Origin of the sequence: Streptomyces sp. NPDC087270, from assembly GCF_044744625.1 — a bacterium.
In the GTDB taxonomy this organism is placed as follows: domain Bacteria; phylum Actinomycetota; class Actinomycetes; order Streptomycetales; family Streptomycetaceae; genus Actinacidiphila.
The window spans coordinates 75,822-132,343 of sequence record NZ_JBIUYR010000003.1 but is presented as its reverse complement, the minus strand read 5'-3'; the positions used below and the strand labels follow the sequence as shown (position 1 = coordinate 132,343).

The 56,522-nt window shown below is 71.1% G+C and carries 48 protein-coding genes and 6 pseudogenes (1 of these 54 only partly in view); 33 read left to right on the top strand and 21 right to left on the bottom strand.

Going from position 1 to position 56,522, the window contains the following annotated elements; genetic code table 11:
• Positions 1-192 carry the 3' portion of a Gfo/Idh/MocA family protein gene (locus ACIPAE_RS07365; RefSeq protein ID WP_402443503.1) on the top strand. It extends 930 nt beyond the left edge of the window, so only the last 192 of its 1,122 coding nucleotides appear in the window; the start codon falls outside the window, past its left edge; its stop codon occupies positions 190-192.
• 272 nt (positions 193-464) lie between these two features.
• Here the strand turns inward: ACIPAE_RS07365 and ACIPAE_RS07360 are convergent, their stop codons facing one another.
• Positions 465-926: a MarR family winged helix-turn-helix transcriptional regulator gene (locus ACIPAE_RS07360; RefSeq protein ID WP_402443501.1), complete on the bottom strand. Its 462-nt coding sequence runs from the start codon at positions 924-926 to the stop codon at positions 465-467.
• 61 nt (positions 927-987) lie between these two features.
• On the opposite strand from ACIPAE_RS07360, the gene ACIPAE_RS07355 reads away from it, so the two are divergent.
• From ACIPAE_RS07355 to ACIPAE_RS07335, 5 genes and pseudogenes are all read left to right on the top strand, one after another.
• Positions 988-1,899: an LLM class flavin-dependent oxidoreductase gene (locus tag ACIPAE_RS07355; RefSeq protein WP_402443499.1), complete on the top strand. Its 912-nt coding sequence runs from the start codon at positions 988-990 to the stop codon at positions 1,897-1,899.
• 33 nt (positions 1,900-1,932) lie between these two features.
• Positions 1,933-2,268: a hypothetical protein gene (locus tag ACIPAE_RS07350; RefSeq protein ID WP_402443498.1), complete on the top strand. Its 336-nt coding sequence runs from the start codon at positions 1,933-1,935 to the stop codon at positions 2,266-2,268.
• A 147-nt stretch (positions 2,269-2,415) separates the two neighbouring features.
• A pseudogene (locus ACIPAE_RS07345) lies at positions 2,416-3,147 on the top strand (RHS repeat-associated core domain-containing protein); the annotation flags it as partial.
• A gap of 71 nt (positions 3,148-3,218) precedes the next feature.
• Complete coding sequence (locus tag ACIPAE_RS07340) at positions 3,219-3,608, top strand: hypothetical protein (protein ID WP_402443496.1); 390 nt, start codon at positions 3,219-3,221, stop codon at positions 3,606-3,608.
• Positions 3,609-3,612: 4 nt separating this feature from the next.
• On the top strand, positions 3,613-3,864 hold the full coding sequence (locus ACIPAE_RS07335; RefSeq protein WP_402443495.1) for a hypothetical protein: 252 nt from the start codon (positions 3,613-3,615) through the stop codon (positions 3,862-3,864).
• A 167-nt stretch (positions 3,865-4,031) separates the two neighbouring features.
• On the opposite strand, the pseudogene ACIPAE_RS07330 reads toward ACIPAE_RS07335, so the two are convergent.
• Both ACIPAE_RS07330 and ACIPAE_RS07325 read right to left on the bottom strand, forming a co-directional pair.
• Positions 4,032-4,870, bottom strand: a pseudogene (locus ACIPAE_RS07330) (tyrosine-type recombinase/integrase); the annotation flags it as partial.
• Positions 4,871-5,178: 308 nt separating this feature from the next.
• A complete protein-coding gene (locus ACIPAE_RS07325; RefSeq protein ID WP_355342741.1) occupies positions 5,179-5,403 on the bottom strand; it encodes a hypothetical protein in 225 nt (74 codons plus the stop codon).
• 181 nt (positions 5,404-5,584) lie between these two features.
• Between ACIPAE_RS07325 and ACIPAE_RS07320 the strand changes: the two are divergent.
• The 3 genes and pseudogenes from ACIPAE_RS07320 to ACIPAE_RS07310 all read left to right on the top strand — a co-directional run bounded on the left by ACIPAE_RS07320 (position 5,585) and on the right by ACIPAE_RS07310 (position 8,418).
• Positions 5,585-6,828, top strand: a pseudogene (locus ACIPAE_RS07320) (IS701 family transposase).
• Positions 6,829-7,130: 302 nt separating this feature from the next.
• A complete protein-coding gene (locus ACIPAE_RS07315) occupies positions 7,131-8,000 on the top strand; it encodes an IS5 family transposase (protein WP_402443493.1) in 870 nt (289 codons plus the stop codon).
• A 76-nt stretch (positions 8,001-8,076) separates the two neighbouring features.
• A complete protein-coding gene (locus ACIPAE_RS07310) occupies positions 8,077-8,418 on the top strand; it encodes a hypothetical protein (RefSeq protein ID WP_402443491.1) in 342 nt (113 codons plus the stop codon).
• A gap of 39 nt (positions 8,419-8,457) precedes the next feature.
• On the opposite strand, the gene ACIPAE_RS07305 is transcribed toward ACIPAE_RS07310, so the two are convergent.
• Entirely contained in the window at positions 8,458-8,979 is a 522-nt protein-coding gene (locus ACIPAE_RS07305) for a hypothetical protein (protein WP_402443489.1), read from the bottom strand.
• A 26-nt stretch (positions 8,980-9,005) separates the two neighbouring features.
• Positions 9,006-10,491: pseudogene (locus tag ACIPAE_RS07300) on the bottom strand (NF041680 family putative transposase).
• Between the two features lie 912 nt (positions 10,492-11,403).
• On the opposite strand from ACIPAE_RS07300, the pseudogene ACIPAE_RS07295 reads away from it, so the two are divergent.
• Positions 11,404-11,697: pseudogene (locus ACIPAE_RS07295) on the top strand (transposase); the annotation flags it as partial.
• 15 nt (positions 11,698-11,712) lie between these two features.
• On the opposite strand, the gene ACIPAE_RS07290 reads toward ACIPAE_RS07295, so the two are convergent.
• A complete protein-coding gene (locus ACIPAE_RS07290) occupies positions 11,713-12,369 on the bottom strand; it encodes a hypothetical protein (RefSeq protein ID WP_402443487.1) in 657 nt (218 codons plus the stop codon).
• 85 nt (positions 12,370-12,454) lie between these two features.
• Between ACIPAE_RS07290 and ACIPAE_RS07285 the strand changes: the two genes are divergently transcribed.
• The 4 genes from ACIPAE_RS07285 to ACIPAE_RS07270 all read left to right on the top strand — a co-directional run bounded on the left by ACIPAE_RS07285 (position 12,455) and on the right by ACIPAE_RS07270 (position 14,137).
• A complete protein-coding gene (locus tag ACIPAE_RS07285) occupies positions 12,455-12,796 on the top strand; it encodes a hypothetical protein (protein ID WP_402443485.1) in 342 nt (113 codons plus the stop codon).
• Positions 12,789-13,229, top strand: a complete 441-nt coding sequence (locus ACIPAE_RS07280) for a hypothetical protein (RefSeq protein ID WP_402443483.1) — start codon at positions 12,789-12,791, stop codon at positions 13,227-13,229. The genes ACIPAE_RS07285 and ACIPAE_RS07280 overlap by 8 nt, the downstream gene beginning before the upstream one ends.
• 123 nt (positions 13,230-13,352) lie before the next feature.
• Complete coding sequence (locus ACIPAE_RS07275) at positions 13,353-13,643, top strand: hypothetical protein (RefSeq protein ID WP_402443481.1); 291 nt, start codon at positions 13,353-13,355, stop codon at positions 13,641-13,643.
• Positions 13,644-13,660: 17 nt separating this feature from the next.
• Complete coding sequence (locus ACIPAE_RS07270) at positions 13,661-14,137, top strand: hypothetical protein (RefSeq protein WP_402443479.1); 477 nt, start codon at positions 13,661-13,663, stop codon at positions 14,135-14,137.
• Between the two features lie 1,141 nt (positions 14,138-15,278).
• On the opposite strand, the pseudogene ACIPAE_RS07265 reads toward ACIPAE_RS07270, so the two are convergent.
• Positions 15,279-16,196 (bottom strand): annotated as a pseudogene (locus tag ACIPAE_RS07265) (DMT family transporter); the annotation flags it as partial.
• On the opposite strand from ACIPAE_RS07265, the gene ACIPAE_RS07260 reads away from it, so the two are divergent.
• Entirely contained in the window at positions 16,195-17,622 is a 1,428-nt protein-coding gene (locus ACIPAE_RS07260) for a PLP-dependent aminotransferase family protein (RefSeq protein WP_366411612.1), read from the top strand. The pseudogene ACIPAE_RS07265 and the gene ACIPAE_RS07260 sit on opposite strands and share 2 nt — an antisense overlap.
• A gap of 163 nt (positions 17,623-17,785) precedes the next feature.
• Positions 17,786-20,218 carry an FxSxx-COOH system tetratricopeptide repeat protein gene (fxsT, locus tag ACIPAE_RS07255; RefSeq protein ID WP_402443476.1) on the top strand — a complete coding sequence of 811 codons (2,433 nt, stop codon included), beginning with the start codon at positions 17,786-17,788 and terminating at the stop codon, positions 20,216-20,218.
• 60 nt (positions 20,219-20,278) lie between these two features.
• Here the strand turns inward: fxsT and ACIPAE_RS07250 are convergent, their stop codons facing one another.
• Positions 20,279-21,271 carry a helix-turn-helix transcriptional regulator gene (locus tag ACIPAE_RS07250; protein ID WP_402443475.1) on the bottom strand — a complete coding sequence of 331 codons (993 nt, stop codon included), beginning with the start codon at positions 21,269-21,271 and terminating at the stop codon, positions 20,279-20,281.
• A 192-nt stretch (positions 21,272-21,463) separates the two neighbouring features.
• On the opposite strand from ACIPAE_RS07250, the gene ACIPAE_RS07245 reads away from it, so the two are divergent.
• Complete coding sequence (locus ACIPAE_RS07245) at positions 21,464-22,225, top strand: SDR family NAD(P)-dependent oxidoreductase (RefSeq protein ID WP_366411615.1); 762 nt, start codon at positions 21,464-21,466, stop codon at positions 22,223-22,225.
• 273 nt (positions 22,226-22,498) lie between these two features.
• On the opposite strand, the gene ACIPAE_RS07240 is transcribed toward ACIPAE_RS07245, so the two are convergent.
• The gene (locus tag ACIPAE_RS07240) at positions 22,499-22,690 is read right to left on the bottom strand and encodes a hypothetical protein (protein WP_402443473.1); all 192 of its coding nucleotides are present in this window, start codon (positions 22,688-22,690) and stop codon (positions 22,499-22,501) included.
• Positions 22,691-23,423: 733 nt separating this feature from the next.
• Here ACIPAE_RS07240 and ACIPAE_RS07235 point away from each other — a divergent pair.
• Positions 23,424-24,251 (top strand): hypothetical protein, encoded by an 828-nt coding sequence (locus tag ACIPAE_RS07235; protein WP_402443472.1) that lies wholly within the window; start codon positions 23,424-23,426, stop codon positions 24,249-24,251.
• Here the strand turns inward: ACIPAE_RS07235 and ACIPAE_RS07230 are convergent.
• Positions 24,248-24,796, bottom strand: a complete 549-nt coding sequence (locus ACIPAE_RS07230) for a hypothetical protein (protein ID WP_402443470.1) — start codon at positions 24,794-24,796, stop codon at positions 24,248-24,250. The genes ACIPAE_RS07235 and ACIPAE_RS07230 overlap by 4 nt on opposite strands.
• Positions 24,797-25,108: 312 nt before the next feature.
• Here ACIPAE_RS07230 and ACIPAE_RS07225 point away from each other — a divergent pair, with 312 nt between their 5' ends.
• Positions 25,109-26,080: a DUF3533 domain-containing protein gene (locus ACIPAE_RS07225; protein WP_402443942.1), complete on the top strand. Its 972-nt coding sequence runs from the start codon at positions 25,109-25,111 to the stop codon at positions 26,078-26,080.
• Positions 26,081-26,134: 54 nt separating this feature from the next.
• Positions 26,135-26,548, top strand: a complete 414-nt coding sequence (locus ACIPAE_RS07220) for a GNAT family N-acetyltransferase (protein WP_402443468.1) — start codon at positions 26,135-26,137, stop codon at positions 26,546-26,548.
• Between the two features lie 28 nt (positions 26,549-26,576).
• Here ACIPAE_RS07220 and ACIPAE_RS07215 read toward each other — a convergent pair whose 3' ends face one another.
• The 3 genes from ACIPAE_RS07215 to ACIPAE_RS07205 form a co-directional block, all read right to left on the bottom strand.
• The gene (locus ACIPAE_RS07215) at positions 26,577-27,830 is read right to left on the bottom strand and encodes a Cmx/CmrA family chloramphenicol efflux MFS transporter (protein WP_402443466.1); all 1,254 of its coding nucleotides are present in this window, start codon (positions 27,828-27,830) and stop codon (positions 26,577-26,579) included.
• 225 nt (positions 27,831-28,055) lie between these two features.
• Positions 28,056-29,012 (bottom strand): aldo/keto reductase, encoded by a 957-nt coding sequence (locus ACIPAE_RS07210; RefSeq protein ID WP_402443464.1) that lies wholly within the window; start codon positions 29,010-29,012, stop codon positions 28,056-28,058.
• Complete coding sequence (locus ACIPAE_RS07205) at positions 29,009-30,907, bottom strand: hypothetical protein (RefSeq protein ID WP_402443462.1); 1,899 nt, start codon at positions 30,905-30,907, stop codon at positions 29,009-29,011. The genes ACIPAE_RS07210 and ACIPAE_RS07205 overlap by 4 nt, the downstream gene beginning before the upstream one ends.
• A gap of 158 nt (positions 30,908-31,065) precedes the next feature.
• Between ACIPAE_RS07205 and ACIPAE_RS07200 the strand changes: the two genes are divergently transcribed.
• Together ACIPAE_RS07200 and ACIPAE_RS07195 are read left to right on the top strand one after the other, a co-directional pair.
• Positions 31,066-31,899, top strand: a complete 834-nt coding sequence (locus ACIPAE_RS07200) for an amidohydrolase family protein (protein WP_402443460.1) — start codon at positions 31,066-31,068, stop codon at positions 31,897-31,899.
• A gap of 332 nt (positions 31,900-32,231) precedes the next feature.
• A complete protein-coding gene (locus ACIPAE_RS07195) occupies positions 32,232-32,969 on the top strand; it encodes a GntR family transcriptional regulator (RefSeq protein ID WP_329373408.1) in 738 nt (245 codons plus the stop codon).
• A 63-nt stretch (positions 32,970-33,032) separates the two neighbouring features.
• Here ACIPAE_RS07195 and ACIPAE_RS07190 read toward each other — a convergent pair whose 3' ends face one another.
• The 6 genes from ACIPAE_RS07190 to ACIPAE_RS07165 form a co-directional block, all read right to left on the bottom strand.
• Positions 33,033-35,033: a right-handed parallel beta-helix repeat-containing protein gene (locus ACIPAE_RS07190; RefSeq protein ID WP_402443458.1), complete on the bottom strand. Its 2,001-nt coding sequence runs from the start codon at positions 35,031-35,033 to the stop codon at positions 33,033-33,035.
• Positions 35,034-35,082: 49 nt separating this feature from the next.
• Entirely contained in the window at positions 35,083-35,997 is a 915-nt protein-coding gene (locus ACIPAE_RS07185; RefSeq protein ID WP_329373410.1) for a carbohydrate ABC transporter permease, read from the bottom strand.
• A gap of 9 nt (positions 35,998-36,006) precedes the next feature.
• Positions 36,007-36,966 carry a sugar ABC transporter permease gene (locus tag ACIPAE_RS07180; RefSeq protein ID WP_329373411.1) on the bottom strand — a complete coding sequence of 320 codons (960 nt, stop codon included), beginning with the start codon at positions 36,964-36,966 and terminating at the stop codon, positions 36,007-36,009.
• Positions 36,945-38,192, bottom strand: coding sequence for an extracellular solute-binding protein (locus ACIPAE_RS07175; protein ID WP_366414064.1), 1,248 nt, complete (start codon positions 38,190-38,192; stop codon positions 36,945-36,947). Before ACIPAE_RS07175 ends, ACIPAE_RS07180 begins: the two co-directional genes overlap by 22 nt.
• Positions 38,193-38,827: 635 nt before the next feature.
• Complete coding sequence (locus tag ACIPAE_RS07170; RefSeq protein ID WP_402443455.1) at positions 38,828-40,831, bottom strand: heparinase II/III family protein; 2,004 nt, start codon at positions 40,829-40,831, stop codon at positions 38,828-38,830.
• A 5-nt stretch (positions 40,832-40,836) separates the two neighbouring features.
• Positions 40,837-42,096, bottom strand: coding sequence for an alpha-L-fucosidase (locus ACIPAE_RS07165; protein WP_329373415.1), 1,260 nt, complete (start codon positions 42,094-42,096; stop codon positions 40,837-40,839).
• Positions 42,097-42,251: 155 nt separating this feature from the next.
• On the opposite strand from ACIPAE_RS07165, the gene ACIPAE_RS07160 reads away from it, so the two are divergent.
• Complete coding sequence (locus tag ACIPAE_RS07160; RefSeq protein ID WP_329373417.1) at positions 42,252-43,028, top strand: ribonuclease activity regulator RraA; 777 nt, start codon at positions 42,252-42,254, stop codon at positions 43,026-43,028.
• Positions 43,029-43,298: 270 nt separating this feature from the next.
• Here the strand turns inward: ACIPAE_RS07160 and ACIPAE_RS07155 are convergent, their stop codons facing one another.
• Both ACIPAE_RS07155 and ACIPAE_RS07150 read right to left on the bottom strand, forming a co-directional pair.
• Positions 43,299-43,691 carry a VOC family protein gene (locus ACIPAE_RS07155; RefSeq protein ID WP_402443453.1) on the bottom strand — a complete coding sequence of 131 codons (393 nt, stop codon included), beginning with the start codon at positions 43,689-43,691 and terminating at the stop codon, positions 43,299-43,301.
• Complete coding sequence (locus ACIPAE_RS07150) at positions 43,688-43,990, bottom strand: ArsR/SmtB family transcription factor (protein ID WP_402443451.1); 303 nt, start codon at positions 43,988-43,990, stop codon at positions 43,688-43,690. The genes ACIPAE_RS07155 and ACIPAE_RS07150 overlap by 4 nt, the downstream gene beginning before the upstream one ends.
• A 169-nt stretch (positions 43,991-44,159) precedes the next feature.
• Between ACIPAE_RS07150 and ACIPAE_RS07145 the strand changes: the two genes are divergently transcribed.
• From ACIPAE_RS07145 to ACIPAE_RS07100, 10 genes are all read left to right on the top strand, one after another.
• Positions 44,160-45,551, top strand: coding sequence for an FG-GAP repeat domain-containing protein (locus ACIPAE_RS07145; RefSeq protein ID WP_402443450.1), 1,392 nt, complete (start codon positions 44,160-44,162; stop codon positions 45,549-45,551).
• 395 nt (positions 45,552-45,946) lie between these two features.
• A complete protein-coding gene (locus ACIPAE_RS07140) occupies positions 45,947-46,756 on the top strand; it encodes a serine protease (protein ID WP_329373423.1) in 810 nt (269 codons plus the stop codon).
• An 815-nt stretch (positions 46,757-47,571) separates the two neighbouring features.
• The gene (locus ACIPAE_RS07135) at positions 47,572-48,804 is read left to right on the top strand and encodes an ROK family protein (protein WP_329373425.1); all 1,233 of its coding nucleotides are present in this window, start codon (positions 47,572-47,574) and stop codon (positions 48,802-48,804) included.
• Between the two features lie 5 nt (positions 48,805-48,809).
• Positions 48,810-50,099, top strand: a complete 1,290-nt coding sequence (locus ACIPAE_RS07130) for an extracellular solute-binding protein (protein ID WP_402443447.1) — start codon at positions 48,810-48,812, stop codon at positions 50,097-50,099.
• 15 nt (positions 50,100-50,114) lie between these two features.
• Positions 50,115-51,095 (top strand): sugar ABC transporter permease, encoded by a 981-nt coding sequence (locus ACIPAE_RS07125; RefSeq protein ID WP_329373429.1) that lies wholly within the window; start codon positions 50,115-50,117, stop codon positions 51,093-51,095.
• Entirely contained in the window at positions 51,092-51,934 is an 843-nt protein-coding gene (locus ACIPAE_RS07120) for a carbohydrate ABC transporter permease (RefSeq protein WP_329373431.1), read from the top strand. Before ACIPAE_RS07125 ends, ACIPAE_RS07120 begins: the two co-directional genes overlap by 4 nt.
• 65 nt (positions 51,935-51,999) lie before the next feature.
• Positions 52,000-53,469, top strand: a complete 1,470-nt coding sequence (locus tag ACIPAE_RS07115) for a glycoside hydrolase family 3 protein (RefSeq protein WP_402443444.1) — start codon at positions 52,000-52,002, stop codon at positions 53,467-53,469.
• Positions 53,466-54,701, top strand: a complete 1,236-nt coding sequence (gene nagA, locus ACIPAE_RS07110; protein WP_402443442.1) for an N-acetylglucosamine-6-phosphate deacetylase — start codon at positions 53,466-53,468, stop codon at positions 54,699-54,701. Before ACIPAE_RS07115 ends, nagA begins: the two co-directional genes overlap by 4 nt.
• A gap of 151 nt (positions 54,702-54,852) precedes the next feature.
• On the top strand, positions 54,853-55,590 hold the full coding sequence (locus ACIPAE_RS07105; protein WP_402443440.1) for a hypothetical protein: 738 nt from the start codon (positions 54,853-54,855) through the stop codon (positions 55,588-55,590).
• Between the two features lie 65 nt (positions 55,591-55,655).
• Positions 55,656-56,399 carry a class I SAM-dependent methyltransferase gene (locus ACIPAE_RS07100; RefSeq protein WP_402443438.1) on the top strand — a complete coding sequence of 248 codons (744 nt, stop codon included), beginning with the start codon at positions 55,656-55,658 and terminating at the stop codon, positions 56,397-56,399.
• Positions 56,400-56,522: the final 123 nt, after the last annotated feature.

Genomic DNA, 56,522 nt, shown 5'->3' with positions numbered 1-56,522 from the left:
TACCGCTGGATCTCCGGGCTCGATCCCGCCGCCGAGAGCTTCAACGTGGCCCAGATGTACGCCCGGCTGGCCCTCGACCTCCGCACCGGCTCACGCAGCGTCCCGGACTTCGATGCCGGCCTGCGGCTGCACCGCCTGCTTGACGCGATCAGGCTCTCCGCGGATACGGGCACCCGGCAACGCTTGGGCTGACAGGCCGGACTGATCGGGGAGTGGCTGCCGTCGCGAGGCCGAGCCGTTCGTCCATGTCGAGGCGGAAGGTTCCGTACGGGTTGATGTGCGACCGGAAGAGCGCGGTCGGGCCGGGCCGGTCCGCGCCGGTCCGTGCCGGTCCGTGCCGGTCCGTGCCGGTCCGTGCCGGTCCGCGCCGGTCCTCGTTCGGGAGCTTCCTCGCCCAGACCCGGTTCGGCGAGCACCCGTTGGTCGGACCTCCGCCGAGGCATTCCGGTTGAACGAGGGCCCGCTCAGGGCCTGTTCGGCGTTCTGATCAGCACCTGCAGCGACTTCACCAGGCGCGCCGCGTCCTTCTCGCCGAGCGGGGCGAGGAACTCGCGTTCCGCCGCCTCGCGGGCGTCCTCCGCATCGGCCCGCGCCCGTCGGCCCCGCTCGGTCAACTCAACGACGTTGCGGCGGCGGTCCTCCGCACTGCGGCGCCGCTCCACCAGCCCTTTGCCCTCCAGCGCGTCGACGAGCGCGACCATCGTCGTACGGTCCACGCCCAGCCGCCGCGCGGCCTCCAGTTGGGACAGCGGGCGGCCCGCCGCCAGCACCGCGAGCACCGCCAACTCCCGTGCGTCCAGCCCGAACGGGGCCAGTGCGGGCCCGGCGTGCTCGGCCAGCCGCAGTTGCGCGTGTTTGAGCAGGTAGCCCAGCCGCGTGCCGAGCAACTCCTCGACCGTCGCCCCGTCGTCGTCATTCTCCGCCATCCCCAAACCTTAACCATCATCTGATCATCAGCAGTCCTGACGATCAACTAGGCTGATGGTCATGCCTGTTGACGCACCTCACCGCGCGCTCCGCTTCGGCGTCAAGACGACGCCCATGCACCTGGCCTACGACGACATCCTCCGCGTCTGGGAAGAAGCCGACGAACTGCCCGAACTCGACGACGCCTGGCTGTGGGACCACCTGATGCCGCTGGCCGGGCCGCCCGGCGGCGCCGTCCTGGAGGGCTGGACGCTGCTGGCCGCACTGGCCGCTCGCACCACCCGGCTCCGTCTCGGCCTGCTCGTCACCAGCAACATGCTGCGCGCCCCCGCCCACCTCGGAAAGATCGCCACCACCGTGGACGTGATCTCCGAAGGACGCCTGATCATGGGCCTGGGCGTCGGCGGAACCCGGCAGCCCGACGGCCCCAACCCGGCCGTCGCCGAGTACGCCGCCTACGGCCTCCCGCTCCCGAGCCCCGGCGAGGGTCTGGCCCGCCTCACCGAGACGATCACCATTCTGCGCAGCATGTGGAGCGAGGAGGTCTTCGATCACGACGGCGCCTTCACCACCCTGCGCGGCACCCGCAACGGACCCGGCCCAGTCCAGCCCGGCGGCCCACCGCTGCTGCTCGGCGGCTGGGGCGACCGCACCCTGCGGATCATCGCCGAGCACGCCGACATCTGGAACATCCCCGGCCCGCCCCACAACAGCACCGACCGGATCGCCGAGCGCGCCCGCGTCCTGGACGCGCACTGCGCGGCGATCGGCCGCGACCCCGCCGAGATCACCCGCTCCGCGCAGATCATCGTCGACTACGCCGACCCCGCAACCACCCGCGCCCACGTCTACGCACTCGCCGCTGCCGGTATCCGACACGTCGTCCTCGCACTGCCCCGCCCCTACCCGGACAAGCCCGCCCGCTGGCTCGTCGACGAGATCATCACCCCTGTCCGTGAGAAGGGCGCCTGACCGGCCATCGTTCAACCGACACCGGCAACCTGCGTGGCCAGCTGCCGAGAAGCCGCGGCAACTCCACCCGTCCGCATCGTCTTCGCCGTCCCGCAGGTCCGGCTTGTCGTCGGCCAGGAGATCGCCGGCCGAACGGTCACCCACCATCCACGACGCGAGTGCGAGCGCGAGGTCCTCGCGTGGATGGGACACGACTCCGAAGACGGCGTCGACTACGGTCGCGTCCCCTACGCGCGACGCCTCAACGGCGAGCCGGTCTTCGACGACCCGGAGATCTTCGACGCGCCCGTGCATCCGTACGACGAATACCCCGGTCGAGCCCTCCTCAAGGCTCTCCTTGGGTATGAGTCCGAGGCGAAGGACCTCTGATGAGAGCCGCCCTCGCCGCTTCCGTGTCCTGAAGTTCTCGCGCCTGGCGAGAAGAACGTAGGGACGGCGTCCGCGGACGCCGTCCCATCGACCCGCGGCCGGATCGCGCGGTGCCCGATCAACTCATCAGTCTGGGCAACGGAAGTGATGATGTGTCACTTCACTTGGTGGCCTTGCGCCCAATGGCCCAGTGAAGCTCTTGCAAAGAATGTAAGCGCCTGGACCGGGGGCCACGGCTTCGTGGGCGGCATCGAGAGCGACACCACCGGCCTCACCCACCTCGGCGTAGGCGGCTACGACCCCACCATCGGACGATTCGTCTCCCTCGACCCCGTTCTCGAACTGACGGACCCACAACAGGTCAACGGCTACTCCTACGCGGCCGGAAATCCCATCACCGGCGCCGACCCTGACGCGAAGGACACGGTCAGCGGATACGCCCACGCTCTCGCCAGCCTGAAACAGGCGTTCAAGGACATCCGCCACGGCCATTCGGCCCAGGTGCTCGGAAATCTCGTGGGGATGATTCTCCTCGCCGCAGCAACAGACAAGGTGACACTGGATCTCGGAGTCATCAAGCAGAAGCCCCGCGGCTGCAGCTTCAGCCCGGACGCCGAAGTCCTCATGGACGGTGGCAAAACCAAACCCATCGGAAAGATCAAGCCCGGGGACGAAGTCGAAGCAGCAGACCCCGACACCGGCAAGCACCAGAAGGCCGAGAAGGTCACCGCCACCTGGATCAACCACGACGACGACCTCGTCGACCTGACCATCGACACCGGCAGCGACCACGCCAGCGTCCTGCACACCACCTCCAAGCACCCCTTCTGGGACGACACCCTCCACAAGTGGCTCCCCGCAGCCCAACTCACCCCCGGCCACGCGCTCGAAACCGCCACCAACACCCACGTCTGCCTCGCCGGCAAGACCACCCACCCCGGCACCGCGACATGTACAACCTCACTGTCAACGAGCTGCACACGTACTATGTACTCGCTGGGCAGACGCCGGTCCTGGTTCACAACAGCAACTGTGATCCTCGATTCGCGGTCGACTCCAAGGGGAACGCCACCGATCTCGCCAATCCGGGAGGCAGGGTCGGCGTTCCGAAACTTGAAGGTGGCACCCTGCTAGAAGTGGGCGGGCGCGTCTGGGGTTCCGGAGATCCGTCTCACCTCATAGGAACACGTTCCCCGGCTGAATTGCGAGGCTTGGCAAGCAGGGGCGACGCGGAGAAATTGCAGGACTTCTACCAGAGTGCAGCACTCGCAGGAAAAGGTGGGAAGACTGCACCGGCGCGCGTGGTGCTGACTCAGGAGATCATCGATGCTTGGAGATAGTCAGGTGAGCGACGAAGAGCAGGTCGTAGACCTGAAATTTGTGGCGGCGCGAGGGGAGAGCGTCGAGGTGTGCTTCGAGCCGGTAGGAACCACCTTCTCCCTGAGCGATGGGGAGGCGGTCTTTCTCCGGACCGCAATCTCAAACGTGGCCTCGCTTGAGATTGTTTCATGGCCTAACGGGATTGGGGTTTGGGTCCCCTATCCCGGCGACTACGCGATCATTGACTCAAAGGGGAAAGAAATCGATACGCTCTGAGCCTCTCCCGTAAGAGGAGAGGGCGGCTCCGGATGCGTTACGACGCCTCGGTGAGAATGCCCAGCCAGCGGCACCTGGAGTGAATCCACGGGTGCAAGTCTGAAGCCCTGTCAGGTGTTCCCTGGCAGGGCTTCAGTGTGCTGTGACGGCAGTAGTTGACGGCAACGTCAGCGGACGGCGGCTCCGACGAGGGGTGGTTCGTCGCCGTCGTCAGGCTTGCCCGTGATCTCGGCGGGGTTGCGGAGGGCATGGCCGAGGCGGTCGATGGCGTCGCGTTGGAGGCGGAGCCGGACATGGGTGTACACGGTGGCGGTGACGCCGATGTGGGCGTGCCCCAGCAGCTCCTTGATCACGACGAGTTCGACTCCTTGTTCCAGGAGGAGGGTGGCGGTCGAGTGGCGGAGGTCGTGGAACCGGATGCGACGGAGTCCGGCCTGGCGGAGCAGGGTGTTGAAGTGCCGGGTGAGGGCGGACCCTTCGATCGGGCCGCCGTCGGGGCGGCTGAAGACGTAGCCGCTGTCCTCCCAGCCCGTCCCCACCGCCTCACGTTCCTGGAGTTGCCGGTCACGGTGCTGTTCGAGGGAGCGCTGGCACGGCGTCGGCAGGACGATGCGCCGTTCCGAGCTCTTGGTCTTCGTCGGGAGGGCGGTCAGGCCGCTGGAGGGGGTGCGTTGGGGGCGGATGCTGGCGGTTGCGCCGGCCAGGTCGAGGTCTTCCCAGCGCAGGCCGAGGAGTTCGCCCTTGCGGAGCCCGGTATGCAGGGCGAGCTCGAACAGCGGCTGCAACCGGTGACCGCTCGTCGCGGCCAAGAACGTGCGCGCCTCGTCGGCGGTGAGGGGGTCGAAGCGGCGAGGGCGGGGTGTGCCGGTGCGGACGTTGCGGGCGACGTTGCGCGGGATCTCCTCCTCGCGTACGGCGTGCTCCAGGGCGACTTGAGGACGGAGTGCACGTAGGCCAAGGTCAGCGGTGAGAGCCGCCTTGCGCAGCACTTTCCGGCAGCACAGCAGAGATGCCGAGATTGACCGCCTTTGTGAGGCTTGGGGAGTTCGAAGGGTTCCTGAACGATACAGGGAGTTTCTATCCCTGATGGGGCGCGGCGCTGGCAGGATCCTGAAGGGTACCGACGCCTTCTTCCCTGAGATCATCGATATGCCGCGGGCAGTCGATGAATTTTTCTCCGACAATCCTCATGGGATGAATCTACCCGATGGCGCTGTTGTGTTTGCCATGCATCAGGGGTATCAGGTTTATTGGATGGAGGTGACATCCCTAGTACGGCAGCTGTAGATCGTGATCTTGTCCTCGAGTGGCCCTCTATCCTGCCGACCCGCCTGCTGAGTCCTCTGCGCCGTCGACGACCGAACGAACGCACCTCATCCAGTCCTCCCAGGCAGCGGGGTCTGTCGTTCCGCCGTCCGCCTCGATGCCGATGTCGCCCAGGAGCGTGAGAAGGTCGTCCCCGGCGCGGTTCGCGAACTGCCACACGAACCGCGACATGGCGACGAAGGCCTCGCGCTCGTTCAACTCGTAGCGACTCATCAGGGCTTTCCAACCTCGGGCGGAGCCCGGTAGTCCAGGGCCGAGGGTCGTGATCTGCCTGCCTGGGCAACAGCGCGGCCACCGAAGATCATCGTGGTTTGTGAAGACAACGAAGGATCAAGCAGTGGCCGCAGGTCACAGCGTAGACGTTGAACGATGGCAGGTGATGTTCGAGGGCCTGATGGCCCGCGTCGCAGGTCGGTTCGCCCGGGTGGAACCCCGCCGCCGCGCCCGCTCGCTGGTGCTGGGGCTGCTGTGCTGTCGGATCTGCCGCGCAAGAGTTGCTGGACGATCGCGGAGCATGCCGGAGACACCACCCCCCACGGGATGCAGCACCTACTGGGCCGTGCCAAGTGGGACGCCGATGCGGTCCGCGACGACATCCGCACCTACGTGGTGGACCACCTGCGCGACGAAGAGGCGGTCCTCGTCGTCGACGAGACCGGCGACTTGAAGAAGGGCATCGCGACGGTGGGCGTCCAGCGCCAATACACCGGCACCGCGGGCAGAATAGAGAACGCGCAGGTAGCGGTCTACCTCGTTTACTCCGCGCGGGCCGGACACGCCGCCATCGACCGGGAGCTGTATGTCCCGCGTTCCTGGACCGAGGACCGCCAGCGGTGCCGGGCGGCCGGCATACCCGCCGCTGTGGGCTTCGCCACCAAGCCCGCTCTGGCCGCACAGATGATCGCCCGCGCCCTGGACTCCGGCGTCGCGGCGCGATGGGTGGCAGGTGACGAGGTCTACGGCGGCAATCCGACCCTTCGCACCGCACTGGAACACCGCGAGGTCGGCTACGTCCTCACGGTCGCCTGCGACCACCAGATCGCCACGAGGGGAGGAAGACTGCGGGCGTCCGCGCTGGTCAAGAAGATGCCCAAGCGGGCCTGGCAGAAGCTCTCCGCCGGGACCGGCGCGAAGGGCCACCGCTTCTACGACTGGGCCGTGGTCCACATCGCCGATCACCGCCCCGGACACCACCAACTCCTGGTCCGCCGAAACCGGCGCACTCGCGAACTCGCCTTCTACCGCTGCTATTCGCCCATCGCCGTGCCACTGTCCACACTCGTACGGGTAGCCGGGCGCAGGTGGACGGTCGAGGAGACCTTCCAGACGGGAAAGGAACTGACCGGATTGGACGAACACCAGGTCCGCCGGTGGACGTCCTGGCACCGCTGGGTCACCCTCGCGATGCTCGCGCACGCCTTCCTCGCCGTCGTCACCGCAGACGAACGCACTCACCGGCCCGCACCAGACGGGCTGATCCCATTGAGCAGCAACGAGATCGCGCATCTGTTCAACAGACTGATGGCACGGCCCGCCCACGCTGCAGCGCACCGCCTCCGCTGGTCCCACTGGCGACGACGCCACCAAGCTCGCGCCCGCGACAGCCACTACCTGAGACAAGCAGCAGCTCAACCATGATCACGATCTACAGCTGCCGTACTAGACGACCCTCCCGTGTCTTTCTACATGGAAAGGGAGGCTGCTCCGATGGGCCATTGGCCATCGTTTACGGAATTTATGAACTCTGAATACGCGAAGACCTATTGAGAGTGACCCACGTTTAGGTATTCAGCCAGGGTCTCTTCTCTAAAACCGAGCGCGAATCATCCCCGCCCATCCCTGGATGAAGTGCGCTGCTAAAAAACTTCTCATGAATGCTGTACTAGGCCGTGTTTTGGAAGTGGCTCCGGAGCTGTGTTCCTTGCTGTGATGATCGCGGTGTGGGGCGTGGGGATCTTTCGGATGGCAAGTGGGCTGTGTTGAAGCCGTTGTTGCCGGTCACGGAGGTGGGGCGGCCAGCGATGGGTCAGAGGCGGTTGATCGACGGGATCCGCTGGCGGGTGCGGACCGGGACGCCCTGGCGGGATATTCCGCCGGAATACGGGCCGTGGCAGACGGTCTACGGCCTGTTCCGCCGCTGGCAGCGCCAGGGTGTTTGGGCGATGCTGCTGACCGGACTGCAGGCCAGGGCGGATGCTGCCGGGCTGATCACCTGGGAGGTCAACGTGGACTCCACGGTCTGCCGGGCCCACCAGCACGCCGCCGGTGCCCGCCGCGACGGGCACTGTCAGAAGGAACCTCCCGGCGGGTGCCGGACCGAGCCTGAAAACCACGCGCTCGGCCGCTCCCGGGGCGGCTTCACCACGAAGATCCACTTAGCGTGCGAGCAGGGACAACGCCCGCTGGCCTTGCTGGTCACGGCCGGACAGGACGGGGACAGCCCCCAGTTCGTCCCGGTCCTCGAAGCGATCCGGGTGCCGAGGACCGGGCCCGGACGCCCGCGGATGCGACCTGTGCGCGTGCGGGGTGACAAGGCGTACTCATCCCGCGCGAACAGGGCCTACCTGCGCAGACGAGGGATCCGCTGCACGATCGCGGAGCCCGCTGACCAGGTCGCGCACAGCAAGCGGCGCGGAAGGGCGGGAGGCCGACCTCCGGCTTTCGATCGGGAGGACTACAAGGCCCGGCACGCGGTCGAGTGCGGCATCAACCGTCTGAAGAGGAACCGGGCGGTCGCCACCAGGTTCGACAAGCTTGCGGTCCGCTTCGAGGCCACCGTCCACATCGCTGCGATTCAGGAATGGCTGTGACCCTGTCCGGGCCGGCGACTCCGCGTGCCATGCTGACCCGGCACCGCTGGGATTGTCGCGCGAGGAGAGATGTTCGGTGGCCGCTACGTACTACTGCGCCGACAGCGAGAACGGCGACCACATCGACGACCCCTCCGAAGACGCTCTGTTCGAGCTGATCAGCGACCTCAACGACACCGACAACACCTTCGTCGTCATCCAGCCCGACCAGGACGAACCGGTTTGGTTCACCTCCGTCGCGGTCCTGGAGGACGGTGGTTACGAGGTCGTTCGTCGAGACGCTTCACGCCGCGAACACGAAGTCCAGGTCGAGGCCAGCATCAGCCGGATCGCAAACGACCTCACCCTCTGGATGGCCGCCCGGCACTCCACCAAGCAGCCAAACTCCCAGGTCAGCACCTTCCAAAACAGGTCCTAAGCTTGTCGTTTAACCTCGGCGAGCGAGGGACCTGCTGGTCTATGAATTGTCGGTGCAGTCAGCCGCGGTCCAGGTCGCGACGAGATCACGGCAGACGACGGTGAGTGAGCCGTTCCAGAACGCGATCTCGTGACTGCAACCGTTCTGGTGGGGCAGGACCTCGTCGAGGATGACCGTCCCGACGGTTGCCCAGTCGTTGTCCTCGATGCTTCCGCCATCGAAGCTGGAGACACCTATATAGCGGATGACCAGGTCTTCTTCGTGCTTCCAGCAGTTGTGCCGGAACTGGATCTCCATCTGCTGGTCATCTGCTCCGACGCCGCGGATGTGCTGGACCTCCAGATCCTTCACACACCGCTTGCTGGAGAAGTCGTAGTGCTCTGGCGCAGTGGCGAATCGCCGGGCCCCGGCAGGCAGATCGACAGCCAACGACGGCAGGTGCTCCAGGTATCGAGCAGGGGAAAGGACGCCTGACAGGTTGCCGACCTGCGCATCCAGATTGATGTATTCCATCGCCCTTCGTTCCCGCTCGTGGCTCTGCTGGCCGACGAATCGTCGCACGACTTCCATGCTGTCGGCCCGGAGATTCACGCTGCCGTACTTGGCTCTGAGCTGCGGCGGGGTTTGGTGCCGACCTTGTGGTGTGCGGGTCGGGTGTAGGACTCGCCGGTGGCGAGGACGAGGCCGACGTCGTACCGGGGAGCGGGTCGCCGGTTCTTCGAGCCTAGCGGGCGGCCGGGGCCGGGCCTGGTGGGTTTTGGTGCACCGGCTGGCGTGCCCGTCTTCGCACGCAGGTTCCTGAACCCTCGACGGACCCGGGCGGGGGTGAGCCTGTTCGGTTCCGCGGGTCGTTCCCAGGGACGTCGGAGGTCGCGTGCAAGTGGGCGGGCGAGGCGGAGTTGGGCGTGTGCGGCCAGGACGAGCCAGGTCCAGCGGTCTGCCGCCGCCGAGTCCCGCAGCTTGGGCCTGGTCCAGCCGAGAGTCTGCTTGAGCAGTCGGAAGGTGTGTTCCACGTCGAAGCGGCGGAGGAACGCCTGCCAGCACCGGTCGACGTCGGCTGGGCCAGCGCTGGTGCCCGACCACCACAGCCAGACGGGCTTGTTCACCCCGCCGCTGGGCAGCCTTTCGACTGCCAGCCGGATCACGGTGCCCTCGATGATGGGCAACGGTCCCTCGTGGTCGAGCCAGGCTGCCCAGCGGGTCAGCCGGGGGTGCAGCCGGTCCCATGCCTGCGCGGTCGCGGTCCCGTACCGGTCGGTGTTGGTGGCGGTTGCCGCGGTGGTTTCGCCCCCAGGTCTCGGGTCGGCCGAAGACGAACTCGCCGCCATGCTTGGGCGGGCGGCCGCCCTGAGGCGGGCAGATCCACGGCACCGGAACGGGCTTGCGCATGACCCGGTCCGAACGGAGCCGGCCCAGAACTTCCACCGGCAGGTCGGCCAGGAGGTGGGCTATGCGGGGCGCGTCGTAGCCCGCGTCCAACACAACCAAGACCTCCGGGTCCCCGTCCCGCCACTGGCCGGCGTCCACGAGACGTTGGACGACATCACGGACTTGGTTGGTGGTGACCGCGGCCAAGTCGGCACCGGGATCGAGCCGGATCGCGTCCAGCAGTGCTGTCCACGAGGTCCGGCCCGTCTCCAGCGCCGCCACGATCGAGTACGGCCACCCGGGCACCATCTGGTGCTTGCCCAGACCGCGGCCGAAGGTATGGCAGAAGGAGCGGTCCGAGGAGGTGTCGGCGTCCGGCCGCAGCCACGAGGAGACGTCGACCGCCAGCACTAGCCGACCGTCGCCGGCTCGGGGAAGTGAGACACCGCTCAGCGCTCGCCGCAGTCGGGCGACGTCGATCCGACCGTGGTTGATCCCAGAGTACAAGGCGCCGTGCCCGCGCCGGTGCTCGGGCGCGAGCGCCAGGTCCACGAGGGTGCGGACCGGCCCGTCGGTGCACAGCAAGGCGTCGCACAACTCGAACAGGGCGTCGCTCCGGGCGGTCAGGCACGCGTACAACTCCGAGCGGAACTCCGCCAGCACCGTCAATGCGTCTCGTTGAACTTCGTGCTCGACCAGTCCCACGATCCCGGCCTCCGTACTGCGCTGTCGCTCAGCACAGGATCGGCCCGCGGCGCCTCACACCGCTGGTGAACTGGGAAAACACCGAACAAGTTCGACCTTTGTTCGACGCCGGACCATAAACGACAAGCTAAGGGTTGTCCCGCTATGTGCATGAGGTGGCAGGGGCAGGCGTGGGAGCAACAGCCATACTCAACGTGTGACGATCACGGATGTTGACGATCTGCTGCCAGACTCGTGGGATCTGTTGGCGGGGACCGACTGGGCTTCACTCGAGCATGCCTGTGGGTCGGCCGCAGGAACCCCTGCTCTGCTGGCCGGACTGTTGGCGGACGACGCCGGCACACAGGCCAGGGCTCTGCGGCACCTCAACGACCCGGTGCATCACCAGAACACGACCTACTCCGCGACCGTGCCTGCGGCACTGTATGTGGCGGCGATCCTCAGCGACCCGCGCACGGGCACCTTTGTGGTCGACCGTGACGGCCGAGCCCTTCCGCTGCGCGCTGCCTTGCTGGACTGGGTGACGTCGGTGGCCATCGAGGTCGACAGCGAGGCAGAGGCGCACATGGCAGGGGTAGGGCTTTGCCTGGAGGAGCATTCAGAGTCCGTCCAGGTCCGGGCACTGCGTCCCGGGTCTTCCAGGCTGTCTCTGCTTTCCTCCACGCTCCGGACCTTGCTGTTCAGGAAGCGGCCGCTGCTGCGGCTGTCTCACTCCTGGACGCCCCGGAGCTCGTTCAGCAGCGTGGCCTTCTTGCGCCGCTGGTCCGTGATGTGTTGGTCTCCAGCGACAACCGTTCGTATCGCTTTATTGCTGGCCGTGGTCTCAAGTCCTGGGGAGAGGGCACAGGTGCGCTGCCTGACGAGCAAGACGCAGATCTGTGGGCGGGTGGCTGCAGCAGCGAACCGCCCGAGTGGGCGCTGTCGGGCACGAAGGACGCCGTCGGCAGGACCATGGTCGTCGCGGACGGCGGCTACCGGGGCACCGGGCTGGTCATCCCGCACCGCCGCGAACGCGGCCAGACTGAAGTCCCGGCCTGGAAGGAGGAACACAACGCCTCCCACCGTAAAGTCCACGCCCGCGTCGAGCACGCCTTCGCCCGTATGAAGAGCTGGAAGATCCTCCGTGACTGCCGCCTGAAAGGCACCGGCGTCCACCACGCCATGCTCGGCATCGCGCGCCTGCACAACCTTGCCCTCGCCGGATAGAGACGACGACCACGCTCAGGCAAGTCCGCCAGCCATGCCGACCAGTGGAGGTGGCGTGTGGCGCGGCCATCGCACGCCCGCGTGTTCCGACGCGGCGGCTCGGAACGCCTCCATCAGTGTGCATCCCGGATACGTCCCGAAGACCGTGTATTTCCAGCGGTGATAACACGACCAGTAGCTCACCACGCGTCGCTCCGTGCGCGCGAAGAAGGCTGGATTCCGGGCGATGAAGTCCCCATAGAGCCTGCGCTGGGCCGAGTTCGGGACAGCGAGGCCGACAAGCCCCCGCCCGATCACGTCAAGGATCTCCAGCACGTATTCGCCGGCCAACTGCAGCACGAACGGGGCCACCCATGGTTCCCCCGACGCCACGATCTGTTCGAGACGGCGCTGGCGGACCCGGCCATCACTGTGCCGGGAGTACAGGCAATGCAAGATCACCTGCTGGGTTCCGGTCAGGGAGCACTCGAAGTCGGCGCCCGGCTCCTCGTTGTAGATGCGCGAGGGAATGGCGACGGTCTCGCCCTGCACGTCAACCTCGAAGGACTCCATCGGCGCGAGCCTGGCGTCCGGCATGACCGCCAGGACGCTCTGCACGTCACCTGCAAGCCGGGGCGGAAACGCTGCCGCCAGGACATGGTCGACGTTCGATGGGTCCCGCGGCAGGTGCACAACAGGAGGATAGGCCGCGAGTCCCTCGATCCCTCGACCGCCCACCTCAGCATTGCGGGAGTCACGCCGAGGAGAGTCAATCACGATGGCCCAGCGAGCAACCCAGAAGCCCGCATGTCCCATGGCACGCGGGCCGTGCCTGCTGCCGTGGACCACCTCCGACGGGCGCCCCTGCTACCTGAGCACCGACGGCCAGGGCTACCTCACCGGCCTCGCCGACAGCATCGAATCCGTACAACTGAGCATGGGCGACGACCTGTTGACCTACGCCCGCGACACCATCGCCCCGGACGCGAAGAACCTGTCGGCGACCGAATACCGCTGGCTGGCCCGCCGATTGACCGAAGCCCTCTCCGATGCGCTCAGGATCGCCGACTCTCGCGGGCCACGCCTCCCCGAGCCCGAAGAGGTGGCCGAGGATGCCTGACTCCGCGAAGGCAGACGTGCCATCCCGCAAGGCCGCCCGAGGGCGCTACCGGTTCCGCGAGTACCACGTCACCACCGCCCCCGACCCGCTGGCTCTGCCGGCCTTCGCGGCGATGTGTGTCACCGGCGAGGAACACAACTGCGGTGCCACATCCGGCACCGTGCACACCCCGGACGAGCTGACCCACTGGATCGCCGGACACTGCGCCACCACCAGCCACGAGCTGTACGAGCAGACCACCCGCACCTTTCTCCGCGCTGAACCCGGCGCATGGCAGTACGGTCCTCGTGCGTCGCAGCCGCGCCAGCAACAGCACGACGTAACTCCGGTGCCCCTGACGGCAGTAGCGACGGCAACACCCACGGATTCCCCCGCACAACCACGGACACCAGCGGAACCCGAAACCGCCGCTGATCTGCGAATACGCAGATAGAGAGGGGTCGCGTAGCACACGTACTATGTGCTGGCGGGACAGATCCCGGTACTCGTCCACAACACCGGCTGCCTTCTGCACACGGTGGGTGGGCCGAGGGTTCGACCGGGGAAAGATATCGACGTGAATGCAGACAACGGTCCTACTGCTGAGCAACTGAAATCTCTGGATGTGCAGGGGCTCTCGACGTTTGATTCGGTGGAGAACGCCAGCCGTATCGGCCTGAAGGGGCAGGTTCGTACCCCTACAGGTCCACTTCCTGACGGGTTGGGTGTTATCGCCGACGGCAGAGGAGCCGGAGGTCCACGCGCACTTGGTCACCACACCGTCTACCCGACGCGTCGCATGCCGTTCGATGAGTATGTAGCGCTCATTCAAGGGATGGACTGGCAGAATATGGGAAAGAAGCTGTGAGTTCTGTAAGAGAGGCCATGGAGATGGAGGAATGGCGTGTCTTGGTGACGGCTGAGCAAGAGGTCGCTCGACGTCGCGCCGGGGTGAACCAATTGCCCTCACGTGTGGACTTGCTGTCGAAGGCACTTTCGAGCAGTTCGGCGTGGGACCGGTCTGTCGCTCTGGATTTCCTTCGCCTCTTCCCCGAAGACGTTCCGAAGCTGCTTGATCTGCTAGTTGACCTTTCCCTGTCGACCGGGTGGACGCGGTCCGCCCTTGAGGCGATTATGGCAGCTCGGAAAGAAGTAGAGCCATCGCAATTTGCCCGGGTGGCGCTGGAGCGCCTATCTGATGGTGAAGTCGAAGACTATCTCAGGTTGGCTGACGTGCTTGTCGAGATTGAAGCGTGGGAGGCTCTGAGTGCCGTGATCGACAAAGCTGCCGAAAGCGACAACTATGAAATCCGGGAATTTTCTCGCAGTTTCACTGAAAGCCACGGAGATATGTTGCCTTGATTGGTGCACAGCCTTCGTTGGAAAATGAGCCGAGCCTTGCGCTTTCTGACTTTCCACGGGTGTAAGGCTGAAAACTCGAATTCCCGTCAGGCGCGTTCCGACGGGGATTCGACATGGAGTGACTGCGGTAGTTGACGGCAGCGTCAGTGGACGAGGGAAGCGCAGAGTGGCGGTTCGCCCTCGTCCTTGGCCTTCGCCGCACCGTTGAGCGCGGTGCTGAGGGTGTCGATGGCCTCGCGCTGGACGCGGAGCGGGACGTGGGCGGGGCCGTCGATATGGGCGGGGGCGAGGAGTTCCTTGATGACGACGGAGTCGACGCCCGCCCTGTTCCAGGAGGCCGGGTTGGCCTTGGGCGCGGTTGATGGCGCCGAGGGCTGCGGGGGTGGGGGCGGTGTCGGCGAAGGTGGTGGAGCTGGTGTAAGTGGCGGCCTGGGCGACGACCTCGGCGACGTACCACTGGGCGTGGTTGTAGGCGTAGAGGGCGGCGTCGAGGTCGTGGTTGTCGTGGGCGCCGTCGGTGCAGAGGGAGGGGGCGGCGGCGTAGATCGCGTCGCGGGGGTCGTAGGGCGAGGGCGATGCTGTTGTGGCCCGGGCGGGGAGTTGGTGCGCGACGGCGGTGAAGGTGGCGGGCTCGAACTGCATCGGGCCCTCTGCGCCAGCTGAGTTCGTGCCGGTGTGGACGCCGGGCGGGTCGCTGAACGGGGCGAGCAAGGACTGGGTGGCTGCTGCGGCGAGTGCGATGAGCAAGGTGAGGGCGGCCAATGCAGCCGTGGCGGTCTTCCCCGTGGCGCTCACCTTCGGGGCCAGGGAGCCGCTCGGCGCGATGGGCGCCCGGCGCCGCCTCGCCGGGCGCATCACGTGCGCGTTCGGCCTGGTCAAAGCGCTCGCGTCCGCATCAGTGGTCGGGGTCGAGCCGGGGATCGAGGTCGAGGCGGTCAGCGGCAGCGCCCATCCCGGGCACCCCCCATTCCGGCGCCCCCACTCCGGCAGCGCCCATCCCGGCAGCGCCCATACCGGCGCCTCCCACACCGGCGCCCTCCGCACCGGCACCGCCGACACCCGCATCATCGGACCCGACCCGCGCGGGCTCCTCGTCGAACCGGGCGGGAAGGTGGGGGCTGTCCGCGGGTGCCGTCCTCGTCCGCGCCCGCTGGGTCGCCGCCACGCAGACCAGCACCGCCACCGCCGTCGGCAGGGTCGCGGCCCCCAGGTGCTCGCCGAGCAGCAGCGCCGACCAGACGAGGGTCAACACGGGCTGCGCGAGCTGGAGTTGGCTGGCCCGGGCCACCCCGATCGCAGCCAGCCCCCGGTACCAGACCAGCAGACCGAGAAACTGCGCCACCACCGCGAGCCACACCAGCCCGCCCACCGACTCGCCGGTCAGCCGCACCGGTTCACAGGCAAGAGCGACCACCGCGCCCGGAACCGTCAGGGGCAGTACGCCGACCAGCGACCAGCCGGCCACCTGCCAGCCGGGCATCACCGCGGCCAGCCGACCGCCCTCCACGTAGCCCGCCGCGCACACCAGCAGCGCGGCGAAGAGGTAGCCGTCCCCCGCGGTGAGCGCCCCGCCGCCCGTCCCCAGGGCGAAGCCCACCACGACGGCTCCGCCGGCGACGGCCGCGACCCAGAACGTGAGGGACGGCCGTACGCCGGTGCGCAGGGCGCCGATGACCGCGGTGCACAGCGGGAGCGCGCCCACCACGACGGCCGCGTGCGAGGTGTCGGTGGTGCCGAGGGCGAGCGTGGTCAGCAACGGGTAGCCGAGGACCACCCCGAGGGCGACCACGGCCAGTCCCGGCCAGTGCTCCCGGTCCGGCAGCGGGACACGGCCCAGGAAGAGGAACGCTCCGGCCACCGCGGCCGCCAGCACCGCACGCAGGCTCACCGTGCTCCAGGGCCCGAGGCCGCTCAACGCCCAGTGCGTGGCGGGAAAGGTGAGCGAGAAGACGGCGACCCCGAGGCAGGCGAGCAGGGTGCCGCGCGGGGTCGAATCGCCTGGCACGGCACCGGCAACCGGTACCGCGGCCGCTATGGTAGCGCTATTGTCATCTCTCATGAACGACGATAGCAGTGCGACCGCCGTCGCCGAATCACTTCGGGCGGAGCTGAACCGCTTCTCCCCGGGCGAGAAACTGCCGTCGAGCCGGACACTGGTGCAGCGGTTCCGGGTCAGCCCGGTCACCGTCTCCCGCGCGCTGTCGACCCTCGCGGCCGAGGGCCTGGTCATCCTCCGCCCCGGCGCCGGTACCTACCGCGCGCCGAACCACGCGGCGCGCATCGACAGCATCGACACATCCTGGCAGCAGGTGGCGTTGACCACGCAGGACCCGGACGGCCCGCCGCGCGTGGTCGACGCCTCCGGGGTGCTGGCCAACTTCGCCACGCACGCACAGGACGTGATCCCCTTCAACGAGGGCTACCTGCACCCGACTCTCGCGCCCGAGCGGGAGCTCGGCACCGCGTTGGCCAGGGCCGCCCGCCGGGCCGGCGCCTGGGAACGGCCGCCCGTGGACGGGCTGACCGCGCTGCGCACCTGGTTCGGCCGAGGCGCCGGCGTCGGACCCGCCCAGGTGCTGGTCACCGCGGGCGGGCAGGCGGCCCTCACCGCCTCGCTGCGAGCCCTGGCACCCCCGGGAGCACCGGTCCTCGTCGAATCGCCCACCTACCCGGGGGTGCTGGCCGTCGCCCGCGCCGCCGGCCTGCGGCTCGTACCGGTACCGATCGACGCGGACGGGGTACGCCCCGACCTGCTCGCCGACGCCTTCTCCGCCAGCGGCGCACGGGTGTTCCTGTGCCAGCCGCTCTTCCAGAACCCGACCGGCGCCGTCCTCGCCGACGCGCGCCGCCGCGTGGTCCTCGACATCGCGCACGCCGCGGGCGCGTTCGTCATCGAGGACGACTTCGCCCGCCACCTCGGGCACGGCGACCCGCTGCCACCCCCGCTGATCTCCGAGGACCGGCACGGCACCGTCGTGCACATCACGTCCCTCACCAAGCCGACATCGCCCAACCTGCGGGTCGGAGCCATGATCGCCCGCGGCCCCGCGCTGGAGCGGCTGCGCGCCGTCCACTTCGTCGACAACTTCTTCGTGCCGCGCCCCCTCCAGGAGGCCGCTCTCGAACTCGTCGGCGCCCCGGCCTGGCCGCGCCATCTGCGCGCGGTCGCCTCCGGTCTGCGCGAGCGGCGCGTCGCCATGGTCGCCGCCCTGGAGCGCGAACTCCCCGGCCTGGTCCCGAAACCCGTACCCTTCGGCGGCTACCACCTGTGGCTGCGGCTGCCCGACGGCACCGACGAGACCGCGCTGACGCACGCCGCCCTCCGCGCGGGCGTGGCCATTTCCCCCGGCCGCCCCTACTTCCCGGCGGAGGCCCCGGCGCCCCACCTGCGGATCGCCTTCGCGGCCACCGCGGGCCCCGAGGAGATCGTGGAAGGAGTCGAGCGGCTGTCCCGCGCGCTCGCCGAGACGGCTCCGGGACTGTGAAGGCGGGCTGCCGCCCGAGGGACCCGGGGCGAGCGGCTGCCGTGTCGGCTCTTCCCGGGTAACGTCGTTATGCCGCACGGCCGTTGGACGAGTGGGGCGAGTGGGGCGAGGGGGACGAGGGGATGGTCGGGATGGGCCCGGAGATCGCGCGCAGGGGGCCGCGGTGCGCGTGACCGGTACCGGCGACGCACACGCCGAGGACGGCGGGAACGCGGTGAGCGGCTACCGCGGCCCCGCCCCCGGCAGTTCCTCCGGTACGGCGCCGGCCTCCCCGGTGCAGGAGGTATCCGGTACCGGGGACGCGACCGCGACCGGTCCCGGCGCGACCGCGATCAGCGGGAACATGACCGTGGTCCACCAGCACCGCGGCCCGCGGGAACCGGCTCCCTGGCCGCATCAGATCGGCACGATCCCGCCCAGGGCGCGGCCCTTCCAGCGCCGCACCGAAGCGGACCTGCTGCGGATGACGGCCGGCGGCGGCGCCACGGCTGTGCCCGGCCAGGTCCTGACCGGCATGGGCGGGGTGGGCAAGACCCAGATCGCCGCCGACCACGCCCGCCGCGCCTGGCAGGACGGCAGCGTGGACGTCCTGGTCTGGGTCACCGCGAGCGACCGCTCCCCGGTGGTGAGCAGCTATGCGCAGGCCGGCGTCGAACTGTGCCGAGCCGACCCCGAGGCCCCCGACGAGGCAGCGGCGGCCTTCCTGGCCTGGCTGACGCCCAAGGCCGCGGCCAGGCCGTGCCGGTGGCTGGTCGTCCTGGACGATGTCGCCGATCCCGACGACCTGCGCGGGCTGTGGCCGCCCGACAGCCCGTACGGCCACACCCTGGTCACCACCCGCCGCCGCGACGCCGCCCTGACCGGAGCGGGCCGACACCTGGTGCCGGTCGGCCTGTTCACCCCGGACGAGGCCGTCACCTACCTCGCCGCGTCCCTCCACGCCCACCACCGCACCGAGGCCGCGGACCGCCTCGCCGCCCTGGCCCGCGATCTCGGGCACCTGCCCCTGGCCCTGTCCCAGGCAGCCGCCTACCTCGTCGACTCCGGAGACGATGTCGCCGCCTACCGCGAGCAGTTGGCCGATCGCGCCACCACACTCGCGGACGCCGCCCCTGATCGGCTCCCCGACGACCAGCCGGTGGCCCTGGCCGCCGCCTGGTCCCTGTCCGTCGATCGCGCGGACACCCTCCGCCCGGTCGGCCTGGCCCGCCCCATGCTCCGACTCACCGCCCTGCTCGATCCCAACGGCATCCCCGAAACCGTCCTGACCAGCGACCCCGCGCGCACCCACCTCGCCGCGCACCGCACTCCCACCGGGCAGGACCCAGCCGGGGAACCGGACCCGGTGACACCGAGGGAGGCGACGCTCGCGCTCCGCGCCCTGCATCGCCTCAGCCTCATCGACCACACCCCCGGCACCCCCCACCAGGCCGTCCGCGTGCACCAGCTCGTCCAGCGCGCCGTCCGCGACACGCTCACCCTCGGCCAGCACGACCACCTCGCCCGTGCCGCCGCCGACGCCCTCCTCGCCGCCTGGCCGGACAACGAGTACGGCACCGCCTTGGCCCAGGCGCTCCGCGCCAACACCGCCGTCCTCGCCGGACACTCGGAGCAGGCCCTGTACCAGCCGGAAGCGCACAAGGTGCTGTACGAGGCCGGTGGCAGCCTCGGCGGGGTCGGTCAGGCGACAGCCGCCAGGGACTACTTCGGCCGGCTGGCGCAGACCGTCGCCCGCTACCTGGGGCCCGACAGCTACTTCACCCTCGGCGCCCGGAACAACTCCGCCGAGTGGCAGGGCTGGGCGGGGGACGTGGAGGGTGCTGCCGCGGCCTTCGCCGAGCTGCTGGACGACATGGTGCGGATACTGGGCCACGACCACCCGGACACCCTCATCGTCCGGAGCAACCTCGCCCACTTCCGCGGGGAGGCGGGGGACGTGGAGGGCGCCGCGGCCGCATTCGCCGAGCTGCTGGACGATTCGCTGCGGGTGCTGGGCCCCGACCACCCGAGCACCCTCATCTTTCGGCACAATCTCGCCTCGCGTCGAAAAGAGGCGGGGGACGTGGAGGGCGCCACCGCCGCCTTCGCCGAGCTGCTGGACGACATGGTGCGGGTACTGGGCCACGACCACCACGCCGACACCCTCGCCGTTCGGCACAATCTCGCCTACTTGCAACTGGAGGCGGGGGACATGGCGGCCGCTGCGGCCGCTTTCGCCGAGCTGCTGGACGATTCGCTGCGGGTGCTGGGCCCGGACCACCCCAACACCCTCACGATCCGGCACAATCTCGCCAAGTCGCGGGGGGAGGCGGGGGACACGGAGGGCGCCGTGGCTGCTTTCGCCGAGCTGCTGGAGGATTCGGTGCGCGTGCTGGGCCCCGACCACCCGGACACCTTCATCGCGCGGAACGACCTCGCCTACTTCCGGGGGGAGGCGGGGGATGCGGAGGGTGCCGCGGCTGCTTTCGCCGAGCTGCTGGACGACATAGTGCGGGTGCTCGGCCCCGACCACCCCAGCACCCGTACGGCCCAGAACAACCTCGCCAGATGGCAGGGCATGCTCCGGACAGACGAGGACACTCCCGATGCCGGGTGACGAGCGTCCGGCGACGCGCAGGGGGCGCGTCCGGGGAAGCCGGGAACAGCGGGCCGGCCGTCACGCCCGGCCGGGGCCCTCCGCCCGGTGCCCCCGGGATGTCGGGCGCGGGGCGGTGTCCGGCGGGGGGCCGGGCGGTGCGGCGGTGGCGTGGTCGGGGTGGGCGGAGGTCTCGGGGTGGGCGGTGTCCGGGTGCGCGGTGGTCTCGGGGTGCGCGGTGTCCGGGTGCGCGGTGGTGTCGGGGTGGGCGAGGGCGGCCAGGAGGCGGAGCTTCTCGTCGCTGTCGCTGTCCTTGTCGGGGTAGTAGACGACGAGGATGACGTCCTCGATGGGGAGCTTGTCGCGGTGGAGCCGTAGTTCACCGACGACGGGGTGGTGGACGGTGGCGGTGCCGCCGTCGAGGTTGCGGACGTCGTGCCGGGCCCACAGGGTGCGGAACCGCTGGCTGGCCAGGGCGAGTTCGCCGACGATCTCGACGAACCGGGGGTTGTCGGTGTCGTCCCCGATGGTGGTGCGCAGGGCGGCGATGAAACCGGCGGCGGCCTTCGTCCAGTCCTGCTGGAAGGCCTGCTCCTCGGGGTCGAGGAAGAGGGAGCGCAGCCGGTTGTGGCCCGGCCGCAGCCGCGGGGAGAACGCGACGGCCATCGGGTTGGAGGCCAGCACGTCGAAGGCGCGACCTTCGACGAACGCGGGAAACGGCAACTGCGCGAGGAGCTGGTGCACCCGTGCCGGCACCTGCTCGGGCCGCTTGCGGCGCGGCGCCCTGGGCCGGGCCGCCGCGAGACCGAGCAGATAGGTCCGCTCGACGTCGTCGAGGCCCAGCACGCGGGCGAGCGATTCGAGCACCTGGACGGACGGGTTCTTGTCGCGGCCCCGCTCCAGGCGCAGGTAGTAGTCGGCGCTGATCCCGGCGAGCAGGGCGACCTCCTCGCGGCGCAGGCCGGGCACGCGGCGGTTGCCGCCGGGCGGGAGCCCCGCCTGCGCGGGGGAGACCAGCTCGCGCCGGGCGCGCAGGTAGCCGCCGAGCCGGTTGCCGGATTCCTCGTCGTTCATACCGACCACCGTAATGCGGTCCGCGCGTCTCAGCGGGGGCCCTGTCAGGACCCTGGAAGATCGGGGCTCTGCCACGCCCGGCGGATGCCGTCAAGACTTGCGGCATCGCTGTTCGAGAGGGACAGGGACCATCGCAGAACAGGCGCCGCGGGTCCGACCGCCGGCGGCGCTCCGAACCGAAGGAAGCACCTCATGGATCTGTCCGACCGCACCGTCCTCATCGTCGGCGGAACGTCCGGCATCGGCCGGGAGCTGGCCCGGCGGTTCGCCGCGGCAGGCAGCACCGTGGCCGTCGGCGGCCGCAGCGAGCAGGCGCTCGCCGAACTGTCCGCCGAAGGCTTCGGCACCTTCGCCGTCGATGTCACCGACGGCGCCTCCGTCGCACGGGCCCGCGACGCGGTGCTCGCGAAGTACCCCGACCTCGACACCGTGGTGACGATGTCGGGCGTCATGCTCCTGGAGGACCTGCGCGACCCCGCCCACTTCGAGGCGGCGCTGACCACCATCGACACCAACCTGGTCGGCACCATCCGGGTCATCGACGCCTTCACCCCGCACCTGATCCGGCGCGGCGCCGGCACCTTCGTCACCGTCACCTCGGGCATCGCCTTCCTGCCGTTCCCGCCCATGCCCACCTACGCCGCCTCGAAGGCCGCGGTGCACGCCTACTCCGAGGCGCTGCGCGCCCAGCTCGACGGCACCGGCGTCGGCGTCGTGGAGCTGGTCCCCCCGGCCGTCGCCACGGCCGGACAGGAGCAGGTCAACCCGAGCGCGCTGCCGCTCGACGCCTTCGCCACCGAGGTCATGCGGCTGCTCGCGCAGGACCCCACCCCGGACGAGGTCCTCGTCGAGCGGGTCCTCATGCACCGCTGGGCCGAGCGCGAGGGCACCTACGACGACCTCGTCGCGCAGCGCTCCCAGGCGCTGGCCATGCTTCCCGGCCGCAAGAGCTGACACTCCCCGGTACGAGCTGACACCCCCACAGCCCGGGGACCGTACGTACGGACGGCCGGGTCGCGCCAGGACAGCGCGACCCGGCCGCCCCCGTTTCCGCAGGCGGTACGGCGCTGCGGCCCGGCCGGGAGCAGGCGGACGATTCTGCGGGTTCCACGCGGGCGACGAGACGCGCTTCGGCACGGACACGGTCCGCCGGCCCCCGGCGGTTCGCCCCTGTTGCCGCGTGCCGGGGCCGATGGGGCGAACCCGGCGGGGGCCGGTGCGCTGCGGTCAGGCGGTGGGGGGTGCGAACTGGTCGGCGACGCTGCGCGGTTCACGGCCGAGGAGTTCGGCGGGCAGCGGGTCGGTGCCGGCGAAGCGGCCTTCGGGGGCGGCCTGGAAGGTGGTGAGCGTCATCCGGGCCATCGCCTCCGGCGCGCCGGCCGCGACTTTGGCCGCGACCCACTGCTCGTCGTCGAGCACGACGCGCCTGACCTCGCGGCCGGCCGGCCTTCGAAGCCAGGGCGCCGACGGCGTCGAACGTCACGGCCCGGCGGGCGGTGAGGGTGACCGGCTCCTCGAACGTCCGCTCCCCGCTGAGTAGGGCCGCGGCCCCCTCGGCTGCGTCGGCGCGGTCGGTCCAGGGGGCCGGCCCCTCGGCCGGGGCGGTGATGGTGCCGCTCTGCTGCCAGCGGCCGAGCAGCCAGGCGAGGCCGCGGGCGTGGAGCCGTTGCGGAGCGAGGTCCAGGCGATGCCGGAGCCGTCGAGGAGTTGGCGGGCCTCCCGGCGGGGACCAGTGCCCGCCGGGGAGCCGGTTGAGGTTGCCCTCGGTGCGAGGAGCACGGGGTGGACGCGTGGAGCGGTGGCTGGTGCCATGACCGGAAGGGTTCACCGGTTCGCGGCGCCCGGCACGGCACCTCGCCGCGCTGTCGGAGTCGTCCGAGTACGCCCGGTACGAGGACGATCCTCCGCCGTGCGACGCACCGCACCGGACACCGCGAACCAGGCAACCCTCTCCGGCCACGGCACTAGACTCGTCTGACGACGTGTCACGGATGCGTGGCGCGGGCGCGGATGGTTCGCGCGGGGGTGGCTGCGTGTCCAGGGGGGAACATGGTCAGCGTCGACGGAAGAGTGACCGCACTGCCGGGGCGGGGGGACGAGCGCGTCGGGGTGCTCCTCGACGGTTTCCGGGTCCATGTAGGCGGTCGAGCCGTTGATCGGTGAACCGGAGGTCGAGGGCGACGGGGGAGACCCGGAGGGCGCGTGGACGGAAGGCGCGTCCGCGGACGTGGTGCGCGGCGGAGTCCGGGGTGCTCGAACGCGGCCGTGGCCGTGGGTGCTGGGGGCGGTCGTCGCGACCTCGGCCGTATGGGCGCTGGTGCTGCAACTGTCCGGGTACGGGAAGGAATCCGTCCCCGACCTCCACCACTACCGGATCTCCGGGAGCCCTTGCGGCGGCTCAAGCCTCAAGCCGCTGACCGACGCGCTAGGCGCGGGCCACGTCGAGGTGTTCCCGGCCGATACGCAGACCGGTCCGGCGCTCGACCAGGCCGAGTGCACGCTCACCGCGCAGCGTTCCGTCGGGACCCACTGGCAGGCTTCGTACAGCACCGTCGTCACGGTGCAACTGCACAAGAAGACCGACCCCGCTGCCGAGTTCGACGATGTCGGCAGCGGCCGGCACACCCTGGAGCCGGTCGCGCCCTCGGACGACGGCTCGGGTACGACCACGGCGATCCTGGCAACCGGTGGGTCGACGCACGTCGTTCGGGTGCCCGATCTCGGGGACCGGGCCTACCTGCTGACCAGCGGCCGTGACGAGACCCTGACCGTCCTGCACGGCGGCGCGGTGCTCACGGTCGCCGTCGACGTCCAGGAGAAGTGGACCGGCCCGGGCGCGGTACCGCCCCCGGACGCCGACGGAATCCCGCAGCGGCCACCCCGCCAGGCCGGCTACCGGTCGGCCCTCGTCGCGACGATGCGCGGTCTGATGTCCGCGCTGTCCGGGCCCGCCAGCCAGGCCAGGAATGAGACTCCCTAGGTCAGGAACGAAGCGGACGTGGACTCCTTGACCTGCTGGACCCGGCGCTGGAAGGCGTGCAGGACCTCCTTCTCGTGGAGCCAGGCGGCGTGGCGGCGGTGGTGGGTGGGGGAGGCCGGGTCGGTGGTCGCGTCGGGGGTGGCGCGCAGGGCGCGGATCGCCTGCCCGATCTTCTGTATCGCGTCGCACCATTGACGGGCCGGCTCCTCCAACTCGGCGCTGCACCAGCGGACTTCGTGGGTGGCCATGAGGGCCGCGCTGATGGAGACGCTGAACTCCCGCTCCTGGCTGGTGCCGTCGTGACCGCCGATGACGGCCGCCTCGAACTCCACGACGGCCTGTATCGCGACGTACCCCTTTTGATGGAAGGCGTTGCATGCCGTGTCGATCGCCTCGATGGCGGCGCTGCGCGCGCGTAACGCCTGTTCGTGGGCGGCCTGTCCGCGCGCGGCCCGGCCCGCCGCCCGTGCCCCCGCGACCGCCCCCAGCGCGCCCGCCGCGCCCGCCATGCCGGCCGCGAGGATCGCGGCCACCCCCTGATCCATGCCGAGCATCCTGCCGTCCCCGGCAGGTGGACGCCAGAGGGGCCTGGCCCGCTGCCCGTTCGGAGGGTTTCACCGGTGCCCGCCTCCACCGAATGGGGCGTGTGGGCCGGTGCGGCGGGCGCGTCCGAGGCGTCGGGCGGCGCGGGCGGCGGAGGATGTGCCGGGCCCGGTCGTGCTGGTGCGGTCGGGCGTGCCGCTGGAGGGAGAACGCTGTTGCCGGGCGAAGGAGATCGGGCAGGACAGGACGAGGTGGGCGCGCGCGGCGCGGTGGCGGAGGTGCGGGACGCGATCACCCTCCGGGCCGCACTGATCATGCTGGGCGTCCTGCTCCTGCAGTTGGGGTTCGCGCTGTCGTACATGGGGGCCTTCCACGCGCCCAAGGCACACCGCGTGCCGGTGGCGGTGGTGGCGCCGGCGGCGCTCGAAGGCAGCACGGTCACGCGGCTCAACGCGCTTCCGGGTACGCCGCTGGCCGCTACCGCCGTCGCCGACCGGGCACAGGGCCGGAAGCGGTTGCTGGACCGGCGTGCCGACGCGGTGTTCCTCGTCGACGCGACCGGCCGTACGGACACCGTCCTGGTCGCCTCGGCGGGCGGCCCGTCGGCGTCCGACGCCGCCACCAAGGTCGTGCGGGTCGTCGACGGCAAGCAGGGCCGCCGGATCACCGTGCGGGACATCCGCCCGCCGGCGTCGGGCGACTCGCGCGGCCTGTCGTCGTTCTACCTGGTGCTGAGCTGGACGATCGGCGGATACCTCGCCTCGTCGGCGCTGAGCATGGCGACCGGCTCGGCCCGTCCGACGCTCCGCCGCATCCTGGTGCGGCTCGCGGCGATGGTGCCCTACGCGTTCATCTCCGGCATCGGAGGCGCGGTCATCGTCGGCCCGGTGTTGGACTGCCTGCCCGGCGCGTTCTGGGAACTGGTCGGTATCGGCACCCTGGTGGTCTTCGCCTCCGGCGCCGTGGGCGTCGCGCTCCAGTCGCTGCTCGGCACGATCGGGCTCGGTGTCACCATCCTCATCTTCACCGTCCTGGGCAACCCCAGTTCGGGCGGCGTCTACCCGGCCGCCCTGCTGCCGCCGTTCTGGCGCGCGATCGGCCAGGCGCTGCCCCCGGGCGCGGGCGCCACCGTCGTACGCAACACCGTCTACTTCGACGGCCACGCCACCACCGGTTCCCTGTGGGTGCTGGGCGCGTGGGCGTTCGGCGGCCTGGTCGTCGCGATCGGCTCCGCGGCGGTCCGCCACCGGCGCACCCGACGCACGTCCGTCGCACCGGCGACCTGACGCCGGCGGAAAACCAGGGAGCGTCGGGCGAGCCGGGCGGCATACGCTCGCGCCATGACGATCACGTACACGTGGCGGGACGACTTCGACAACGCGGCTGTCGACGCGCTGCATGCGGCGGGCTTCGGCCACCCGGCCGCGGGCGCTTCGGGCCCCTCGGGCACCGACTGGCAGGCGCAGCTACGGCGCCACAGCCTGGGCTGGGTCTGCGCCCGCGACGACGGTGACCTCGTCGGGTTCGTGAACGTGGCGTGGGACGGCGGTGTCCACGCGTTCATCCTGGACACCGTGGTCGCGGGCAGCCACCGCCGTACGGGAATCGGCGCCGGGCTCGTGGCCGAGGCCGCCCGCCAGGCGCGTGCCGCCCAATGCGCTTGGCTGCACGTCGACTTCGAGGAGGACCTGCGGGCGTTCTACCTCGACGCCTGCGGGTTCAGGCCGACGGCCGCGGGGCTCATCGCGCTCTGAGCCCGCACCGCGGCGGCCGGCTCGTACCTCAACTCCGCTCGCCCGCACGGGGATGCGCGCCGTCCGGCTCGACGGTCCTGGCGACGTCGCGGCGCACCTCGTCGCTTCGGCTCGTCACGATCGCGCGGCGGTGGGGGAGCGCGACCAGCAGGGCCGGCAGGACGAGCAGCCCGCTCGCCCACAGCGGCCCGAGGTCCCCGGCCGGGGTGGTGAGGGCGGCCGCTGCGACCAGCGGCCCGAGCGCGGCGCCGACGTTCAGCGCCGCGGTCGCGTACGCACCGGCCATGGTGGGCGCGGACGCGGCCGCGTAGAGGACCCGCGTGATCAGGGTGCTGCCCAGCGCGAAGGACAGCGCGCCCTGGACGCACACGAGGGTGCACAGGGCGACGGGGGAACCGGCGAGCAGTGCCAGGGCGGGCCAGCCGATGAGCAGCATCGGCCCGCCGACCGCCACGACCAGCCCGGGCCGCCGGTCGGCCAGGCGCCCGGCGACGGTGACCCCGGCGAAGGAGCCCGCGCCGAAGAGCATCAGGACGACCGGGACCCACAGCCGGCCCAGGCCGGCGGTGCCGGTCGTGACGGGGGCGAGAAAGGTGAAGCTCGCGAAGGTCGCCGCGTTCACCAGCGCGCCGAGCAGCATCGCCAGGATCAGCTGACGGCTCTTCAGTTGGGCCAGCTCCGACCGCAGCGGCGGCGTACCCGGCGTACCCGGCGTACCCGGCCCGGCGCGCCCCGCTGCTCGCTCCGGGACCGCCTTGAGGATGCCGAGCGCCGCGGGCAGGCAGAGCGCGGCGACGGACCAGAACGTCGCCCGCCAGTCCAGCAGCGTGCCCAGCACCGCGCCCGCGGGGACGCCGGCGACGGTCGCCAGCGTCGTGCCCGACAGGAGCACGCCGAGGGCGCGGCCCTTGCGGTCCGGCGGGACCAGGGCGGTGGCCGCCGTCAGGGCCACCGCGAGGAACCCGGCGTTCGCGAGCGCGGCGATGACCCGGGTGGCGAACAGGACCGGGAAACTCGTGGTGGTGGCGGCCGCGGCGTGGGCCGCCGCGAACACCAGGAGGAACCCGAGCAGGCTCGTTCGGCTCGGCAGGTTGCGGGCGAGCGCGGCCGTCAGCGGGGCGCCGACGGTCATGCCGACCGCGAACGCCGAGGTGAGCGCGCCCGCCGTGGCCACGGTCACGCCGAGGTCGGCGGCGAGGTCCGGCAGCAGGCCGGCGAGCATGAACTCGGACGTGCCCATGGCGAAGACGGCCAGGGCGAGCAGATACAGCGCGAGGGGCATGGAGTGGCTCCGAGGTGAGGCGAAACGTGAACAGGACGTCTCGTCACCGCGGTCAGCCCACGGGCAGGCACTTCGTCCGGCCGCGCGACGCGGCGGGACGATCAGGGCTGCGAACTCAGCGGTTCAGGGGGCTGACGGCGTGACCGAAAGCCCCCACCGGGTCCGACTCGGGGCTCACCATGCCCCGCACGCTACCGGACCGAACCGCCCGCTCGCACCGTTGGACTATCCGGCCACCAACTCCCTTGGCACGAAGCCCTCGTCGGCCAGGCGCCGCCACAGCTCGTCCGGCACGGGCGTCCGCGCCGCCTCGGCGTTCGCCGCCACCTCGGCGGCCGAACGGCAGCCGACGACGACGGAGGTGACCGCCGGATGCAGGTACGGGAACTGGACGGCCGCAGCCGGCAGCGGCACCCCGAACTCGTCGCACAGGGCCTGGCAGCGCCGGGCCCGGGCGAGCGCCTCCGCGGGCACCGGACGGTAGTTGAACATGGCGTCGTCCGAAGGGTCCGCCAGCAGACCGGTGTTGAAGACCCCGCCCACCACCACCGCGGTGCCGGTCTTCGCGCACAGCGGCAGCAGCGTGTCCCTCGCGTCGTGGTCGAGCAGGGAGAACCGGCCCGCGATCAGGACGACGTCCACCTCGTAGCCGGCCACGTACGCGGCGAGCGGCGCGCTGTGGTTCATGCCGAACCCGATCGCCTTGACCAGGCCCTCGTCCCGCAGCCGCCGCACGGCCGCGTACGCGGTGTCACGGACCTCGTCGGCGTAGTCGTCCGCGTCGTGCAGGTAGAGGATGTCCACCGCGTCCCGCCCGAGGCGTTCCAGGCTGGACTCCAGGGACTCGCGGATGCCCCGCAAGGTCCAGTCGGTGACCACGTCGGTGCCGGAGCCGTCGGCCCGCGGCCGCAGCAGCCAGCCGGTCTTGGTCGAGATCACCGGCCCGGTCACCCCGGCCGGCTCCAGCAGCCGGCCCAGCCGCTCCTCCGCCTGGCCGTGGCCGTAGCGCGGCGCGGTGTCGAAGTAGCGGATGCCGGCCTCGGCCGCGGCCCGCAGCGTCGCCGCCGCGTCCTGCTCGGTCACCTCCTCGAACAGCCCGCCCAGCGGGGCGGTGCCGATCCCCAGCGGGGGCAGGTCGAACGGCAGCCGGGACGGGGTCCTTCGGGCCAGGGGCGCGGTCATCGGGCCACCTCCCAGGGGGAGTTGCGGGCGGGATCGGCGCCGCGCAGGGTCATCGTCAAGGTCAGCCGCACCCGGGTGCCGCCGGGCAGCGCCACCTTGCAGTAGCGGCCCTCGACCGGGAGAGCGGCGCCGTCGTCGGCGCGGACGGTGTGCAGCACGTGCTCGGCGAACGAGCCCGCCTGCAGCAGGACCGTGCGTGCGGCGGCGCCGAGGTTGACCAGTTCCACCACGGTGTGCTCGGGCCGGATGTCGGACACCAGCGCGGCGACGTCCGCGGGCAGCCCGGGGCGCCGCTCGACGGGGTCGTGGTAGCGCACGTGCAACTGGGCCAGGCCGCCGTTGTAGAGCACCTGCGGTGCGCCGGTGGTCAGTTGGAGCAGCGCCTCGGTGACCACCGGGTTGAGGTTCTGCCAGTGGTGGATGCCCAGGGCGTCGGGGCCGACGGCCGGGTCCACGTCGTCGCGCTCGATCGCCTCCACCCGCTGGGCGCAGACCGCGAGGGCACTGGCCAGCATCCGCTCGGGGAAGTCGGCGTTGCGTCCGTTCAGGAACTCGTGCCAGGGCTCCTCGTGGCCGCACTCGTCCTTGGTGCGCTGGGTGTGCACCGCCGCCCAGTCCCAGCGGGACCCCTCGCGCAGCCGCTCGACCCGTTCCGCGTCGCCGGCGTCGCGGCTGAAATGCCACAGAGACAGGGGGAGTTGGGTCGGCATGACGGTGAAGTCGAACCAGCCGGAGTCGTTGTGGCGCTGCGGCACCATCAAGGTGCGCTCACCCGGGATCGTGCCCAGGTGCGGACGCCAGCGGCTGCCGAGGGTGCCCATCTCGCCGGCGGTGCGCTGCTCGGCGTGGCGCAGCACCGCGTCCAGCGGGTTGCGGGCCAGCTCCAGGAAGCCGTCGTCGCCGGTCACCAGGCTCGCGTTGACCGAGCCGACGATCGCGGCCGACGCGACCGACGACAGCCCGTGCGGCCACGACCAGCCGTAGTGCCCGCCGTACCAGCGGCCCTCCAGGTACTCGCCGACCTCGCCGCCGAGCCCGGCGTTGTCGGGCACGACCTCGCGGCCGGCCAGCCGCTCCCGCCAGGCGCCGACGTACTCGGCCACCCAGTCCGCGTAGCGCCGGTCGCCGCCGAGCAGCCAGGCGTTGGTGGCGAGCGTGGTGGAGGCCACGTTGACGAGCGTGTCGCCGCGCCCCATCCGGTCCCACATCACGCGTCCGTAGGCCCGGGCCTTCTCCGGCGAGTCGGCCAGCTCGTCGAAGGAGGCGACCCCGGTGCCCCAGTCCAGCGGCAGGCCGTAGGGCCGCAGCGCCAGGCTCCAGGGGAAGTAGACGTCGTGGTCGCTGAATCCGGGGCGCGGGCCGCCGGTGCCGGTGTGCGGCGCCCGGACGACCCGGTGCTCGGGGTCGTAGTTGGGGCCGCCGGGCAGGTAGACGTCGGCGAACCGGCAGGCCAGCTCCCGCAGTTCGGCGTCGCCCGGGTCGGCGAGGCACAGGCCGTAGAAGAGCAGCATGCCCTCGCCCTGGTGGAACCAGTCGTAGCCCCGCTCCAGGCCGTCCACGACCAGGCCCATCTCGGTGAGCTGCCGCGTCACCCCGCGCCAGTGCCGGCGCGCGGCGGGCAGCAGGTCCGCGCTGCCGCCGAGCAGGTACAGCGTCGGCCAGTTGAAGAACGGCTCGTAGAAGTCGTCCACCCCGTCGCGGTCGTCCAGGCCCTGGCCCAGCGAGTCGCGGAAGACGAGGCGGCCGTCGCCCTCGGTGTAGCGCTCGGCGAACACCCGCCACGCCTTGTCCTGGACGGCGAACAACTCCCGCTCCAGCGCGGCCCACCGAGGTACGGCGGTGACCTGGCGGGTGGCGGTCAGCTCCGGTACGCGCGCGGCTTCGGGGGCGGTCATCGGCCCGCCGTCCCGCGGTCCGTGCCGTCGATCCGTTCAACCCCGAGTATCGGGTACACCCGGCCTCCCATAATCGCCCATCGATAGCCGATTACTAGACTTCAGTGCGGGGACGGCTGTGTCAAGAGCCGTCGACGACCCTGGAGAAGGAGCCGACCATGATCGACTGCCATGCCCATCTGTGGGACCCGCGCCGGGGTTTCCCCTGGATACGGCCGGGTTCCGCGCACTACCGGCCCTTCACGGCGGACGACCTGGCGGACGCGGACGCGGGCGCGGGCAAGGGCGCGGGCCTGAGCGGGACCGTGCTCGTCGAAGCCTCCCGCGGCGACGCGGCCGAGACCCTGGACCTGCGCGAACTGCGGCTGCGCCGGCCGGATCTGGTCGCCGGATACGTCGGCAACCTCCATGTGCACGGCGACGCCGGGCCGCACCGCTTCGGCACCCTGCTCGACGCGTGGGGCGACACCCGGCCGAACGGCATGCGGATCGGCGGGCCGGCCTGGAAGGACACCCCGGAACCGGCCCGGCGGCTGGTCCCCGTGCTGGCCGAGGCCGGCGTGGCACTCGAACTCAACCTGGGCGAAGGGGCCTTGCGGACCGCGGCCGAGGTGGCCGCCGCGCACCCCGCGCTCGCCGTGGTCGTCGACCACCTCGGCAACCCGCCCAACCTCCTCAAGGAGCCAGGGAGTTGGTACCAGGACCTGGAACTGGCCGCCGCGGTGCCGAACGTGCACGTGAAGATCTCCGGCCTGCTCACCCAGCAGCACGGCGTGCCGGCCGACCGGACGACGCGCCTGGTCCGGCAGGTGGTGGACGCCTTCGGCCCCGACCGCTGCCTGGTCGGCTCGGACTGGCCGATCTGCCTGCCGCGCGGCTCCCGGGCGCAGTCGCTGGACGCGGCCCGGGCCGGCCTGGCCCATCTGCCCGCCGCGCGGCAGCAGGACGTCCTGCACGCGACGGCCGTCCGCGTCTACGGGTTGCGCGGTTGACAGTGCTCGGGCCATCCTGCTTCGATTCAGTCGATCGATAGGCGATAGGTGAGGACACCTGTCCGCCCGGGCCGGTGCACGCCGCCGCCCCGCTCGCCGCGTCCGCGCGGCCCGGGCGGGCCGGCGGGCCGACCGGAATCCGATCGACATCCGATCGGACGGCCCGGGCGAGGCCGCCGTACGCGGGGTTGCCACCCGGGTCGGACCCGAGCCGGGCGCCGCGCGGTGCGCGAGCCCGGCGGCAGGTGTGCGAGCTTGGGCGGTTATCCATCGATAGACGATAAAAGTGCGTACCATGGAAGACTCGCCCTCAGAGCGCAGGATTGGGAATCATGGCATCGAACCCGTCGGCTGACTTCGTCTCCACGCTGGCCACCAACAAGGACCGGTTCAGAAAGACCCTGATCTCGGACCAGGTATACGGGCTCCTTCGCCAGTCCATCGTCGACGGCGAACTCGGCCCCAACGACCGGGTGGTCGAATCGGAGATCGCACGGCGGCTGGGGGTCAGCCAGGCACCGGTGCGCGAAGCGGTCAAGCAACTGGCCCGCGAGGGCCTGCTGATGCACGTCCCGCGCCGCGGCCACTTCGTCGTGGAGATCTCCTCCCAGGACGCCGAGTACGCCCGCCAGGTGCGCGAACCGCTGGAACGCCTGGCCGCGCAGCTCGCCACCGAGCACATCACCGAGGAGCAACTGCACGCGCTCGACGAGCTGGTCGAGCAGATGCACGGCGCCGTCAAGACCAACGACGTCGGCCGGTTCCGCGACGCCGACATCGAGTTCCACACCCTGATCAGCCAGAGCGCCGGCAACCCGTTCCTGGCCCGGATGTGGGAGGTCATCGAGCCCAGCCTGCGGACGCTGCGGGCCATCGCCGACCCGCTGTTCGAAGGCGACTGGCACGCCATGGCCGACGAGCACGGCCGCCTGGTGGGCCTGCTGCGCGCCGGTGACGGCGAGCAGGCGGCCGACGCGTTCGCCGACCACGCCGCGGGCCGCGGCCCGGTCCCCGACGCGCGGCCGAAGCAGGCCCGCAAGAAGACCGCTGCGGCCAAGCGCCGCGGCTGAACCGGACGCCCAGGTGCCCGGGCCGGCGAACTCCGCCGGCCCGGGCACACCTGTCTCCAGCCGTCAACGGCGGGCGCCCGCCGTCCACTTCGGCGCACCGTACTGGTAGGCGCCGAGGCTCGGAACCGCGTCCGTCGAGCCGTCGTTGATCCCCGCCAGCGGGATCGCCTGGTTGCGGGCCGGCGACGCGGCGGTCAACTCGTAGTCGTGACCGGGCGCGTCCACGAAGAGCGGATCGACCGTGGGATCGAGGTTGTTGGACATCAGCAGCCCACCGTCGGTGGCACCGTCCGAGCCCGTGATCGTCCCGATGTTGTTGTAGATCTTGGTCCCGGTCGACTGGTTCGTGCCCTTGACGTACATCATCGTCATGCCGCCGGTGTTGTTGTACACGCCGTTGTTGTACGACCCGGAGCCCAGGCCGTTCAGCATCACCGTGCCCTGGAGGTTGTTCCAGCCGACGTTGTTCGCGATCACCAGGTCGCTCTGCCCGTTGTCCGCGTAGACACCGGCGACCGCGAACGGCGTCACCCCCGGGGTCGGCGTGCCGTCGTGCAGCAGGTTGTGGTCGACGGAGGTGCCCATCATGTCGGCGCCGCAGCAGGTGTAGATGCCGGCGGTGTCCAGGCTGAGCCGGGCGTACTGCGAGATGTCGTTGTACGCGATCCGGTCCTTGTCGGCGGTGAGCCCCGCGTTCGTCCCCCACTGCAGGTTGATGCCGCTGCGGCCGACCCGGTAGATCGTGTTGTTCATGACCGTCTGGGAGTTGCCCATCACGGCGATGCCGGCCGCGTAGGTGCCCATGTAGTCCACGTCGTGGATGATGTTGTCGGTGGCGGTGTTGTTCTGCCCGCCCAGCGCGATGCCGTTGCCGGCGCTCAGCGACAGGTCGCTGTTCACGATCGTGTTGTTCGTGCCGTTCAGCACGATGCCGGTGTCACCGATCCCGCGGTCCACGCTGGAACCGCAGTCCGTGGTGCCCTGCGTGATGTCGGTGTAGTGCGACAGGTAGCTGCCGGTGATCGTGTCCAGCGTGTCGTGGCTGGTCGTCGAGCCGGTCCTGATCGTCGAGGCGAACAGGTCGACCCCGACGACCGAGGTGTACGACGCGTTCGTCAGGTCGAAGGCGAGCTGCCGCGCCTTCGCCTCGACGGTGTGCTGCGCCGGGCTGTCCGTGCTGTAGAGGTACAGGCGGTGCGCGGTCGGGTCGTAGAACCACTCACCGGGGTTCGCCAGCTCGCCGATCTTGCCGGACAGCGAGTAGCGGGTGTCGGTCGGCACCACCTTGTGGACGCACGGCGGCGCGGCGGCCAGCGTCACCGAGCCGGCGTCGGAAGCGGCCACGGTGGTGGTGGCCGACACGTACCAGTAGCCGGTCAGCGCCCGCGCGCCGTTCCAGTACCCCGCGGGGCGGGTCAGCGAGGCGTCGTCGATGGTGGCGTCCGCGCTGCCGGCACCGGCGTGCTCGATGGTCGGGTTGAGCAGGTCGAGGCCCGGGTAGGGCCACTGGGCCTCGATGTCCATCTGCTTGTCGGTGAAGACCTGCACCGTGGACGGGTCGCTGCCGAGGTCGACGCCGGTGCTCCAGACATGGCCGGCGGCCACCGCGTCGCTGAACGCCGAGTTCAGCGCGTAGGGGTCGCTCTGGCCGATGGTGGTGACGTCGGCGCCGGTCACCTGCGTCCAGCCGGCGACGCTGGAGGCGCCGCTGATCGTCACCTTGGCGCCCGCGGCCGCGCGGTAGGTGATGGGCAGGCCCGAGCTGCCCGAGTGCGCGGGCACGACCGTCTCCTGGTAGGTGCCCGACTCGATCATGCAGGTGTCGCCGGCGACCATGACGTCGGCACACTTCTGGATGTGCTGGAACGGCGTGCCGGAGCTGAGGCCGCCCGAGGTGTCGCTGCCCGACGGCGAGACGTAGTACGTCTGGCCCGTCTCGGCGGCGTGCCGGTGGGCACCGCGGGCGTCGGCCGGGGCGGCCGCCACCATCGACAGGACGGCCGCCGCGGCGGTCACCGCGGTGAGCAGGCCCCGGCGGGTGCGGGTGTGCGATCTGTTGAGCACTCCACTGTCCTTTCTCCTGACTGGACTGATGGGAACCGGCCGGGCGGTGTCATCCCTTGACCGCGCCGACCGTGAGACCGCTGATGATGTGGCGCTGCATGTAGATGAAGAAGATGACCACGGGGGCCACCGCGAGCAGCAGGTTGGGGAAGACCTTCGTCAGGTCGGTCGAGTACTGGCTGATCCCGGCGTAGATCGCCGTCGTCACCGTGTAGTGCCCGGACGACGGGCTCAGCAGGATCTGCGGACTGATGAAGTCGTTCCAGATACCGATGGAGTTGAGGATCAGCACGGTCACGACCGCGGGACGCATCAGCGGGAAGATGATGGTCCAGAAGGTCCGGTACCGGCCCGCGCCGTCGATGGTCGCCGCGTGGTCGATGTCCACCGGGATGGTGCGGATGAAGCCGACGAACAGGAAGATGCTCACCGGCAGCGTGGACGCCACGTCGTGGGCGACCAGCCCGGTGACGGTGTTGGCGAGCCCGAGGTCCCGCAGCACGTAGATCACCGGGATGATCACCGCCGCGCCCGGGATGAAGGTCCCGGCGAGGAAGTACAGCATCACCACCTGCGTGCGCCGCTTCATGCTCCGGGCGATCGCGTACGCGGCCGGACCGGCGAACACGATGCACAGCACGTCCACGGCCACGACCAGGAACAGGGTGAACCCGTAGCCGCCGATGACGTTGTACTGCGGGCTGTGGATCGCCGCCGACAGGTGCGCGAACGTCAGACGGCTCGGCACCAGCGAGAAGGGGTTGTTGAGAATGTCGGTCTGGGACTTGAAACTGTTGACCACCAGCAGGTACACCGGCACGACCATGACCAGGAACAACAAGGTCAGCAGCAGCCAGCGCAGCGGGGAGCGCGCCTCCCGCCGCTCCTCGCGCGTGGGACCGTCACCTCCGGCGACCGATGTCGTCCTGCTCTTGTCCCGGGGCTCCGCCTCCAGCACGGCCATCACCGCCTCCTAACCTGTCGCAGCTTGATCTTGGCGGTTGCGCAGTGCCGTCACCACGAGGGCCAGCACGGCGGACACGACCATCAGGAACACCGCCTGGGCGGTCGCGTATCCGACCTTGGTGCTCTCGAAGGAGCGGGCCAGAATGAGGTACGAGAACGTCTGGGTCGAACCGGCCGGCCCGCCGCCGGTGAGGCTCACCACGATGTCGTAGGCGCGGATCAGCCCGACCAGGTTGAGCACCGTCGCGATGGTCACCACCGGCGCGATCATCGGGATGACGACCCGCAGGTTGGTCTGGCGCCGGTTCGCGCCGTCGATCGCGGCGGCCTCCAGCAGTTCGGCGGGCACCGTCTGCAACGCCGCCACGAACAGCACCACGTTGAACCCGAACCCGGCCCACACGATGACGGCGATCAGCGAGATCAGCGCCATGTGCTCGTCGAAGAGGAAACCGACCGGGTCGACGCCGAACTTGGCCAGCGTGTTGTTGATGGCGCCGTTGGTGCCGAGGATCGCCGCCCACAGATAGCCGAGGATCAGCGCGCTGATCACATGCGGGAAGTACGCCACGGCACGGAAGAACGAGTTGCCGCGGGAACGCCCCTTCAGGATCAGCGCGTACACCAGGCCCAGACCCACCTCGAACACGGTGCCGAAGACGGCGATGAGCGCCGTCACGTACCAGGACTGGGTGGAGTTGGGGTCGTCGAACAGGTGCCGGTAGTTGGCCAGGCCGATGAAGTCGGCGGAGGAGAAGCCGTTCCAGTCGGTCAGGCTCAGATAGATCGCGACCCCGACCGGTACGACGGTCAGCACCGTGTACAGCACCACCGCCGGGCCCATCATGGCCACGGAGACGGCGGCCCCCCGGATGCGGGTGGCCCGGCGGCTCGGCGCGGGTCTGGCCGGGCCGGGGACAGCGCCGGAGCGCTGCCCCCGCCGTGTCAGCTCTGCGAGTTCCACCACTTGTCCAATCCGGACGCCGCGCTCTTCGCGGACTTACCCGAGAACAGCGACTGGATCGTCGTGTTGAGCTGGTCGCTGTAGCCGGCGATCGGCTGGTTCTTCCCCGACTTGACGATCACCGAGGGCGCCTTGTCCAGGATCTGCTGAACGGACTTGCCGAGGCTGGACATCGGGTAGTCGAAGCCCTGCCGCAGGTTGCCGTCGGCGGCGAGCTGGCTCTTGACCGCCGCGGGGTCGGTGACCAGCCACTTGACGAAGTCGATCGCCGCGGCCTTGTGCTTGGAGTGGTTGACCACGACGTACGGGTCGGAGATGTTGCCGAACTGGCCCGAGGGGTAGGCGCCGTCGGTCGGCATGGAGAACACGCCGATCCCGTCGCTCTTCTTGGCCTGGTCCGCGGCGGGCACGAAGTACGAACCCATGATGTACATCGCCGACTTGCCGTTGAGGAACGCCGTCTGGCCGTCCGCGTAGGTCAGACCGAGCGCGCTCTTGTTCAGGTAACCGGAGTCGATCCAGTTCTTGTAGTCCTGGAAATAGGACGTGTAACCGCTGTCGGCGAATTTGACCTTGCCGTCATTGCGCTTGGCGACCCATTCCGGGTCCGCGGTCATCACGCCGGCGTCGGCCATCATCGAGAACTGGGCACCCGTCACCCACTGCCCGGCGGTCTGCAACGGGGTGTATCCCGCGGTCTTCAACTTGCCCATCGCGGCGGTGAACTGAGCCATCGTTTTGATACCCGACGCGTCCACGCCGGCCTTGGTGAAAGCGGCCTTGTCGTAGAAGACGAGCGACTGGATCTGCTCGCCCACACCGACCACGTACCGCTTTCCGTCGATCGCGTACTGGTCGGCCAGCGGGGTCTTCGCCGTCCAGGGCTGGTCGGTCAGGTCGGTGTACAGGTCCACGTCGTCCGCGGTCGGCGTGATCTGCTGCGCGATGTCCGGCGGGTCGCCCGCGGCGAGGTCCTGGGTGAGCTTGGCGTTCGCCGATATCGTGCCGGTCAGTTCCAGCTTGACCTTCGTGCCGGGGTGCGCCTTCTCGTACGTGTCGAAGAGCGTGTTCCAGTACTGCTCGGTGAGGTTGGGAGTGATGTTGACGATGACGCGGAGGGTCGTGCCCCCGGCGGAACTCCCGGAATCGTTACCACCACAGGCCGCGGCCGATGCCATTACCAAAGGGGCCGCGGCGAGAGCGCAGGTGCGGCGCCAGATCTTTCTCATCAGAGACACGCTCCGTTGCGTAGTCATGAACACAGACGGCCGAGATCGAAGCACACGATTTCGGCGGGGTCAACTGCCCGCAGGAGACCGGGAAATCGGTTCCGGCGGTCCCGACCGCAGGGTTCTTTATTGCGTCGACGAAAGAGTCGCTTGCTGCCGGAACCGCCGTGCGGCGATTCCCGTGGGGCCACCGACCGGCTGTGGTGCGGGCGGTGGGAATTGCTGCGGTCTGGCGGGCGTGGCCCGCCGGCCGGTCCTGGGCGAGCCGGCTCCGCGGGGGAGCGGTACGGCTCGCGTGTGGTGCGGGCCTTCCGGCCGTCCCCTCACCGGTGGGGAGGGGACCCGTCCGCCCGGCGCGGTGCCGTCCCGCGGGACGCGGGACGCCGGCCGCCGCACGGGCGGGTGCGGCCCGGACGCCGGCACGCGTCCCGTGCCGGCCTCTCGTCCGGGCCGGCCGCGCGCGGGAACCGGCCCGGTGCGCGGTGCGGATGTCCGGGCCGCACCGCGCGGCCACGAAGTGACGGCCCACGGCCTCTGGTGGAGTCGCATGGACCTTCACCTCCAAGGATTATCGTCTATCGATTACTGATGCTATGTGGGCCGCCCCGCATGTTCAAGAGCCGTGCAGCAAGCCCTTACCTTCCGTCGGACCGGCGCCAACGCACGCAGATCCGGCCGGAGTCGGCGGGCTCCGGGACCGTCAGGGTCAGCCGGGTGAGCCGGTCGCCCCAGCTCAGCCGCACCTGCGCGTCGTCCAGTTCCCGCGGCTCGATCGCGGCGACGGCGATGCGCGGGTCCCACTCCATTCGCAGGGCGGGACCCGAGCGCGCCGACACGAGCGCCCACCCCTCGCCCAACTCGACGTCTCCCGACAGGACATGACGTAGTGTCAGTTCTCTGCTCGGCCCTTCCCAGCGGTCCTCCACGACCACCTCGGCCGGCTCGCCGCCGGCGGCGCGGACCAGCCGCACCTCCCGCTCCCAGCGGGCCACCAGGCCCGGCGGATAGGCGCCGCTCAGCTCGGCGCGCAGCGCGGTGACCGCGTCGTCGAGCCGTACGGTCACCTCGCGAGCGCCGTGTTCGGCGCCCGGTGCCTGCCCGCCGCCCGGCTCGGGGACGTTGTGCCACGCGCTCTGGAACGGCCAGTCCTCGTAGCGCCGCGGCCCGAAGGTCTGCGCGGTGTAGACCGGCCGCCCGACATCCACCACCAGCGGCCGGCCGTCCACCGCCACCCAGTACGAGCCGACGTCCAGGTGGTTGTGGTGCTCGCCGTTGTGCCCCGCCTTCACCGCCATCGCCAGCCCGGACGACGTGCCCGCCGTCTCGCGGGCCACCAGGAGTTGCAGGCGCGGCAGCCAGGAGGCGCGCGCCAGCCACGGCGCACCGTCCTCGGCGCGCTCGGCCCGCTCGGCGGCCTCGGGGGAGAGGGCAGCCCCGGCGGTGACCGCGTCCTCGGCGGTGACGGCACGGCACCACCGCGCGTCCGCCAGCGCGGCCAGCGAGCGCCCGAGGCCCCCGACGTCCGCCACGCCACCCGCCTGCCGGGCCGCGGCCACCGCGTGGGCGGCCGTCTCCGCCTGGCCCAGCCGTTCGCCCCACCGGAACACCACCTGCCAGGGCCGCCCGCCCCCCAACCGGGCAGGCGCGTCACCGACGTTGACATAGAAGTCCGTGCCGAAGTGCATCCGCTGCGGGTACCGCAGCACGTGCGGCAGCAGCGGCAGGTCTCGCGCGTCGAGCCGCGCGCCGCCGGCGTCGGCGAGCAGGTCCAGCGTCTCCAGCACGCGGCACGCCCCCGCGAACCAGTACGCGATGCCCTCGTCGATCCCGCCGTCGTCGGGCAGCGCGACCAGGTAGTGGTCCAGGTCCCGCACGGCCAGGCGGACCAGCCGGGCGCGCCGGGTGTCGTCGTCGCAGAGCAGCAGCGCCGAGGCCACGACGGCACTGTGGACCCAGGGGTTCCAGTTGTTGGCGCTGCCGTCGGCGCCGATCCAGTGCCAGTCCCGGACCTGTTCGAACGGTGTCAGCACCCGGTGGTCCACCTCGCGGCGCAGCCGGCGCCGCACGCCGGGCGCCCTCCGGTCGAGGTGCGGCCCGAGCACGCGGTCCGCCCACGCGAACAGCGCCGCGACCTCCGCCGCGCCCAGATCGAGGAACGGCTGCTCCGGATCGGGGACCACCTCCCCGCGGGAGGACGTATGGCGGTCGTGCGGCGCCCAGCACCAGGTGCTCGCCTCGGCGAAGGCGACCAGCCCGTCCACGGCGGCATCCAGGCGCGGGCACCCCCCGGGTGCGTTCGCGTCCGCCACCTCGCCGGTGAGCACGGCGGTCAGCACCAGCAGCGTCACCCGCTCCCGCAGCGCCCTGGCCCGCCCCTCGTAGGCGTCCCGATCGCCGTCGCGCAGCGCCCTGGCCCAGGCCGAAGCGGTCAACGACGGCGCCGGGCGGGCCAGTTCGGCGCCGGCCAGGGACAGGACCTCGGCGCGTATCGGCTCGGGGACGGCGTCCCACACGGACCGGTCGGTCACGTCGGGGACACCGCAGCGCGCGGCGGGGCCGGCCGACAGCGGATGTGCGGGTGCGTCGTCGAGGGGCTGGTCCAGGGCCGGGGCCAGGCGCTCGTACAGGGGGCCGGTCACGGCGATCAGCCCTCCCCGTCCAGCGCCAGCTCGATCACCGGGAGCAGCACGTCGGGCCGGGCGATCGGCACCGTCAGCGTGAGCGTGTCCGCGCTGCGGCCGGGAGGAGCCAGGTTGTTGTGCTCGTGCTGGGCGCCGTCGAGCCGGCTGAACCGGACCTCCGACCCGTCGTGCAGGAACTGCGCGTAGCGCACCCGGCCCGCGAGTCCGGGCAGGTGGACGTGCTTGAGCGGCCAGGTCGGCAGATGCAGGTAGAGCCGGTTTCCCGCCTGCGTGTACAGGCCCTGGCTGGGCGGCTGGTACGCGCTCGGGCCGGCGCCGTGCACGGACCGGGCGTGCACGGCGCTCCACTCGCCGAGCTGCCGCAGCGTCTCCCGGGCCCGCGGGTCCAGCGCGCCGCGGCCGGTCGGGCCGACGTTGAGCAGCATGTTGCCGCCGCAGGCCACCGACTGCACCAGCATCCGGACCAGCAGGCCGGGGTCCTTGTAGTCGTGGTTGTCCCGGTCGTAGCCCCACGACCCGTTGAGCGTGTGGCACGCCTCCCACATGACCGGCACGCCGTCCCGCTCCAGCGGTTCGTCCGGCTGGTACTGCTCGGGCGTCACGTAGTCGCCCGGGATGCCGAGCCGGTCGTTGACGACGATGCCGGGCTGCAACTCCCGTACCGTGCTCAGCAGTTCCTCGGCGCCCCACTCGGCGGGCCCCATCCCGGGGTAGCTGAAGTCGAAGAACAGCAGGTCGATCTGCCCGTAGCCGGTGAGCAACTCCCTTACCTGGTCGTGCAGATACCTGCGGTATTCGGCCAGGTCCCGGGGTTCCTGCTCCGCCGGCGTGCCGCGCAGCGGATGGTGGCGGTCCACCGGGAAGTCGGGGTGGTGCCAGTCGAGCAGCGAGTAGTACAGCCCGACCCGCAGCCCCTCCGCCCGCATCGCGTCGGCGAACTCGGCCACCAGGTCCCGGCCGGTCGCGCGTGCCGAGGTGTAGTCGGTGAGCGAGGAGTCGAACAGGCAGAACCCGTCGTGGTGCTTGGCGGTCAGCACCGCGTACCGCATGCCGGCCTCCCGGGCGGCCCGCGCCAGCTTCCTCGCGTCGAACAGGTCCGGGTCGAAGTGCTCCAGATAACGGTCGTACGCCTCCTGGGACATGGCCTCCCGGCTGCGCACCCACTCGTGGCGCGCCGCGAGGCTGTAGAGCCCGAAGTGGACGAAAAGTCCGAAGCGCGCGGCCCTGAACCATGCGAGGGACGCCGGGGTTGGGGTGGGCACTGAAGTCTCCTGCTGTGGTTGACAGTTCTTGTCGGTCGGCTGTTATCTACCATCGATAGGCGATAATGTCACTGATGGTTGCGTGCAGAGCTGTGCGCAGAAAGGCGTGGCGGATGAACCCGACAGGGGATCAGGGAGCGCCGAAGGTGGGGGACATGCAGACGTACGATTCGATGCTGGCGCCGGTCCACACCGCGTCCTACGTCCGGCCGACCGAGCGCATGCTCACGGCACTCAAGGGGGTGAGCGCCGCGACGGCCTGCGCGAAGCTGCACCAGAGCGGCATCACGCGGACCTTCATCGACGGGCCGGTGCCGCTGCACAGGGAACCGGACGTCACGGTCATCGGCGGCGCCGTGACCTTGGAGTTCCTCCCGCAGCGCGAGGACGTCTTCTCCGGCGCCGAACAGGAGGACGCCGAGCGCAAGACCGCGCTGTGGGGCGTGCTGGAGTCCATCCAGCCCGGCGACGTGCTGGTGGTGTCGGCACACGGCAGCCACTTCACCGGCTGCCTCGGCGACATGCTGGTGCGCTACTTCAAGCTGCGCGGCGGCGCGGGCATCGTGGTGGACGGACGGGTCCGCGACGCGGCCCGGATACGGGCGCTGGGCGTACCCGTCTGGTGCACCGGGGTGACCCCGCACTACGCGTCCCAGACGGAGCTGTTCCCGTCCGCCTTCAACGTGCCGGTGGGTGTCGGCGGTGTCCTGGTGACCCCGGGAGACCTGATCGTCGCTGACGAGGACGGCGCGGTCGCGGTGCCGCAGGCCAACGCGGTTCCGCTCGGCGAGGACTCGCTGGCCCACCAGGACCGGGAGATCTTCGCCCGGCAGCGCCTCGACGAGGGCGGACGGCTGTCCGACTACTACCCGCTCACCGGCGCGGGGCTGTCGGAGTACCTCGTGGGACGCGCGGCGGAGGGCGCGAGCTAGTGCCGTGACCGGAAGGGTTCACCGGTTCGCGGTGCCCGGCACGGCACCTCGCCGCGTTGTCGGAGTCGTCCGAGTACGCCCCGTACGAGGACGATCCTCCGCCGTGCGAGGCACCGCACCGGACACCGCGAACCAGGCAAACCCTTCCGGCCACGGCACCGGACAGAGAGTTCCGTCCGGCCAGGGCGATGGTCGCGGTCTTGCCGTATGGGGCGGCGAGGCCGCGCCTTCGGTGGGGCGGCGTCGACTGCGGCCCCTTCGGCCGGCCGCCTACTGGGGCGCTGTCGCGATCTGGATGAGGTTGCCGCAGGTGTCGTCGAAGACGGCGGTGGCGACGGCGCCCATCGTCAGGGGCTCCTGGGTGAACCGGACGCCCAGGCCGAGCAGCCGCTCGTACTCCGCCCGCACGTCGTCGACGGCGAACTGGGCGAGCGGGATACCGTCCTTGACCAGCGCGTCGCGGTAGGGCTGCACGGCCGGGTGGCCGGCGGGCTCCAGGAGGAGTTCGGTGCCGTCGGGCTCGTCCGGCGAGACGACGGTCAGCCAGCGGTCCTGCTCGCCGAGCGGCACGTCGTGCTTCTTCACGAAGCCGAGGATCTCGGTGTAGAAGCGCTCCGCCTCGGTCTGGTCGTCGACGAAGACACTGGTCAGATGGATCTTCACGGGGCGCTCTCTTCCGGTGCGGAGGTGTCGGGCACGGGCCATCGCTCGGCGATCCGCCGCAGCGGGGCCGTGTCGAGGTCGTGGAACTTGTAGCGGCCCTCCCGCCTGGTCACGACGAGCCCGGCGGCCTCCAGTACGGCAAGGTGCTGGGAGACCCCCTGACGCGAGATGCCGAGCTGGTGCTTCATGGTCAGGCGCGCGCAGATCTCGAACAGCGTCTGCCCGGACTTCTCCGCCAACTCGTCCATGATGGTGCGACGGGTGGCGTCGGCCAGGGCTTTGAAGAGGTCGTCTGCCACCACCTCAGGATAGGCAAGCGTTCACTTGCCTATCAAGTCGAGGACCGCCACGCTCGGGCTCGTCCCGCGATCGCGGGTGCGGGTCCGTGGGTGCTCGGGTGGCCCGGTCGGCCCGGGTGGATCGGTGGCGCAGGGCAACCTTTCCCGGCCGTCCCGAGTCTGCGTTCCCATGCGCAAGCGGATTGCCGCGGGTGTCGCGGCCACGGTGTGCTGGGCGATCCTGGGCCTGGCGGGCTGCTCGGGCGACTCGTCCGGAGGCAGCAAGGGCGCGGCTCCGTACGACTTCGACGGGACCGGCAAGGACGGCCTCGTCGTCACCAACAGCGAGGCCACGGTCGACGGTCTGCGGTACGGCGGGTACGCCGCGGTACTACCGGGCAGCGCTCGCGGCCCGGACCCGAAGCACGCGCGGATGCTGACGCAGAACGGCGTCGGCGCGGGCCCCGCGGGCCAGGGCGCCTACTTCGGGGCGAACGCGACCTCGGCAGACCTGGACGGCGACGGCAAGGCCGACCTCGTCGTCCAAGCCGGCTACAGCACGCTGTTCGTGGTGTGGAGCGGCTCCGCGGCAGGCGGCAAGCCCGCGCGGCTGCACGGCACCCGGCCCTTCACCGGCGACTTCGACGGCGACGGCCACGCCGACCTGATCGCCACCGTGGGCGGCGGCCACGACGACGGGTCCTCGACCGAGACCATCTTCTACGGGCCGTTCAGCCGTTCCGGCAAGCCGGCCCGCACCGCGACCGTGAAGATGCCGATGGACGAGAAGGGTTTCCAGAGCGAGAACGTGGTGGCGGTCGGCGACGTCAACGGGGACGGGCGCGACGACCTGATCACCTCCTGGGCCGCCGAGTACACCGACGTGGCCCACACCCCGCGCGCGACGGTCGTCTGGTACGGCACGCGCAAGGGGATCAGCCGGGGCCCGCGGCTGAAGGACGCCCAGGGCAGGGACGTCTACGGCAGCTCCTACGGCGAGCCCGTCACCGTCGGCGACTTCGACCACGACGGCTGCGACGACATCGCGGTCGGCCTGCCCGACGAGTTGCGCTCGAACGACGAGGAGCCGGTAGCGCCGACGGGCGGCAGCCGGCTGACCGTGTGGTACGGCAGCAAGCACGGCACCGCGCGCAAGCCGGTCAACTTGACGTCCAGGACTCCCGGGTTGCCCGGGGCGCCTGTCGCGGACGGCTTCGGCAGCCTGCCGGTGGCGGGGGACGTGAACGGGGACGGCTACGCGGATCTCGCGTTCGTCGCCCAGGCCGGCAAGGACTCGGCCGAGCTGCTGGTGCTGCTCGGTGGCCCGCGGGGGCTGACCACGTCCGGTGCCCAGCACGTGCCCCGCAAGGGTGTGACGGCCATGGCGATGCTCGACACCGACGGCGACGGGCGGGCCGACCTCGTCACCGGGGCGCCCTACCTGCGACCCCAGCGGCTGACGGTGCTGCGCGGCAGCGCGACCGGCCTCGACCTGCGGCACCCGGTCACGATCGGCTCCGGCGACCTCGGTACGGCCGTCCCGCCCGACGGCCCGGGCTTCGGGTCGGCCTTCGGCCACTGAACGGCTCATGCCGGCGGGGCGGTGACGGCTCCCGCCGGGGCGACCCGGAGGACGCCCGCCCCGGAGGCCGAGCGGGTGCCACCCCGGTTCACCCCGGAGCGCCGGGCGCGCCGTGCACCGATTCCGTTTCACCCGGATGGGGTGGTTTCATCCGGGCGGAAGTCGCGGGACTGCTGTTCCGGGTGGGGATCGGGGGGTAGCGTTCCGGGTCGTGCCGCGGAACCGGCGACACGCCGGGTGGTCGGTCCGGCGGCACGTGCGGATGGGCGTGCGGGCGGGAGGATCGTCCGTGAGTTCGCGGGTCCAGGGGGTACCCGTTCCCCGGTGCGCCGACCAGCCCACCCGCCGGCTCCGCTGCACCCGTCCGACCGGCCGTTCGAGCGAAGGGTCCTCCCATGGTCAGGTTCTCCCGCGCGAGGGTGATGACGGTGATCGCGACCGCGCTGGCGGCGGTGGGGATCATGTCCGCCGTCCCCGCGCTGGCCGACCCGCCCCCGCCGCCGCAGACCCCCACGGCGACCACGTTCGACGGGACACCCACCGTGGGCCCGCTGTTCCGCAACGGGCTCGACCAGCACCACGGCTGCACCGCCAGCGTGGTGGCGAGTCCCCGCCACGACCTTCTCGTCACCGCCGCGCACTGCGTCACGGGCACCGCCGCCGGCTGGCAGTTCGCCCCCGGCTACCGCGGCGGCCAGACCCCGTACGGCGTGTGGACCGTGACGCACGCCTACATCGACCCGCGGTGGGCCAGCGGCCAGGACCCGCACTACGACTACGCGATCCTGCAGGTCGCCGACCAGTCGATCGGCGGCGTCAAGACCGCGATCCAGGACGTGACGGGCGGCAACGTCCTCGCCCCCGCGCCCCGCGCGGGCCGGAGCATCACGGACGTCGCGTACAACTCCGGCATCGACGACCTGCCGATCCACTGCGCCACCACCGCCACGTACACGGACGGGTTCCCCGGCTTCAACTGCCATGGCTTCGTGGGCGGCAGCAGCGGCAGCCCGTGGCTGGCGAAGGTGCCGGGCACCCATGTCACCGAGGTGGTCGGTGTCATCGGCGGCCTCTACCAGGGCGGTTGCTACGAGTACACCTCCTACTCCTCGCCCCTCACCTGGCAGGCGGACAAGCTGATCCTCCGCGCGACCCTGGGCCGGCACCCCGACGTCGTGCCGGCCGCCGGCAGCGACGGCTGCTGAGCCGCCGCACGCCGCACGCCTCGCGCCGCCGCCAGCACGGCGCCCCCCCGCCCCGGCTCGCCCCGGCCGGGCGCGGCGCGTCGGGGGCGCGACCGCGCCGACGCGACCCCTGCTGACCTGCCCGCCGAGCCTCGACCCACCCGCCGAGCGCCCACCCGGGCGCGGAGCGAGCCGGCCCAATCGCGGCCCCGGCCGTGACACCAGGCCGAGCGACCACCGCTCGGCTCCGGTTCGGCGGGCCCTGCGCGACCGGGCCCCACGCGTAGCACCCCCGCGCCCTTCCGCCGGCCCGCGCCGAGACCGGCCCGCCCGTCACCGGTGCCCCGCACCCACTGAAGTCCCGTAGGCCGTGTTTTGGAAGTCCCTCCCCCCCTGCCTTCGGCGGGGGAGGTGCCCCCATCCCGTGGCGCCTGGCACGCACGCTCGCTTCGTTGTCGGGCTTGTCCGAGTAGGCCCACTACGAGGACAACCCTCCGCCTTGCGATCTGGGGGCGCCTCCCACGCCGCAGGCTGTGGGGGAGCACCAGACGCCACGGGCCCCGCCCTTTGGGCGGACGGCGCTACTTCCAAAACACGGCCTAGCCCGGCGGCCGGTTGACGGCTGCCGTCGCGCGGGCCGCCGACGGCCCGACGGCACCCGCGGCGGGGGAGCAGCGCCCTGCGAGCGTCCGGCCCCGTCGCTCCCGCATGCCCCAGCGACATCACGTTGCGTGACCGCTCGTGCTTTACCGGAATGTAACCCGCATGTCTGGATCTGCTCGCCGATCCGTCGCTAGAGTAAGCGCCATCGAATTAGTCTCAGCCTGAGAGGAATTGTGGCAACTACCTCGCTCCCCCGGGAGTCCAATCGCAGCGCGGTCCTCGCGGCGCTGCTCTCGGGTGCCCAGATGGACCGCCAGCAGCTCATCGCGGCCACCGGCCTGAGCCGGGCGACCGTGTTCCGGATCGTCGACGACCTGATGGCCGACCGCCTCGTCCACGAAGGCGAGCGGCTGGTGCGCGAAGGCCCGGGCAGACAGTCCACCGCGGTCGGGTTCAACGCCGGATCGGCTCTGGTCTGCGGAATCGACCTCGGCGGCACCAACTGCCGTGTCGTGGTCGCCGACGCGCTGGGCCGCGCCGTGATCAGGAGCCGGGACGCCACGCCGCGCGGCGCGAGTGCCGGGGAACTGGCCCGCTGGGTGGCCGACCGGGTCACCGGCCTGGTCGCCCGGTACGGCAACGGCACCCCGCTCCAGGCGGTCACGATCGGCCTGCCCGGTGTGGTCAGCGGCGACGGCGGCACCGTGCTCGCATCGCACAATCTCGGCCAGATCCAGGGCACCGCGTTCATCGACGCGGTCTCCGGTTTCGTCGGTGTCCCGATCACCGTCGGTAACGACTCCAACGTCGCCATGCTCGGCGAACTCCAGTACGGATCGCTGCCGGACCGGGAGACCGCGGTGCTGCTGGCGTTGGGCACCGGCCTCGGCTCCGCGGTCTCCATCGACGGCCGGGTGCTGCTCGGCGAGCAGGGGCTGCTGGGCGAGTTCGGCCGGCTCCCGCTGCCCGGCCGCCCGGAGCGGCTGCGCGACCTGCTGTCCGGCGCGGACCTGGTCGCGTACGCCCGCAGCCGCGGCGTGCGGGTCTCCGGCGCGCAGGACCTATTCGCCGCACCGGAGACGTACGCCGACCTGCTCGCCGAGGTGCACGCGGCCCTCGCCCATCTCGTCTCGATCGTCGCGCTCGCCTACGAGCCGAAGACCGTGGTGCTCACCGGCGGGTTCTCGGAGTCCTTCGACGCCGGCACGCTCACGGCCATCAGCGGCCAGGTCGCCCGAACGGTGGGCGTGCGCAGCACGGTCCGCCACTCCGACCTGGGCAACTCCGCCGGGCTGCTCGGCGCGATGGCGTCCTCGCTCGGCCGGCTCTACGGCTCCCTCGGCATCAGCACCGGGCACGTCGCGGGCATCGACGTGGACCGGCACCAGGTGATCGACCGGCTCAACACATGCCCCACAACCAGCACCACGCAGGACGACCAGTCCACCCAGGCAGCAGAAAGGTGAGAAGGATGAACCGTGCACGGTGGCGGTACGCGGTCACGTCGATCCCGGTCATGGCGCTTGCGCTCACGGCCTGCGGCGGCAGCGGGGGCGGCTCGCACGCCTCCTCCGACGGCACACTGACGGTCTGGATGATGACCGGCGGCCCCGGCGACAGCCCGCTCATCAAGGACGTCAACGCCGAGTTCGCCAAGACGCACCCGGACATGAAGGTGGACGTCCAGATCCAGCAGTGGGACGGCATCGCCACGAAGATCACCACGGCGCTGGCCAGCGGGAACCCGCCCGACATCGTGGAGATGGGCAACACCCAGACCCCGCTGCAGACCTACTCCGGCGGCCTCGCCGACCTCACCGCCGACAAGGCGTCCTTCGAGGACTCCGCGCACTGGCTGGCCGGCCTGTCGGGCCCGTCCGCGTACGACGGCAAGCTCTACGCGACACCGCTCTACGGCGGCACCAAGGTCGTCATGTACAACAAGAAGCTCTTCGCCGGCGCGGGCATCCAGCAGCCGCCGACGACCATCGCCGAACTCCAGCAGGACTGCGGCAAGCTGGCCGCGGCCAACAAGAAGACCGCGAACTTCTCCGGCTTCTACCTGCCGGGCCAGTACTGGTTCAACGGCATGCCGTTCCTGTTCGGCAAGGGCGGCACCGTGGCCACGCAGAAGGGCGACACCTGGAAGGCCGCGATGTCCTCGCCGGCGAACCAGGCCGGCCTCGCGGCCTGGCGCACCTTCCAGAACACCTGCTCCACCAAGTCCTCGGTCGGCGTCAACACCGACAGCCCCGACCAGGACCAGCTCTTCGCCGACGGCAAGGCGGCGATGGAGTACGTCAAGGCGTGGGAGCCCGCGGCGGTGCTGGAGAAGAACCCCGCGCTCAAGGACGACATCGGCTTCTTCGCGATGCCCGGCTACAGCGCGGACAAGTCCATGCCGGTGATCGTCTCCGGCTCCACCGTCGGCATAGCGGCCAACAGCCCCGACAAGAAGGCGGCCGAGGACTGGCTGCGCATCGTCACCGGCAAGCAGTTCCAGCAGAAGATGGCGCTGAAGCTCAACCTGCTGCCGATCTCCGCCGCGTTCACCCCGGCCGGAGTCCCCGAGCAGCTCACCGTCGCCTCCAAGGCCGCGCAGAACAGCCAGCCGCTGCCGAGCAGCCCGGGAGAGGCGACGCTGGAGACCGAGCGGTACAACGAGCAGTTCTTCTCGAAGATCGCCGGCGGCGCCGACATCGCCAAGGCGGCCGCCGACTACGACAAGCACGCCACCGACGCATTCAACTCGCTCCACTAGTACGGCGGGAACCCGATGGCAATTACCGAAAAGCGCAGCGCGCAGCGCGCTCCGGCGGGTGCCCGCTCCCGGCCGCAGGTCCGGGCCGGCGCCACCCGGCGGCGGATGCTGCCCTGGGCGATGATCGCCCCGGCGGTCGTGGCGCTGGTGCTGATCCAGGGCTACCCCCTGGTGCGGCTGCTGGTGCTCTCCACCCAGGACTTCGGCCCCCGGTCGCTGTTCACCGGGCACGCCGACTTCGTCGGCCTCGACAACTTCACCCACCTGTTCGGCGACCCGGACTTCCGCTCGGTCCTGCTGCGCACCGTGGTCTTCACCGTGGTGTGCGTGGCGCTGCTGATGGTGCTCGGCTTCCTCATCGCGCACCTGCTCACGGGCGTCTCGGCCTGGGCCCGGGTGGTCACCACCGTCTCGCTGGTGCTGGTCTGGGCGATGCCGATGGTCGCCGCCACGCTGGTGTGGCAGTGGATGTACCAGCCCCAGTACGGCGTCGCCAACTGGCTGCTCACCAAGACGCGGATCTTCGGCGACCTGACCGCGTACGACTGGTTCTCCCATCCCCACCAGGCACTCGGGCTGGTCATCCTGCTCACCGTGTGGAAGGGCCTGCCGTTCGTCGCGCTGACCCTCTACGCGGCGCGCGGGCAGATCTCCGAGTCGCTGTACGAGGCGGCCCGGCTCGACGGCGCGGGCACGCTCCAGACCTTCCGGCACATCACGGTGCCGGTGCTCAGGCCGGTGCTGGCGATCCTCACGCTGCTGGAGGTCATCTGGTCGGTGAACTCCTTCACCCCCATCTGGGTGCTGACCCAGGGCGGGCCGGACGGGCAGACCACCACCCTCGGCGTGTACGCGTACATCACCGCCTTCAGCCGCAACGACTACGGCAGCGGCGCCTCGATCGCGGTGGTGACCGTACTGATCCTCGCGGTGTTCTCCATCGCCTACGTCCGCAGGATGTCGAACCAGGGAGACGAGCAGGGAGAGAAGGCATGAGCGTGCGCATGACCCCCGCGCGGCGTCGCCGCAGCGTCAACAACACCATCGCGGTGGCGCTGTCCGCGGTGATGCTCTTCCCCGTCTACTGGATGGTGGCCACCGCGCTGAAGCCGCGCGGCAAGATCCTCAGCGCGGTGCCGCAGTTCCTGCCCTGGCCGATCAGCCTGGGCAACTTCCAACGAGCGCTGGCCAAGCCGCACTTCTGGGTGTTCGTGCGCAACTCCCTGACGGTCACCCTGTCCTCGGTGGTGCTCTCGCTGGTCATCGCGCTCTTCGCGGCGATCGCCATCGCCCGCTTCCGGTTCGCCGGGCGCAGGGTGCTGCTGGCGATCCTGGTGCTGGTGCAGATGATCCCCGCGGCCGCGATGGTCATCCCCGTCTACCTGATGCTGCGGTCCATCAACGCGCTGGACTACGTGCCCGGCCTGATCCTCACGTACATGACGTTCGTGCTCCCGTTCACGATCTGGACGCTGCGCGGCTTCGTGGACGGGGTCCCGGTGGAACTGGAGGAGGCGGCGCTGGTCGACGGCTGCGGCCGGTTCCAGATGTACGTACGGGTGCTGCTGCCGCTGCTGATGCCCGGCATCGTCGCCACCTCCATCTTCGCCTTCGTCAACGCGTGGGACGACTACCTCTTCGCCTACGTGATCATGAAATCGCAGGGCAACTACACGCTCCCGGTGTGGCTGGTGTCCTTCAAGACCTCGGAGAGCGTCGACTACGGCGCGATGATCGCCGCCTCCACCATCTTCTCCCTGCCGGTCCTGATCTTCTTCCTGCTGGTGCAGCGCCGCCTCGTCGGCGGCATGACCAGCGGCGCGGTCAAGGGATGACCCGCGCACCGCGGACCGGGCCGGCCCCCGCCAGACGACTTCCCGAACGAAAGAGTGAGGACTCCATGACCGAGCTGTCACGCCTTGCCCATGGCGTGCTGTTCCCCGCACTGGGACGGCGCACCGTCCCCCGGTGGGCCCGCGCCCGCGTCGAGGAGGGACTCGGCGGCTTCGTCCTGTTCGGCAAGGACATCGCCTCCGCCGAGCAGATCCGGCAGCTCACCGCCGACCTGCACGGCCTGCGCGACCACGTGCTGCTCTCCCTCGACGAGGAGGGCGGGGACGTCAACCGCCTGGAGCCGCACGGCGGTACGTCCGTGCCCGGCAACCACGCGCTGGGCCGGCTCGACGACCCGGAACTCACCCGCGAAGCGGCCTACCAGATCGGGCTGTCACTGGTGGCGGCCGGCATCGACTGGGACCTGGCGCCCGCGGTCGACACCGCCGTCAACCCGCTCAGCCCCAACGGCATCCGCTGCTTCGGCGCCGACCGCGCCCTGGTCGCCAGGCACGCGGCCGCCTGGGTGGAGGGACTGCAGGCCGCGGGGGTCAGCGCCTGCGCCAAGCACTTCCCCGGCCACGGACTGAGCTCCACCGACGCCCACCTGGGCACGCCGACCGTTGACCTGTCCCGGCAGGAACTGGTCGACCACTACCTCGACCCGTTCCGCGCCGCCATCGCCGCCGGCGTCGACAGCATCATGGTCTCCCACGTCCGGCTCACCCAGCTCGACACCGTGCCCGCCACCATCAGCCCCGCGGTCCTCACCGGCCTGCTGCGCGGCGAACTCGGCTACGACGGGGTCGTCATCACCGACGCCCTGGAGATGCGCGGCATCAGCGACGTCGCCGCACTGCCCCAGGCGGCGGTACGGGCCATCGCCGCGGGCGCCGACGCGCTGTGCCTGGGCGCCTGGGCGTTCGGCGACGACGTGGACACGGCGGCCGCGGCCCTGGTCGCGGCGGTGGAGGACGGCACCCTCCCCGAGGAGCGGCTGCGCGAGGCCAACGCCCGTATCGCCAGGCTCGGGACGCGCCCGCGGGCCACCGGCGCCGCCCACGACGACACGGTGGGCGCCCGGCTGGCCCGCGACGTGGTCGAGGTACACGGCGACCCGGTGCTGCGCGGCAAGCGGGCCTTGGTGGTGCGGCTCGACCCGACCCATTCCCCCGCCCAGGGCGGTTCGTCCTGGGGCATCGCGGAGCCGCTGCGCGCGGCCGGCGTCGAGGTGGAGACACTGGCGGTGGCCGGCGACACGTACAACGCGGAAGGCGTCATCAAGGCCGAAGTCGGCCTCTACCTCGACGAGTTCGGGCCCGATGCCGACGTCGTGCTGCTCGTCCGCAGCTCGCACCGCTTCCCCTGGCAGCGACCGGTCCTGGACGAGCTGCTGGCGAAGTACCCGGGCTGCGTGGTGGTCGACATGGGCGTGCCCGGCGACGACTTCGGCCAATTCCGGGGCTGGGTGCGGACGTTCGGCGCGTCCCGGGTGTGCGCGCAGGCGGCGGTGGACACGCTGCTGGCGGGCGCGTGACCGGGAGCAGGGGAGGACGGGGGACCGGGGATCGGGGGCCCGGTGCCCGTGGGCAGGGGACCGGGGACGGCGGGCGGCTGCTGGCCGGCGGGCGGTTCGTACGGGCCGACGGCCGCGTGGTGGCGGGCTGGCTGCTGATCCGCGGCGGCCTGATCCACGCCATGGGCGCGGGCGACCCGCCCGCGGCGCCCGAACCCCGGTCCGACCTCGGCGGCCGGCTGGTCGTGCCCGGGTTCGTCGACCCGCACTGCCACGGTGGGGCCGGCCACTCCGTCTACACCGGCGACCCCGACGGCGTACGCGCCGCCGCGGCCGGGCACCTGGCCCGCGGCACCACGTCGATGCTGGCCTCCGTGGCCAGCGTCGACCCACCCGCGATGCGGGCCGCCGTCAGGGCGATCGCCGCCGTCATCGACGACGGGACCGCACCCAACCTGGTGGGCATCCACTTCGAGGGGCCGTTCCTGTCCCCGGAGCGCCGGGGCGCCCAGACCCCCGGCGCGCTGCGCACACCGGACCCGGAGGTGCTGCACGGGCTGCTCGACGCGGCCGGCGGCCACGCCGTGTCGATGACCGTGGCGCCCGAACTGCCGGGCGCGCTCGGCCTGATCGAGGAGTACGCCGGGGAACTCCTGATCAGCCTCGGCCACACCGACGCCTCCGCCACGGCCTTCGTCCGGGCCGTCGACGCGGGCGCCCGCTCGGTGACCCACCTCTTCAACGCGATGCCGCCCCTGGAACACCGGCGGCCCGGCCCGGCGGCCGCGGCACTGCTCGACCCGCGGCTGTGCTGCGAGCTGATCCTCGACGGCCACCACCTCGCCGATGACACGGTACGGCTGGCCCACCGCACCGCGGGCGCCGACCGGTTGATGCTGGTCAGCGACGCCATGCCGGCCGCCGGCATGGGCGACGGCACCTACCGGTTCGCCGACCGCGAGGTCACCGTGACCGGCGGGGTGGCCCGGCTGCGCGGCACGGACACCCTCGCGGGCTCGACGCTCTTCGTGGCGGAGGCGTTCCGCCGGGCGGTCGACGTCGTCGGCCTGCCGGCCGCGGACGCCGCGCGGATGTCCGCGGGCACGGCGGCGCGGCTGCTCGGCCTCACCGACCGCGGGGCCTTGCGGCCGGGCCTGCGCGCCGACCTGGTCGAGCTCGACCGCGACCTCAAGCCGGCGCGGGTCTGGCTCGCCGGCCGGCGGGTCTCCGCAGAGGGGCAGGTGGAGCGGTAGTTCCCCCGCGGGCTCGCCTATGGGACCGGGTGCCCGCCGGCGCGGGGGCCGACCGGGTTCCCGCGGGGGCGGGCCCGGGCCGGCGGGGGCCGTCGGGGGCCGTCGTAAATCCGGGGCGCCCGGCGGGCGGCGCGGCGTAGGCTCCGCCTCCGTGAAGCTGCGGACCTTTGCCTTCGACGACCGGCCCGACCTGCACGCACAGGCCGACGAGGTCTTCAGCGCGGGCTGGCCGGAGTTCATCTTCCACGACCCCCTCGCCGACCGGCAGATGGACCGGGTCCGGCGGTGGTTCGGGGAGCTGAACCTCCTGCTGGTCGACGACGCGGACCGGATCGCGGCCGGCGGGTGGGGCGTTCCGGTGCGCTGGGACGGCTCGCCCGCCGACCTGCCCGGCGGCTACGACGACGCGCTGGTGCGGGCGGTGACGCTGCGGGAGGCGGGCGGCCGGGCCGACACGCTGGTGATCGCCGCGGCCCAGGTCCGCGACGACCTGCGAGGGCGCGGCCTGGCCGCGGAAGTGCTCGGGCGGCTCGCCTCCGCCGGTGAACGAGCCGGTCTGGCACGGGTGATCGCCCCGGTGCGGCCGACCTCCAAGGCCCGCTACCCGCTGACCGCGATGGAGGAGTTCATCCGCTGGACCCGGGCCGACGGCGCCCCGTCGGACCCGTGGCTGCGGACCCACCAGCGGATGGGCGCCCGCGTGCTGGGCGTCGCCGAGCGGTCCATGACGATGGCGGGCTCGGTCGCCGACTGGGAGCGGTGGGTCGGCTTCCCCCTGCCGGCCTCCGGCCGCTACGTGGTCCCCGGCGCCCTCGCCCCGCTCGCGGTCGACCGCACCGCGGACCGGGGCGAGTTGGTCGAGCCGAACGTGTGGGTGCGGCACCGGTGAGGGGCGGCGGCGCCCGGGTCGGAAAACCGTTGGACACCGCTCCGGGCGGGGACGAGCGTGGGGGGATGCAGCAGGAGGACATCTGGGACGCCGAGACCGCGCTTCGCTACGACACGCCGGGCATCGGCATGTTCGCCCCCGAGGTCGTGGGGCCGACCGTGGACCGCCTCGCCGAACTCGCGGGGGAGGGGGCGGCACTTGAATTCGCCATCGGCACCGGCCGGGTGGCGGTCCCGCTCGCCGCACGCGGAGTTCCCGTCACCGGCGTCGAACTGTCGGCACCGATGGTGCGGCAGCTGCGGACGAAGGCGGACGAGGCGACGATCCCCGTCGTCATGGGCGACATGTCGACCACCGTCGCGCCGGGGGAGTACACCCTCGTCTACCTCGTCTTCAACACGATCTCCAACCTGCTGAGCCAGCCGGAGCAGGTCCGCTGCTTCCGCAACGCCGCCCGCCACCTCGCCCCCGGCGGCCGCTTCGTGATCGAACTCTGGGTGCCCGAGCTGCGCAAGCTGCCGCCGGGCCAGGGTGCCGTCATCTGCCGTTCCGAACCCGGCTACTTCCTCCTGGACACCTACGACGTCCTGCGGCAGCACGTCGTCTCGCACCACTTCCGGTTCGACGACACCTCGCAGGCCGAGCTCTTCCGCAGCCCGCACCGCTACATCTGGCCGGCCGAGCTCGACCTGATGGCCCAACTGGCCGGGTTCGAGCTGGAGTCCAGGCACGCGGACTGGTCCGGCGCCCCCTTCACCGCCGATTCCCCCTCCCACGTCTCCGTCTACCGCCTCCCGCCCGCGCCGTAGCCCGGACCGGCCTGCCCGCGGCGGGCCCTTGCGCCGCGGGCAGGCCCGGCCGCGCGGCCGCCCGCCCGCCCCGGGAGGGGCCCCCGGGGGGAGTCGGGGCCACCCGCCCCCCACCGGCGGCGG

What these genes read in the sequence shown, in the direction of transcription:
- ACIPAE_RS07360 (WP_402443501.1), bottom strand. Translation starts at nt 926, where the DNA reads ATGGCGGAGAATGACGACGACGGGGCGACGGTCGAGGAGTTGCTCGGC.
- ACIPAE_RS07355 (WP_402443499.1), top strand. Translation starts at nt 988, where the DNA reads ATGCCTGTTGACGCACCTCACCGCGCGCTCCGCTTCGGCGTCAAGACG.
- ACIPAE_RS07340 (WP_402443496.1), top strand. Translation starts at nt 3,219, where the DNA reads ATGTACAACCTCACTGTCAACGAGCTGCACACGTACTATGTACTCGCT.
- ACIPAE_RS07325 (WP_355342741.1), bottom strand. Translation starts at nt 5,403, where the DNA reads ATGAGTCGCTACGAGTTGAACGAGCGCGAGGCCTTCGTCGCCATGTCG.
- ACIPAE_RS07285 (WP_402443485.1), top strand. Translation starts at nt 12,455, where the DNA reads ATGGCCCAGCGAGCAACCCAGAAGCCCGCATGTCCCATGGCACGCGGG.
- ACIPAE_RS07280 (WP_402443483.1), top strand. Translation starts at nt 12,789, where the DNA reads ATGCCTGACTCCGCGAAGGCAGACGTGCCATCCCGCAAGGCCGCCCGA.
- ACIPAE_RS07270 (WP_402443479.1), top strand. Translation starts at nt 13,661, where the DNA reads ATGGAGATGGAGGAATGGCGTGTCTTGGTGACGGCTGAGCAAGAGGTC.
- ACIPAE_RS07260 (WP_366411612.1), top strand. Translation starts at nt 16,195, where the DNA reads ATGAACGACGATAGCAGTGCGACCGCCGTCGCCGAATCACTTCGGGCG.
- ACIPAE_RS07250 (WP_402443475.1), bottom strand. Translation starts at nt 21,271, where the DNA reads ATGAACGACGAGGAATCCGGCAACCGGCTCGGCGGCTACCTGCGCGCC.
- ACIPAE_RS07245 (WP_366411615.1), top strand. Translation starts at nt 21,464, where the DNA reads ATGGATCTGTCCGACCGCACCGTCCTCATCGTCGGCGGAACGTCCGGC.
- ACIPAE_RS07230 (WP_402443470.1), bottom strand. Translation starts at nt 24,796, where the DNA reads ATGGATCAGGGGGTGGCCGCGATCCTCGCGGCCGGCATGGCGGGCGCG.
- ACIPAE_RS07225 (WP_402443942.1), top strand. Translation starts at nt 25,109, where the DNA reads ATGCTGGGCGTCCTGCTCCTGCAGTTGGGGTTCGCGCTGTCGTACATG.
- ACIPAE_RS07220 (WP_402443468.1), top strand. Translation starts at nt 26,135, where the DNA reads ATGACGATCACGTACACGTGGCGGGACGACTTCGACAACGCGGCTGTC.
- ACIPAE_RS07215 (WP_402443466.1), bottom strand. Translation starts at nt 27,830, where the DNA reads ATGCCCCTCGCGCTGTATCTGCTCGCCCTGGCCGTCTTCGCCATGGGC.
- ACIPAE_RS07210 (WP_402443464.1), bottom strand. Translation starts at nt 29,012, where the DNA reads ATGACCGCGCCCCTGGCCCGAAGGACCCCGTCCCGGCTGCCGTTCGAC.
- ACIPAE_RS07205 (WP_402443462.1), bottom strand. Translation starts at nt 30,907, where the DNA reads ATGACCGCCCCCGAAGCCGCGCGCGTACCGGAGCTGACCGCCACCCGC.
- ACIPAE_RS07200 (WP_402443460.1), top strand. Translation starts at nt 31,066, where the DNA reads ATGATCGACTGCCATGCCCATCTGTGGGACCCGCGCCGGGGTTTCCCC.
- ACIPAE_RS07195 (WP_329373408.1), top strand. Translation starts at nt 32,232, where the DNA reads ATGGCATCGAACCCGTCGGCTGACTTCGTCTCCACGCTGGCCACCAAC.
- ACIPAE_RS07185 (WP_329373410.1), bottom strand. Translation starts at nt 35,997, where the DNA reads ATGGCCGTGCTGGAGGCGGAGCCCCGGGACAAGAGCAGGACGACATCG.
- ACIPAE_RS07175 (WP_366414064.1), bottom strand. Translation starts at nt 38,192, where the DNA reads ATGAGAAAGATCTGGCGCCGCACCTGCGCTCTCGCCGCGGCCCCTTTG.
- ACIPAE_RS07160 (WP_329373417.1), top strand. Translation starts at nt 42,252, where the DNA reads ATGCAGACGTACGATTCGATGCTGGCGCCGGTCCACACCGCGTCCTAC.
- ACIPAE_RS07145 (WP_402443450.1), top strand. Translation starts at nt 44,160, where the DNA reads ATGCGCAAGCGGATTGCCGCGGGTGTCGCGGCCACGGTGTGCTGGGCG.
- ACIPAE_RS07140 (WP_329373423.1), top strand. Translation starts at nt 45,947, where the DNA reads ATGGTCAGGTTCTCCCGCGCGAGGGTGATGACGGTGATCGCGACCGCG.
- ACIPAE_RS07130 (WP_402443447.1), top strand. Translation starts at nt 48,810, where the DNA reads ATGAACCGTGCACGGTGGCGGTACGCGGTCACGTCGATCCCGGTCATG.
- ACIPAE_RS07125 (WP_329373429.1), top strand. Translation starts at nt 50,115, where the DNA reads ATGGCAATTACCGAAAAGCGCAGCGCGCAGCGCGCTCCGGCGGGTGCC.
- ACIPAE_RS07120 (WP_329373431.1), top strand. Translation starts at nt 51,092, where the DNA reads ATGAGCGTGCGCATGACCCCCGCGCGGCGTCGCCGCAGCGTCAACAAC.
- ACIPAE_RS07115 (WP_402443444.1), top strand. Translation starts at nt 52,000, where the DNA reads ATGACCGAGCTGTCACGCCTTGCCCATGGCGTGCTGTTCCCCGCACTG.
- ACIPAE_RS07100 (WP_402443438.1), top strand. Translation starts at nt 55,656, where the DNA reads ATGCAGCAGGAGGACATCTGGGACGCCGAGACCGCGCTTCGCTACGAC.